Below are 50,092 nucleotides of genomic sequence, written 5' to 3'. Positions count from 1 at the left end.
TTCAGGGCATCTGTGGGTCCGGTGTCAGGTTTGGTCCCTGTGCCGGCACAGCGGGCCACACCCGCCTCGACAGGTCCGGTGGGTCGGGTGCCGTGTGGCCCTGTCGAGCTGCCCCGTCTGTAGGACCGCTAGTCACATCGGCGCCGCGGCCCCGGCCTGATCGACGGGTTGGTGAGATCGGCCGCCTGTCGTGCCCCATCTGTGGGGGCAGCTCGACAGGGGCCGAGAAGCGGTACCCCGAGCTGAGAAGCGGTACCCCGAAGACTCGTCCGCGACATCGCCGGCCAATCCCGACATCGGAGCAGCCCGTGACGAGCACCCGCCGTGCCCGCCCGCCGGCGGGGCCCGCGTTCGCCGCGGCCGGCGCCGGCCGGAAACGGGACTGCTGCGACCATGACGGTATGGAGATCTGGAACAACCCGTCCTGCTCGAAGTGCGCCGCCGCCCGGTCCGCCCTGGACGAGGCCGGTGTGGGGTACGGGGTGCGCCCGTACCTGGACCGGCCGCCGAGCGCCGCGGAGTTGACCGAGGTGCTGCGCCGGCTCGGCGCGCGCCCCTGGGACGTCTGCCGGACGCAGGAGCCCGCCGCGGTCGCCCTGGGCATGGCCGACTGGCCGCGGGACGAGGCAGCCGAGCCGCGCTGGATCGACGCGATGGTCGCCGCCCCGGAGCTGATCCAGCGGCCCCTGCTGCTGCTCGACGACGGGAGCGCGCTCGTGGGACGTACCCCCGAGGCGGTGGCGGAGGCGGTGCGCCGCCACGCGGCGCCCGGCGGGCCTGGGGAGCGCAACGACCACGCCGAGGGATGACGCCGCCGGTGGTCAGCGCGGGTCGTCGGCGGGTGCCGCAGCCGCCGCGTGCCGGTCGCGCAGCCGGGCCCGGATCTCCTCCGGGGTGTACGCCCGACGCCGCCGTTCCGCCCGCGCGATCACCACGCCGGACGCCGCGACGCCGGCGAGACCCGCGAGCCCGAGCACCTTCCACCACCGCATCCGTTGCCGCATCGGCCTAGGGTAGACCCCCATGAGCATCAGCCTGGACGAGGCAGTGGAGCTGACCCGCACCGGCGACGTGTGGGTGTTCCGGGGCCGCAGCGTGCCGGACCGGGCCATCCAGTTGACCACCAACAGCCCGGTCAACCACGTCGGCATGGCGGTGGTGCTGGACGACATGCCGCCTCTGATGTGGCACGCGGAGCTGGGCCGGTCGCTGCCCGACATGTGGTCCGGCACCCACCAGCGCGGCGTGCAGTTGCACGACCTGCGGGACGCGGTCTGCGTCTGGGCCAACCGGTACGGCCAGCGCGCCTGGCTGCGCCAGCTCGACCCGCCGGCCGACGCGGAGATGGAGAACGCGGTGCTGCGCACCGTCGCCCGGCTCGACGGCACGCCGTTCCCCTCCACCGCCCAGCTCGCCTGGCGCTGGGTGCGCGGTCGGGTGCCGGCGATGCGGGTGCCGGCGCTGCCCGGGCGGGGCCGGGCCCGCTCCGGGGCGTCGGTGCGCGACCGCGCGCTGGAGACGGCGTACTGCGCGGAGGTCGTCGCGGTGACCTACGAGGCGATGGGGCTGCTCCCCGCCGGGCGGCGTCCGAACTGGTACGACCCGGGCCGGTTCTGGAGCGGCGACGACCTCGGCCTGGCCGGCGACGCCCGGCTCGGCGCCGAGATCGAGGTGCGCGTCCCGCCGCGCTGAGGTTTGGCCCGGTGGCCGGCAGGCAAATGCTCTCCCCGTGAGAGCCTCCACCGATCTCGACACGCTGACCGACTTCTTCGACCGGTACGGCGTGGCGCTGACCACCGGCGACCTGCCCGCCATCGCCGGCTGTTACGCGCTGCCGGGGCTGGTGGTCGCCGACACGTACAGCTTCTCGTTCACCTCCCCGGCGGCGGTGGCACTGTCCTTCGTGGGCGCCGCCCCCGACTACCAGGAGCGCGAGCTGGTCGCCGCGCACGCGGCCATCGAGGACGTGCAGCCGATGTCGGCACTGCTGACGATGGTGGCCGTCGAGTGGGAGTTCCTGGACAGCCAGGGTCGAGCGGTGCCCGGCGAGCGTTACCGCTACCTGTTGCGCGCCACCGACGACGGCCCGGTCATCTGTACGGTCCTGCGCGTCGCCTGACCGTCCCGTCCGGCGGGCCCGTTCCGGCTCCCACCTCCTTGCCAGCGACCGCTACGCTTTTTCGGACGACCGCTGGAGGAGGGCATGTCCGGCATGCGCCGAGCATCGAGCAAGTCCTACGGCACGGCCGTCATCGCGTCCTCACCCTGGATCGTGGTGTCCGTCGGCGCCGGGGTGATGGTGGTGCTGTTGGTCATCGCGCTCGGCGCCTACCGGGGGCGCAGCCCGTCGTTCGACGCGCAGCCCGGCCCGCCCGAGCCGACCCTCGCCCTGTCCGACCCGTGGGCCTCGCCGAGCGTGCCGGCCACGGCGGCGTCGCCGTCGCGGCGGGCGTCGCCCACGCCGTCCGGCCGCGTCACCATCCGGTCCACTCCGGACCGGCCCACCCCGGCGCGTTCGAGCCGTACGCCGTCGCCGGATCCCGGCGGTGACGAGGACGCGGTGCTGCTGCTGCCGCCGACCGCGTCGCCGGTGAGCGGGCGGTACCGGGTGGTGGACGAGTCCCACGGCGGGTTCGTCGGCGAGGTGCTGGTCAGCAACGCCTCCCCGGCCGGCCGGGCGTGGACGGCCCGGCTCGCCTTCCCTGGCGGTCGGCTGGGCAGCGCGTGGATCGAGGGCGCGCCACAGGGGACGGCCACCCGGATCGACGACGGGTTCACCTACCGCAGCGGCCAGGATCTGGCCGGGGGAGCGTCGGTGGTGCTGCGGTTCTACGTCCAGCACGCGGACAGCCGCCCGGCGAGCTGCACCGTCGACGGCGTCGCCTGCCACGGGCTGTAGCTCACCGGTTTCGCAGGGCCCGGCGCGTTCGCGCCGGGCCCTGTTTTTGCAAGAGCACTGCTTTGTTGCGACTCTGTTTGCAAGGTATTGCAGAATGTTTCGGCAAGGGCTAGCGTGCGGGCCAATCAGCGACCAGAGGAAGGCCGTCGATGAAACCCCCGCCGATACCGCGCAAGGCCCTGCTCGCCCTCGTCTCCCTGCTCACCCTCACCCTCGTGGGCACCCCGGTCGCCGTACACCAGCTCGGCGCCGACGCCACCGACGGCACGGACGGCACCGGCCCGCTCGCCGCGGCCGGGGCCACCCAGTGGCGCGCCGAGCCCCCGGCGGAGGCGCTGCTGGAGGCCGGCAGCAACCAGGCCCGTGCCGAGCAGTTCTACTTCGTCCTGCCGGACCGGTTCGCCAACGGCGACCCGCGCAACGACGCCGGTGGCCTCACCGGGGACCGGCTCTCCACCGGGCTGGACCCGAAGGACAAGGGCTTCTACCACGGCGGCGACCTCAAGGGCGTCACGGACCGGCTCGACTACATCCAGGGGCTGGGCACGACGGCCATCTGGCTCGCCCCGATCTTCAAGAACCGACCCGTGCAGGGCACCGGGTCCGACGTCTCGGCCGGCTACCACGGCTACTGGATCACCGACTTCACCCAGGTCGACCCGCACTTCGGCACGAGGGACGACCTGAAGCGGCTGGTGCGGCTCGCCCACCAGCGCGGGATCAAGGTCTACCTCGACGTCATCGTCAACCACACCGCCGACGTCATCAAGTACGCCGAGGACAAGTACACCTACGTGGACAAGGCGACCTCTCCCTACACCGACGCGCGGGGGCGGGCCTTCGAGGACCGCCACTACGCCGACGGCAGCCGGGACTTCCCGAAGGTCGACACCACCTCGTTCCCGTACACCCCGACGTTCGACACCCCGGCCGACGCGAAGGTCAAGGTCCCGGCGTGGCTGAACGACCCGACGATGTACCACAACCGGGGTGACTCCACCTTCGCCGGGGAGAACAGCGAGTACGGCGACTTCTTCGGGCTCGACGACCTGTGGACCGAGCGCCCCGAGGTGGTGCGCGGGCTCACGAAGGTCTACTCCGAGTGGGTGGAGTCCACCGGTGTCGACGGCTTCCGGCTGGACACCGTGAAGCACGCCAACCTCGACTTCTGGCCGCAGTTCAGCCAGGGCATCGAGCGCGCCGCGGAGCGCGCGGGCAAGAAGGACTTCTTCATGTTCGGCGAGGTCTACAGCGCCGACCCGGAGATCACCTCGACGTACGTGCGGCGCGGGGGCCTGCCGGCCACCCTCGACTTCGCCTTCCAGGAGGCCGCGCGCGGCTACACCGCCGGCGACGGCTCCGCCAAGGCCCTCGCCGACGTGTACGCCCGCGACGACCTCTACCGCTCCCGGGACACCGACGCGCGGCGGCTGACCACCTTCCTCGGCAACCACGACATGGGCCGGATCGGCTCGTTCATCGCCGGTGGCGGCACCGACCCGGCCAGCCACCTGCGCCGCGACCGGCTCGCCCACGAGCTGATGTTCCTCACCCGGGGCCAGCCGGTGGTCTACTCCGGCGACGAGCAGGGCTTCACCGGTCCGGGCGGCGACAAGGACGCCCGGCAGGACATGTTCGCCTCGAAGACCCCCGACTACCTCGACGACGACCTGCTCGGCACCGACCGGACGCACGCGGTCGACCAGTTCGACCCGACGCACCCGCTCTACCGGGCCATCGCCGAGCTGGGCGCGCTGCGCCAGGCGCACCCGGCCCTGCGCGACGGTGTCCAGATCACCCGGTACGCCGCCGACGGCCCCGGCGTCTTCGCGTTCTCCCGGATCGACCCGAAGCAGCGCACCGAGTACGTCGTCGCGGTGAACAACGCCGCGACCGCGCAGACTGTCACCGTGGACACCTGGTCGGCCGGCGCCACCTTCGCCGGCGTCTACGGCGGCTCGGCCGCCCCGGCCGCCGCCGCCGACGGGAAGCTCACCCTGACCGTGCCGCCGCTGTCGGCGGTGGTGCACCGGGCCGGCACCCCGATCGCGCTGCCCGACGCCGCGCCGAAGATCACCATCACGGCTCCGGCGCCCGGCGAGCCCGTCGCCACGAAGGCCGCCGTCACCGCCCAGGTCACCGGCGACCCGCTGGCCACCGTCACCGTCGCCGCCCGGGTCGCCGGCGGGCAGTGGACCCTGCTCGGCAGCGCCGACCGGGCCCCGTACACCGTCCACCACGACCTGACCGGGCTGGCCGGCGGCACCACCGTCGAGTACAAGGCCGTCGTGCGCGACGGCAGGGGCCGGACCGCCACGGCCCGCTCCACGGCCACCGTCGGCACCCCGGCCCAGTCCGCCTCCCGGGACTGGGCGGTGGTGCACTACCAGCGCCCGGCCGGCGGCTACGACGACTGGGGGCTCTACGCCTGGGGCGACATCGACCCCGCGTACGCCACCGAGTGGCCCAAGGGACAGCCGTTCGCCGGCGAGGACTCCTACGGCCGGTTCGCCTGGGTGAAGCTCAAGCCGGGCGCCAAGTCGGTCGGCTTCCTGGTGGTCGACAGGAACGGGAACAAGGACGTCGGCCAGGACCGCACCATCGACGTGACGCAGACCGGGGAGATCTGGCTCAAGCAGGGCGACCCGGCGATCTACCCGACCCGGCAGGCCGCCACCGGCGAGCCCGACCCGCCCGTCGAGGACGGCACCGCGCTCATCCACTACCGCCGCGCCGACGGCAACTACGACGGCTGGGGCCTGCACCTCTGGGACGGCGCCGCCAACCCGACGGACTGGGCGAAGCCGCTCGCCCCGGCCGGCGTCGACGCGTTCGGCGCGGTGTTCCGCGTGCCCCTCGCCGCCGGAGCCACCGGACTGAGCTACATCATCCACTCCGGGGACGAGAAGGACCTGCCGGAGGACCAGCGGCTCGACTTCGCCACCGCCGGCCGCGAGGTGTGGCTGCTCGCCGGCACGCCCGGGCGGCTGCTGCCGTCCACCGCGTCCGGCGCCGCCCGGGACGTCGACATCACCAGGCAGAAGGCGCACTGGATCGACCGCGCGACCGTCGCCTGGCAGACCGGGCCCACCGACGGCAGGACGTACGCCCTGGTCGCCGCCCCGGCCGGCGGGGTCACCGTCGCCGACGGCGAGCTGACCGGCACGTACACCACGCTGCCGTTGACGGCGCAGCGCAACGGGCTCACCGAGGCCCAGCGCGCGGCCTTCCCGCATCTGTGGGCGTACCGGAGCTTCGCCCTCGACCGGCGGGACCTGGCCAAGGTCCCCGCGGCCCTGCGCGGGCAGCTCCTGGTGACCGAGCGGGACGCCGAGGGCACCCTGCTCGCCGCGACCGGCGTGCAGATCCCCGGGGTGCTCGACGACGTCTACGCCCGGGCCACCGACGCGAAGCTCGGGCCGACCTTTGCCGGCGGGGTGCCGACGCTCGCGGTCTGGGCGCCGACGGCGCGGCAGGTGTCGCTCCAGCTCTTCGACTCGCCGACCGGGGAGCCGAAGGCGGTGGCGATGCGCCGCGACGACCGCACCGGCGTCTGGTCGGTGCGCGGCGCCCGCGACTGGCACGGCAAGTACTACCGCTACCAGGTCCAGGCGTGGCAGCCGGCGACGCAGCAGATGGTCACCGCGGCGGTGACCGACCCGTACTCGCTGGCGCTGGCGCCGAACTCCACGCACAGCCAGATCGTGGACCTGGCCGACCCGGCGCTCGCGCCGGCCGGCTGGGCGACGCTGCGCAAGCCGGCGGCCGTGCCGTCGACGAAGGTGCAGATCTCCGAGCTGTCCGTCCGGGACTTCTCCGTCGCCGACACCACCGTGCCGGCCGAGCGGCGGGGCACCTACCTCGCCTTCACCGACCCCCGGACCGCCGGCATGGCGCACCTCAAGGCGCTCGGCGACGCCGGGGTGACGCACCTGCACCTGCTGCCCGCGTTCGACTTCGCGACCATCCCCGAGCGCCGCGCCGACCAGCGGCAGCCCGGCTGCGACCTGGCCGCGCTGCCGCCGGACTCCGAGGAGCAGCAGCAGTGCGTCGCGGCGGTGGCCGACACCGACGGCTACAACTGGGGGTACGACCCGCTGCACTACACCGTGCCGGAGGGCGGCTACGCCGTCGATCCGGCCGGGGCGAAGCGCACCACGGAGTTCCGGCAGATGGTGGCCGGGGTCAACGGCGCGGGGCTGCGCGTGGTGATGGACGTCGTCTACAACCACACGTCGGCGGCGGGCGCCGACCCGAAGTCGGTGCTCGACCAGGTCGTGCCCGGCTACTACCACCGGCTGCTGGAGGACGGCAGCGTCGCCAACTCGACCTGCTGCGCCAACACCGCTCCCGAGCACGCCATGATGGGCAAGTTCGTGGTGGACTCGCTGGTCACCTGGGCCAGGGCGTACAAGGTGGACGGCTTCCGGTTCGACCTGATGGGCCACCACCCGAAGGCGAACATCCTGGCCGTGCGCAAGGCGCTCGACGAGCTGACCGTGGCCCGCGACGGCGTGGACGGGAAGAAGATCCTGCTCTACGGCGAGGGCTGGAACTTCGGCGAGGTCGCCGGCGACGCCCGGTTCGTGCAGGCCACCCAGGCCAACATGGCCGGCACCGGGATCGGCACCTTCAACGACCGGCTCCGCGACGCGGTTCGCGGCGGCGGCCCGTTCGACGCCAACCCGCGGGTGCAGGGCTTCGCCTCCGGCCTGTTCACCGACCCCAACGGTGATCCGGTGAACGGGTCCGTGGCCGAGCAGCGGGCCCGCCTGCTGCACCAGCACGACCTGATCAAGGTGGGGCTCACCGGCAACCTGCGCGGCTACCGGTTCACCGACTCCGCCGGCCGGCAGGTCACCGGCGGCCAGGTCGACTACAACGGCTCGCCCGCCGGCTACACCGCCGCGCCGGGGGAGGCGGTCACCTACGTCGACGCGCACGACAACGAGATCCTGTACGACGCGCTGGCGTACAAGCTGCCGCAGGACACCCCGGCGGCGGACCGGGCCCGCATGCAGGTGCTGGCGCTGAGCACGGTGGTGATGGGGCAGGGGCCCGGGTTCGTCACCACCGGCACGGAGCGGCTGCGCTCGAAGTCGCTGGACCGCAACTCGTACAACTCGGGTGACTGGTTCAACCAGATCCGCTGGGACTGCGCCCAGGGCAACGGGTTCGGCGCCGGGCTGCCGCCCGCGCAGGACAACCGGGACAAGTGGCCGTACGCCAAGCCGCTGCTGGCCGATCCGGCCCTGGTGCCGGACTGCGCGGCGATCACCATGACCGACGCCCGGTACGCCGAGCTGCTGAGGATCCGGGCCTCCTCGCCGGTCTTCGGGCTGGCCACGGCGGAACAGGTGCAGCAGCGGGTCGCCTTCCCGCTCTCCGGCACGGCCGAGACGCCCGGCGTGCTCACCATGACGCTCGACGGCCGTGGCCTCGACGGGCGCTGGAAGTCGGTGACGGTGGTCTTCAACGCCACCCCGGAGGCGGCGACGCAGCAGCTGACCGGGCTGCGCGGGGCGGACGTGGCGCTGCACCCGGTGCTGCGGACCTCGGCGGACGAGGCGCTGCGTACGGCCTCGTTCGACCGGGCGAGCGGCACGTTCACGGTGCCGGCCCGCAGCGTGGCGGTTTTTGTACAGAGCTGACGCGCGACGCGGACCGGCCCCCTCCCGCACGAGCGGGAGGGGGCCGGTTCGGTGTTCGTCCGGTCCGTGCGGCCGGTGCCGGTGGCGCCGGCCGCACGTCATCCGAGGGTGATCAGCCGAAGCAGTTCTCCACCGGAGTGGGGCTGCCCTCGCAGTTGGTCGGCTTGTTGCCCCTGATCGCCGACTTGTCGTCCACGTCGACGTCGCCCTGGTAGTTGAAGACGCCGCCCGGCTTCAGGGTGGAGAAGTTGTCCGCCACCTTCGTGTCGTGCAGGGTGACCTGGCCGCGGACGTTGAAGATGCCGCCGGCGATGCCGATCGGGCCGACGGCCCGGTTCCGGACGATCGCACTGTCGCGGAACGTGACCTGGCTGAACAGGTTGAACACGCCGCCCCCGAAGAACCCGGCGACGTTCTCCGCGATCTCGCTCTTCTCGACCGTGGCGTTGGTGCCGAAGCCGAGCGCGAGGCCGCCGCCCACGCCGACGGTGGTGTTCTTGGCGACCAGGACGTGCTTCAGGTCGAGCTGGCTCTCAGCCGTCGCGATACCGCCACCCGCGACCCCCGCGAAGTTGTCGGTGATCTTGGAGTCCTTGACGGTGGTGTCGCCCTCGATGTCGAGCAGGCCGCCGCCGAAGCCGAGCGTCTCGTTGCGGCTGATCTCGCTCTTGTCGACCCAGACGGTGCCGCCGTCGATGTCGTCGTGCTTGTGCAGCTCCGGGGCGCCGTTGGCGATGCCGCCGCCGCCGATGATGGCCTGGTTGTGCGTCACCTTGGACTCTTCGACCCTGAGCAGGCCGGCGTTGAAGATGCCGCCGCCGAAGAGGAAGGCGGTGTTGTCCTCGACGGTCGTGTGGCGCAGGTTGGTCTTGCCGTAGTTGGCGATGCCGCCACCGTTGCCGCCCGACTGGTTGCCCACGACGTGGGTCTTCTCGAGGTCGGCCTTACCGCCTGGCTGCACCAGGATGCCGGCCCCGTCGTGCGTCTGCTTCTTCTTCTGCTTCTCCTCGGCGGCGGCCTCGGCGCCGGGGGCGGCCTCGGCGTTCGCCGCCGCCGCGCCCTTGGGCGCGGCCTGGAGCAGCTCCAGGTACGGCTTGCCGGCCTGGGCCGCGGCGGCGGCCTCGACGGAGTTGGCGTACCGCGACCACACCGCCTCCGGCGTCATCCGCGGCTCCTTCTTGCGCTCGACGGTCTGGCCGTTCTTGAGGGTCAGGCCCTTGAGCGTCAGGTCGCCGCCGCTGCCGACGTTGAAGATCCGGAACTGCTCGGCGGTGGCGTCCCGCTCGATCTTGGTGTTGTGACCCTTGAGCGTGATCTTCTCCTTGATCACGGGCAGGCCGTTGCCGTGGTTGTCCGAGCGGGTCAGTTTGTAGGTGCAGTCCTTGGCGAGCTTGAACTCGCCGCCGTGGTTGTTGTTGGCGAAAATGATCGCCTGGATCAGCCTGTCGGAGTCGCAGGGCACCTCCCTCCCGCGGTCCTTGTCGTGCCGGTCCCGATCCTCCTTGCCCTCGCGGTCCCGGTCGCCTTCGCGGCCCTGGTCGCCCTCGCGACCCTGGTCGCCGTCCTTGGTGACCTGGGCGGTGGACCAATTCAGGGCGTCCGCGCCGACGGCGCCGGCGCCGGTGGCCACACCCACGGCGGCAATGCTGACCACGCCGGTCAACCCGGCCACACCGCTGGCGAGCCAGAGCTTGCGGCGACGCTTCTGCGCCGCCGGCCGCTCGGAGTCGTTGTTCGTTAGGTAGTTGGACATCGGAGCTCTCTGCCCTCTCCTAGTACCAGACAGGGTCGCGACGCCACAGGCGAGCGTCCCCTGCTACAAATCGGTTGTAGCTCCCGAACCGACAGTATGAGAATCTTCCTCACCTCGAAGGCATATCCGAAAGAACCCCACATTCGGTACGGGCCCCTCGTGCGCGGTGTGGACGACCCGGGCGGGCCGATCGGTCGCACTGGTGCCCGTAGGCTTGGCTACGGTGCGTAGTCGACGCAGACCGTTCGGATCGGCGCGGGACGGTCAAGAGAGCCCAGGCGGATGGCGAGGGCTCCTCCGGGCCGCCGGGGCGGTGCGGAGGAGCCCTCTCTATGTGGTGGTGCTGTCCGGTGTTCAGCCGAAGCAGCGGTCCGGGATGACCGGGCTGCCCTGGCAGTTCGTCGGCCGGTTGTCGGTGACGGCCGACTTCCGGTCGATGAAGACGCGGTTGTTGTTGGTCCAGATGCCGCCCGGCGGCTCGGTGGCGACGTTGTGCGCCACCTTCGTCCCGACCAGTCTCGTCGTGCCGAAGTCGTTCACGAGGCCGCCGCCCACCGCGCCCGGGCTGACCGCCTGGTTCGCCACGACCTCGGTGTCCCGCAGCGTGGTGGTGCCGAAGTCGTCGGTGTAGACGCCACCGCCACCGAACCCCTCCGCGACGTTCTCCCTGATCACGCTGTACTCGATCACGGCGTGGGAGTCCCTGCCGACCCCGACGCCACCGCCTTCGCCCTCGGTGTGGTTGTTTGCCACCACGACGTGTTCCAGGCTCAGCCTGCTGTCGTGGAGGGCGAGCACGCCACCGACGTCCGTGCGGCCGACGTTGTCGGTGATGTGGCTCTGCGTGATCGTGGTCTCGCCGTCGTTGTCGAAGACGCCCCCGCCGAGGCCGGCGGTCCGGTTGTGGCCGATCGCGCTCTTCCACACCCAGACGGTGCCGCCGCCGGCCGTGCTGCCGCTCGCACTCGTGCCGTTGGCGATGCCACCGCCCCCCAGCCCGGCGCTGTTGTACGTCACCTTCGACTCCTCGACCCGCAGCACCCCGACGTTGAAGATGCCGCCGCCGAAGCCGTCGGCGCTGTTGTTCTCCACCGAGGTGTGGCGGACGTTCGTGGTGCCGAAGTTGGCGATCCCCCCGCCGTTCCCGCCCGCCTGGTTCTGCGCGAACGTGCTGTACTCGAGGTCGGCATGGCCGCCTCGCTGGACGAGGAGGCCCGCTCCGTCGGCGCTGACCAGCCCGGGCACGGCCGTCGCCGTGCCGTCGGGCTGCACCTCCGCCGTGGCCGGCTCGGCGAGAGTGGCCGGCGTCCCCGGTGCGGCTGCCGACGGCGTGGGTGCCGCCATGGCCGGTCGGGCCGGGGCCGCAGCGGCAGTGGTCGAGCCAGACAGCCCGAACGTCGCCACGGGCGGTGCTGCCGGCGGGGAGACCATCTTGCGGGCGACGGTCTGTCCGCCCTTGATGGTCACGTTCTTCAGCGTCAGGTGACCACTGCTGCCGACGTTCAGGATCCGGAATCGCTCGGTGTCGGCCGCCCGGACGATCTTGGTGTCGTCGCCCTTGAGGACGATCGGTTGCTTGATCACCGGCAGGCCGTTGCCGTGCTCGCTGCGGGTCAGCTCGTAGGTGCAGTGCTTGGCGAGCTTCAGCGTCGCGCCGTGGTTCTTGTTGGCTTCGGTGATCGCCTGGATGAGCTTGTCGGTGTCGCAGGGCACCTCCTTCTCCCGGTCGTCGTGCTTCCGGTTGCCCTGTTTCCGGTCGCCCTGGCCGGACCAGTCGTCCTCGCCCTGGCCGGTCTTCGCGCCGCCGGCCTCGTCGGCCTTGCCGGCGTCGCTGACGTTCTGCCTGGGTGCCGTCGACCGCGCGTCGGAGAGCCGGTCGGTGTCGCCGGACTTGTCGTCCCTGGAGGCCAAGCCACCCAGCGCCGCCAGGCCGACGACGCCGGTCAGCCCGGCCACGCCGGCGGCAACCCAGAGCTTGCGCCGCCCCCGCGTCGGTGTGCCCGCGGGCGGGCCACCGTCAGGTGTCGTTACGTCATCGGACATCAGAGCCTTCCGCCCTTTCCTGCTACCAAGGGGGCCGCACCGCCCGAAGCGGAGCGACCAGCTACAAATGGGTTGCAGCCTCTGATGACCACCGTATGAGAAGGATCCTCGCGACAAGGACGTATCTGAAAAAAGCCCACATTCGCCTCGGATCCGGCAGGGAACGGGGGCAACCGGGTGGCCGGGTGAATTGGGCTCTGACCAGGGCAAAGGCCGACGGGCCCCGCCCACCGGAACGGCGACGTCGAAACGTCGCATGCCGGCGGGCGGGGCCCGTCGTGTGGTCGTACCCTCGGATCAGCCCGGCAGGCGCGGCCCCGCCTCGCGCTGCTCGGCCAGCCAGGTCTCCACCTCGTCGGCCCGGCGCGGCAGCCCGGCGGAGAGGTTGACCGCGCCGGTGGCGGTGACCAGGATGTCGTCCTCGATCCGCACGCCGATGCCGCGCAACTCCTCGGGGACCAGCTCGTCCTCCGGCTGGAAGTAGAGCCCCGGCTCGACGGTGAGCACGTAGCCCTCGCCCAGGACGCCGTCCCGGTACTTCTCCTTGCGGGCGTCGGAGCAGTCGTGCACGTCGATGCCGAGCATGTGGCCGAAACCGTGCAGCGTCCAGCGGCGGTAGATCGTCGACTTCTCGTCCATCGCCTCGTCCACGCTCACCGGGAGCAGGCCCAGGTCGGCCAGGCCCTCGGTGAGCGCCCGCATGCAGGTCAGGTGCACGTCGCGGAACCTGACCCCCGGCTTGATCACGTCGATGCCGGCCTGCTGCGCGGTGTGCACGACGTCGTAGACCTGGCGCTGCAACGGGGTGAACCGGCCGTTGACCGGCAGCACCCGCGTCACGTCGGCGGTGTAGAGGTTGCGGTTCTCCACGCCCATGTCCATCAGCAGCAGCTCACCCGGGCGGGTGGCGCCGTTGTTGTGCACCCAGTGCAGGATCGTCGCGTGCTCGCCCGCCCCGACGATCGAGCCGTAGCCGACGTCGTTGCCGTCGTGCCGGGCGCGCAGGGCGAAGACCCCCTCCAGCAGGCGCTCGGAGACGCCCCGGTCCGCCGGCAGCACCCGGGCCACGTCCTCGAAGCCCCGCACGGTGGCGTCGATCGCGTCCTGGAGCTGGGCGATCTCCCACTCGTCCTTGACCAGCTTGTGCTCCGCGATCGTGACCGCCAGCTCCCAGTCGCGCGCCGGCTGACCCTCCGCGCGGGGGCCGTCGTAAGGGCGCACGGCCGCGTCCACCCGCGCGTCGAAGCCGCGCAGCACGCGGGTACGCCCCGGCGCCAGGTCGGCCAGCGCCGCGTCCAGCTCGGTCAGGTCGGCGGTCGGCAGGCCCAGCTCGGTCGACTTCTCCGTCAGCGTGTGCCGCCGACCGACCCACAGCTCGCCGTGCCGGCTGCGGAAGAACTCGTCGTTCTGCCGGGACGACCGGGGACGCATGTACAGCGTGGCGTCGTGGCCGGATCCGTTCGGCCGCAGCACGAGCACGCTGTCCGGATCGTGGTCGCCCGTCAGGTAGGCGAAGTCGCTGCCCGGCCGGAACGGGTAGGTGGTGTCGTTGGCGCGCACCTTCTCGCCACCGGTCGGGATCACCAGGGTCTCGCCCGGGAAGGCCGCGGAGAGCGCGGCCCGGCGCTTGGCGTAGTTCGGCACCTCCGGCCGCGGGCCGACCGGCAGCGTGGTGTCGTGCCAGCCCCGCCGCATGAACGTCAGGAACGCCTCCGGGAACTCCGGGTCGTGCGACTCGGTGCCGTCCGCCGGCTTGTTGTCGGTGCGTTCCTCGGTCATGCCCCGCTCCCTCCGCGTCGTTGCTGGTCCTGACGGTACCCCGCGCCGGGTCGGCCCGACCGTCCCGGTAGGCCCCACGCCCGCGGGCGGCCGGGCCGTCCCGGTGGGCCCCACGCCCGCGGGCGGCCGGGCCTGCGCGTCGGCCCGCCCGCCCGCCGCAGGATGCCCGCCTGGAGCGCGGGAGAGCCTGCGGTGCCGCGACGCCCGCCCGGGACGCGTGGAAAGATGACCACCATGTGCGGACTCCTGGCCTTCTTCAGCGCGCGCGGCGACGCCGCCGCCCACCGCGACAACATCGCCGGGGCGTTGGAATGCCTGCACCACCGCGGACCGGACGAGACCGGTGTCGAGGTGGTCGGCGACGCCTCCGGCCGGTACGCGGACGGGGTGTTCGCGCACAAGCGGCTGGCGATCATCGACGTGGCCTCCAGCCACGAGCCGCTGCCCTACGCGGGCGGGCGCTACCTGCTCACGTTCAACGGCGAGATCTACAACTACATCGAGCTGCGCGAGGAGCTGATCCGGAACTTCGGCGCCCAGTTCGCCACCGCCGGTGACGGCGAGGTGATCGTCGCCGGCTACCACTACTGGGGCGAGCAGGTGCTCACCCGGCTGCGGGGCATGTTCGCCTTCGTCATCTGGGACCGGCAGGAGCGGCGCGCGTTCGGCGGCCGGGACTACTTCGGCATCAAGCCGATGCACTACCTGGAGACCGCCGACGGCCTCTACCTCGCCTCCGAGAAGAAGGCGCTGCTGCCCTTCGCGCACTCCAGCTACCAGGGCGACGCCGGCATCGACACCGCGAACCTCAGCCACTACCTGACGCTGCAGTACGTGCCCGAGCCGGGCACCCTGCACAAGGGGATCAACCGGATCGGCTCGGGCGAGTACCTCACCTGGACCCCGGGCGGGCGGATCGACGTGCGGCGGTGGTACAGGCCGGTGTTCCGGCCCACCCCGGTCGCCGACGAGCAGCGGCTCTACCACGAGATCCGGGAGACGCTGCGGGAGAGCGTCCGGATGCACATGCGCTCCGACGTGCCAGTCGGCTCGTTCCTCTCCAGCGGCATCGACTCGACCGCCGTGGTGGCCCTGGCCCGCGAGTTCAACCCGAACATCCTCACCTTCACCGTCGGCTACGACGTCCCGGGCTACTCGGAGATCGACGTCGCCCAGGACTCGGCCCGGCACCTCGACGTGACCACCATCCCGACGAAGATCGGGCCGCAGGACATGATCGATGCGCTGCCGAAGATCGTCTGGCACCTGGACGACCCGGTGGCCGACCCGGCGCTGGTACCCCTCTACTTCGTGGCCAAGAAGGCCGCCGAGCACGTCACCGTGGTGCTCTCCGGCGAGGGCGCCGACGAGTTCTTCGGCGGGTACACCATCTACCGCGAGCCGCTGTCGCTGAGTTCGGTCAACGGGCTGCCCGGCGGGGTGCAGAAGGGGCTGCGGGCCGTCTCCAAGGCGATCCCGCAGGGCGTCAAGGGCAAGAGCTTCCTGGAGCGCGGCACCACTCCGATCGAGGAGCGCTACTACGGCAACGCCCGGATGTTCACCGAGGAGGAGAAGCAGCACCTGCTGCGCCGCTACGACCCCTCCGTCCGCTACACCGACGTCACCGCGCCGATCTACGCGGAGTGCACCGAGCTCGACGACGTGACCAAGATGCAGTACGTCGACCTCTACACCTGGCTGCGCGGCGACATCCTCGTCAAGGCCGACCGGATCTCGATGGCCCACTCGCTGGAGGTGCGGGTGCCGTTCCTGGACCGTGAGGTCTTCGACGTGGCGTCGCGGATCCCGGTCGACCTCAAGCTGCCGCCCCGCTCCGACGCCACCAAGTACGCCATGCGCCAGGCCCTCCAGGGCGTGGTGCCGCCGGCCATCGTCAACCGCAAGAAGCTCGGCTTCCCGACCCCCACCCGGGTCTGGCTGCGCGGCGAGATGTACGAGTGGGCCCGCTGGGTGCTGTCCAACTCCGGCGCGGGCGAGCTGATCGACCTGTCGTACGCGATGCGGCTGCTCGAGGAGCACAAGCGGGAGGAGGCCGACCACTCCCGCAAGGTGTGGACGGTGCTGATCTTCTGCATCTGGCATGCGATCTTCGTCGCCAAGACCCTCGACCCGGGCATCCAGCGCAACCAGTCCGCCCTGCTCACCAAGCCCGTGGTCGGCTCCATGGTCCGCTGACCCGGCTCCCAGCCCCGCCCGGCGGGCGCGCCGGCTCCCGCCCCGCGCCCGCCGGCTCCCGCCCCCGCACGAACGCGGCGCGGCCGGTGATGCGCTCCCGGGCCTGCGGCAGGTGGTGGACCACGTCGTCGGCGAGCAGCGCGCCGAACGTGTCCCAGTCCCTGGCCTCGCACGCCGCCCAGCAGGCCAATACGGTGGCTTCCGCGTTCGTCACGGCACCGACTGTGCCAGCCTGGTGCGACGAAATGCGGTGGGCGCGGGCACGGACGGAGGCCGGAGATGGGATACGCGGTGGTGCTCGGCGAGGCACTGGTCGACCTGCTCGACACCGAGTGCGACGGAGAGCCGGTCTACCGGCAGGCCGTCGGCGGTGGGCCGCTGAACGTGGCGGTCGCCGTCGCCCGGCTCGGCGGCGCGGTGCAGTTCGTCGGGTCGCTCGGCGACGACGTCCTGGCCGGGCGGATCCGCGACTTCCTGAGCGGCGTCGGCGTCGGGCTGGCCGGCGCGGTCACGGTCCCCGCCCCGACCGCGCTGGCGGTGGCCACCTTCGCCGGCCCGGAGCCCGACTTCCGGTTCTACGGGCAGCCGCCCTCCTACGGCCTGCTCGGTCCCGACGACCTGGACGCCGACCTGGTCGCGGGCGCCGACGTGCTCTACTGCGGCTCGATCGTGCTGCTCCAGCCGCCGGTGCTGGCCGCCGCGCGCCGGGCCTGGGCGCTGGCCTCCGGGCTGCGGGTCTTCGACCCCAACGTCCGGCACCGGTTGCTCGACGGGCCCGCGGCGCTGGCCGGGCTGCGCGAGGTGGTGGCCGAGTTCGCCGCCGGCGCCCACCTGGTCAAGCTGAGCGCCGCCGACGCCAAGCTGCTCTATCCGGGTGAGCCGGAGGAAGGGGTGGCGGCGTACCTGCGGGAGTTGGGTGCCGGGACCGCCGTGGTCACCCTGGGCGCCGCCGGCGCGGTGGTCGCCGCGGCCGGCGCCGATCCGGTACGCGTACCCGCGCCGAAGGTCGAGGCGGTGGACGCCACCGGCGCAGGTGACGCGGTGATGGGCGCGCTCGTCGCGGACCTGCTGGTCGACGGCGAGCCCGCCGCCCCGGCGGGCTGGCACGAGCGGGTGGCCTTCGCGCTGCGGGTCGCCGCCCTGGTCTGCGAGTCGCCCGGCGGCGCGACCGCCATGCCCACCCGCGCCGAGGTCCTCGACCGCTTCGCCCGCTGACCCACCCCACCCCCTTCTCCCCGCGATCTTGCACTTTGTGCCCGCGATCTGGGGGATATGCCGCTTTCGCCGGGGCGACAACTGCAAGATCGGCGGGGTGCGGGGGAGGGGGTCAGGTGGTGCCGTCGAGTTCGGCGTAGCCGCGGCGGGCGGCGTGCAGGGCGGGCCGGGCGCCGAAGGGCGCCTCGGCGGCGACGCGCTCGGGCGGGGCGCCGCCGGTGTGCCCGGCGCGGATGAGCCAGGCCAGCTTGACGAGCTGCTCGTGCTGCGCGCGGACGAACGCGACGTCCACCGGGTCGCCGTGCCCCGGCACGACGACGGTGGCCGGGGTGGTCATCCGGAGCAGCTCGGCCACCGTGTCCGGCCACTGCAACGGGTAGGACTCCTCGAAGGCGGGCGGCCCGCTCTGCTCCACCAGGTCCCCGGCGACCAGCACGTCGGCGTCCGGCACGTGCACCACCAGGTCACCGGCGGTGTGCCCGCGACCGGGGTGGCGCAGCACCACCCGCCGGCCGCCCACGTCGAGGACGGTCTCGCCGTGGACGGTGTGCGTCGGCGCCAGCAGCGCGGTGCCGGCCAGTTCCTCGGCCAGCGCGGGGTGCTCGTCGCGCATCTCCGCGTACGCCTCCCGGCGTAGCCGGTCCGCCTCCTCGCGCATCGCCTCGGCGGCCACCTCGTGCGCGTACACCGGGCGGGGTGGGTCGGCGGCGAGGGTGGCGTTGCCGAAACAGTGGTCGAAGTGGTGGTGGGTGTTGACCACGGTCCACGGGTGGGTGGTGACCGCCCGGGCGGCGGCGGCCAGCTCGGCGGCCTGCCCGGCGGTGGAGAGCGTGTCGACCAGCAGCGCGGCCCCGTCGCCGACGACCAGCGTGACGTTGACGTGCAGCAGCGGCTCGCGCAGCACGTGCACCCCGTCCGCGACCTGTACGAAGCGGCCGGTCACGACGACCGGGCCGCGCGTTCCACGAAGCGCTGCCGGTCGACCAGCACCCGCTCCACCCGGCCCTCGGCGACCGTCTCGTCGCCGTCGCGCACGCTCACCTCGAAGTGCAGCCGTCGCCCCTCGACCGCGGCCAGCCGGGCCTGCGCCACCACCGTCCGCCCCACCGGGGTGGCCGCGCGGTGGTCGAGCTCCACGCGGGTGCCGACCGTCGTCGACCCGCTGGGCATCCGGGGGGCGGTGGCCGCCACCGTGGCCGCCTCGGCGAGGGCGAGCACCCGGGGCGTGCCCAGCACCGGCACGTCCCCGGAGCCCACCGCCTGGGCGGTGTCGGTGTCGGCGACGGTCAGCTCCACCCGGGCGGTCAGGCCCGGCGTCAGGGCGGGCTCCGGCTGCTCCTGCATGGCCAAAGCCTAGACGAGGCGGGCCGGGGCCGGCGGGCGTCCGTGCCGCGCCGACGGTTCACGGGTTCCGGGGGGAGCGCCGGTCCGCGGTTCGCGCGCCGTCCACCACCGGTCGACCGCCCGCCGCGCCCCTGGCGGCGCGGCGGGCGGTCGGCGTCGGTCGATGCCGTCCGCGCCGTTAACCTTGACCGCGATGTCTGTCGCGACCGACCCCCAGCCCCCCGCCCGGACCGGCCCGCCCGCCTCGCCCGACGGCGGGCGTCGTCGCGTGGTCGCGATGACCGTCTGGGGGGTCGCCTTCGTCGCCGGCTGGCTCGGCATCGGCCTGCCGACCGACCCGGCGTACGCGTTCCTCTGGATCTGGGCGGCGACGGTCGCCTGGAACAGCAGCCGGCCGTGGCGCAGCCATCTGCGTTTCGCCCGGGACTGGGTGCCGGTGGTGCTGCTGCTCGCCGTCTACAACCTCTCCCGCGGCTTCGCCGACAACGGCGCGACCCCGCACGCGTACGAGCTGATCGTCGCCGACCGGGTCATGTTCGGCTGGGCGACCGGTGGCGAGGTGCCGACGGTCTGGCTCCAGCAGCACCTCTACCGGCCCGAGGTGCACTGGTGGGATGTCCTGGTCAGCTGGGTCTACTTCTCCCACTTCGTGGTGGCGCTGGCCGCCGCGGCGGTGCTCTGGCTGCGCGACCGGGGGCGTTGGGCGGCGTTCATGCGTCGCTGGGGCTTCCTGTGCGCCACCGGCCTGGTCACCTACTTCCTCTACCCGGCGGCCCCGCCCTGGTGGGCGGCGCAGAACGGGCTGCTGGAGGAGGTCGCCCGGATCTCCACCCGGGGCTGGAAGGCGTTCGGCATGCACGGCGCAGGCAACCTGCTCAACGCCGGGCAGATCGCCTCCAACCCGGTGGCCGCCATGCCGTCGCTGCACACCGCGTTCGCCCTGTTCGTGGTGCTGTTCTTCCTCCGGCAGACCCGCCGCCGCTGGTGGCCGCTGCTGTTGGCGTACCCGCTGGCGATGACCTTCACCCTGGTCTACAGCGGCGAGCACTACGTCATCGACGTGCTGGTCGGCTGGGCGTACGTCGGGATGACCTTCCTGGTGGTGGGCCTGGCGGAGCGCTGGTGGGCGGCGCGCCGGGCCCGCCGGGCCGTGGCGGAGGGCGACCCCGAGCCGACCGAACCGCCCGCCTCCGCCGAGCCGCCGGCGGTGCCGGCGACGCGCTGAGCGTCGACCCCGCGGCGGGTGGCGGGGCGGCCCGCGACCCGTGCGTGGTCGGCCGGTCGGGTGACCACGGACCGGCGCGGCGGCCGGTGCAGCGGTCGGCCGGGCGGCTGAACGTCGATGCGGGAGGCGGTCAGCCGGCCTGCCGGGCGGCGCGCGCCCGAGCCGTCAGCTCCGCCGCCAGGGCCCACGCCTCGGCCAGGTCCCGGTCCCGCGCGGCCGCGCCGGCGCCGCCGGCCGTGTCGGCGTGCACCGTCGCCAGCCGCAGCCGCCGCTGCGCCGGCCCCTGCACCACCCGCACGCTCTGGATCCGGGCGTACGGCACGAGCGCCACCTGCCGCGTGAGCAGGCCGGACCGGACCGCGAAGACCCGGGCGTCGAGGCCGGCGCCGAGCACGCCCCGGCTCAGCGGGTTGAGCCAGCGGGCCCGCTCCGGCGGCGGGGTCAACGGCAGCGTGGTCAGGCACACCCCGGCCAGCACCTCGGCCACGATCGCCGCGCCGGTCGGCAGGTCGCCCACGGGGAGCAGGCGGTCCGGCCGGTTGCGGTCGTCGCTCTCGCCGGCGGAGTAGCCGGCCACCTCCAGGCGCAGCCGCAGCCACCCCTTGACCCGCCACAGCAGCGGCCAGGTCGCCCCGACGGTCTGCACCCGGTCCAGCGGGACCGTCTGGGCGCGGGTCTCCAGCAGCCCGTTGCGGATCCGTAGCGTGCCCTCGTCCCGGGCGAGCCGGAAGTTCCAGTCGTCGAGCACCCGGCGCACCGGTTGCAGCAGCACGCCGGCCATGGCGGTGAGGGTGCTCGCCACCGCGATGAACGACCACGAGTCCTCGGAGAGGAACTGCGCCAGCACGAACGCCACACCGAACGGGATCATGAACGCCTGCGGGGTCAGCAGCTGGCTGACCAGCAGGTCCTTGTTCGCGACGGTGTGCAGCGGCCGGCCGGGCGGCGCGGGCGCCTCGGCCGGGACCGCCCCGGTCGCCGCCGTCACCCCGGCCGCCGCCGTCGCCCCGGCCGCCCGACCGGCGAGGGCGAGCAGCCGCCGACGCAGCGCGGTCGCTTCGGCGACGCTCAGGTAGGCCAGCGGCGCCTCGGTCTTGCCGCCGCCGACCACCTCCAGCCGCAGCTCGGCCAGGCCGGTGAGCTGGGCGAGCAGCGGGCGGACCACCTCGACGGCCTGGAGCCGCTCCAGCGGGATCGCCCGGGTGCGCCGCCAGAGGAGCCCCTCGTGCACCCGAAGTTCGCGGCCGACCACGTGGTAGCCGGTGTGGTACCAGCTGACGACCGCGAGCACGGTGGCGCCCAGGGCCAGCACGACCGCCATCAGGGCGAACCAGCCGAAGCCGACCCGGGAGAGGGTCGACCAGGACAGGCCGGCGATCACCACGACCAGCGACTTGGCCCCGTGCAGCGCGGGACTGAGCGGGTGCAGCCGCTGCCGGGGCTCGGCGTGCTCCGGCGCCGTGTCACCCGGCACTGCTCCGGCGACCGGGGGAGGCGCCGGCGGGCCGGGCGGTGGGGGCGGGGTGTCCGGGGCCGTGCCCGGCCCGGCCGGCGGGTCCGCGGGTCCGTGCGGGGTGTCCGGCGCGGGGCCGGCGGGCGGGTGCGGATCGTACGGCGCCGGTCCGGGTGCCGCGGCAGGGCCCTGCGCGACGGGCGGTATCGCCGCCGGCCGGAGGCCGGGCTCCACCCGGGGCGGCTCGGTCCGGTCCGTCGCGCGGCCGGCCGGGTCGCTCACAGCCCCTCCGCCCGGTCCTCGCCGAGCGCGGTGAGCCGGTCGCGCAGCCGGGACGCCTCCGCCGGGCGCAGCCCCGGCACGCGGGCGTCGCTGGCCGCCGCGGCCGTGTGCAACTGGACGGTGGCCAGGTTGAACGCCCGCTCCAGCGGTCCGGCGCTGACGTCCACGAACTGCATCCGCGAGTACGGCACGATGGAGAGCCGCCGCACCAGCAGGCCGTGCCGGACCAGCAGGTCGTCCTCCCGCTCGGCGTACCCCCAGGCCCGTACGGCCCGGACGATGGTCACGACCCGCAGGGCGCCCAGCAGCAGCACCACGCCGCCCGCCGCGCCGAACGGCCAGGCCCCGCTGAACGCCCAGCCGACGCCCAGCCCGAGCAGGACGACGACCAGCACCATCGCGAGCCGGAGCAGCTCCACCCAGATCAGGTCGGGTGAGATCGGCTGCCAGCGGACGGTGTCCGGCCACGGCTCCAGGGGGCCCGCCGGCGGGCGGGGCGGTGCCGGCGGCGGGCCGGCGGATCCGTCACCGCTCACCGAGGGAATCCGTTGTGCGCGCTCACCCTTCGAGCGTAGGCGATCCGACCACCGGTGCGACCTCCCGCAGGAACCCGCGGGCGTCCAGAAAGTCGCCGAGGGAGGAGCGGTGCTCGGCGCAGGCCAGCCAGGTCTTGCGCCGGTCGGTGTCGTGCAGCCGGGGATTGTTCCACCGCAGCGCCCACCGGGCGGGGGCACGACAGCCGCGGGACGAGCAGATCAGCGGCTCGTCGGCGGGAAGGTGGTCGCTCATCCCGCCCAGTCTAGGGGCGGCGGGCGGGCCGAAGAGGTGAGCGCCGGGCGGCCACGGGGGGAGCCGCCCGGCGACGGGGTGAATCGTACACACGCCGGGGCCGTCCGTGTCCACCCGTGAACGGCGATTCCGCGACGTGGGACGGCGTGGCGGGCCGGCGATCCGGCGACTCGGGACGGCGCGGCGATAATCGGGTTCTCCCCACCTCGGCACTCAGCCGGGCATGCGAGTCTTGACACGCACCACGCCGCACGACAACCGATCATGCTGTGGAGGACCGGTGGCCCAGCCGACCACGCCCGACGCCCCGACGCCCAACGGGACGGGCCCGCAGACACCCGCGCCGGTGACCACGCCGGCCGAGGACGCGACCCTGCTGGAGCGGGCGCTGTTCGAGATCAAGCGGGTGATCGTCGGGCAGGACCGGATGGTGGAGCGGATGTTCGTCGCGCTGCTCGCCCGGGGCCACTGCCTGCTGGAGGGCGTCCCGGGGGTGGCCAAGACGCTCGCCGTGGAGACGCTCGCCAGGGTCGTCGGCGGCTCCTTCGCCCGGGTGCAGTTCACCCCGGACCTGGTGCCGGCCGACATCATGGGCACCCGCATCTACCGGCAGTCGAGCGAGAAGTTCGACGTCGAGCTGGGCCCGGTCTTCGTCAACTTCCTGCTTGCCGACGAGATCAACCGGGCGCCGGCCAAGGTGCAGTCGGCGCTGCTGGAGGTGATGAGCGAACGGCAGGTCTCGATCGGCGGCGAGACGCACCGGGTGCCCAACCCGTTCCTGGTGATGGCGACGCAGAACCCGATCGAGCAGGAGGGGGTCTATCCACTGCCCGAGGCGCAGCGGGACCGCTTCCTGATGAAGATCCTCGTCGGCTACCCGACCGACGCCGAGGAGCGGGAGATCGTCTACCGGATGGGCGTCGCCCCGCCGGAGCCGGCGCCGGTGTTCACCACCGCCGACCTGGTCGCCCTCCAGCACAAGGCGGACCAGGTCTTCGTGCACAACGCCCTGGTCGACTACGCGGTCCGGCTGGTGCTGGCCACGCGTGCCCCGGCGGAGCACGGGATGCCGGACGTCGCCCAGCTCATCCAGTACGGCGCCAGCCCGCGCGCCTCGCTCGGCCTGGTCCGGGCGACCCGCGCGCTGGCGCTGCTGCGGGGCCGGGACTACGCCCTGCCGCAGGACGTGCAGGACATCGCGCCGGACATCCTGCGCCACCGGCTGGTGCTCAGCTACGACGCGCTCGCCGACGACGTGCCCGCCGACCACGTCGTGCACCGGGTGATGTCCACCATTCCGCTGCCCTCGGTCGCGCCCCGTCAGCAGGCCACACCGACGCCGACCGCCGCGCCGCCGGGCGCCGGTTGGCCCGGGCAGCGGCCGTGACCTCACCCGTCCGGCGGCCCGCCGACATCCCCTCGGACCGCACCGAAGCCGTCCTGTCGCGGCTGCAACTGCTGGTCACCCGCAAACTCGACGGCCTGCTCCAGGGCGACTACGCCGGCCTGCTGCCCGGCCCCGGCAGCGAGGCGGGGGAGTCCCGCGAGTACCGCCCCGGCGACGACGTACGCCGGATGGACTGGCCGGTCACCGCCCGCACGACGATGCCGCACGTCCGGCGTACGGTGGCCGACCGCGAACTGGAGACGTGGCTGGCGGTGGACCTCTCGGCCAGCCTGGACTTCGGCACCGGCCGGTGGCTCAAGCGCGACGTCGTGGTGGCGGCCGCGGCGGCGCTGACCCACCTGACCGTGCGCGGCGGCAACCGGATCGGCGCCGTGATCGGCAGCGGCGGCGGCACGAGCGCCCCGGCGCGCCGGTGGCGGAGCGCGCCGCCGGTCCCCGGTCCGGACGTGTTCACCCGGGTGCCCGCCCGCTCCGGCCGCAAGGAGGCCCAGGCGTTGCTGCGGGCGGTCGCCGGCACCGAGATCCGCCCGGGGCGCAGCGACCTGGGCACGCTGGTCGACATGCTCAACCGGCCGCCCCGGCGGCGTGGGGTGGCGGTGGTCATCTCCGACTTCCTCGCCCCGACCGACCGCTGGGCCCGGCCGCTGCGCAAACTGCGCATACGGCACGACCTGCTGGCGATCGAGGTGGTCGACCCCCGGGAGCTGGAGCTGCCCGACGTCGGGGTGCTGCCGGTGGTCGACCCGGAGACCGGCGGGCTGCACGAGGTGCAGACCGCCGACCCGCTGCTGCGGCACCGCTACGCCGAGGCGGCTGCCGCCCAGCGGGCGGAGATCTCCGCCGCGCTGCGCGGCGCGGGCGCGGCCCACCTGCGACTGCGTACGGACCGAGACTGGCTGCTCGACATGGTGCGCTTCGTGGCCGCGCAGCGGCACGCCCGCACCAGGGGGACGACACGATGATCCGTTTTCTGCAACCGTGGTGGCTGCTGGCCGTGCTGCCGGTGCTGGCCCTCGCCGCGCTCTACGTCTGGCGGCAGCGCAACCGCCGGGCGTACGCGATGCGGTTCACCAACGTGGACCTGCTGCGCACCCTGGCGCCAAAGGGGCTGGGCTGGCGTCGGCACGTGCCGGCGACCGCGTTCCTGCTCTGCCTGCTGGTGCTGGCGACCGCGTTGGCCCGGCCGGCGGTCGACACCCGGGAGCCGCTGGAGCGGGCCACCGTGATGCTGGCCATCGACGTGTCGCTGTCCATGCAGGCCGACGACGTGGCGCCGAACCGGCTGGAGGCGGCGCAGGAGGCGGCCAAGCAGTTCGTCGGCGAGCTGCCGGAGAGCTACAACCTGGGGCTGGTCTCGTTCGCCAAGGCGGCGAACGTGCTGGTGCCGCCGACCAAGGACCGGGAGGCGGTGACCAGCGCGATCGACGGGCTGGTGCTGGCCGAGGCGACGGCGACCGGGGAGGCGGTCTTCACCTGCCTGGAGGCGATCCGGTCGGTGCCGGCCGACGGCGCGGCGGAGATCCCGCCGGCCCGCATCGTGCTGCTCTCCGACGGCTACCGCACCTCGGGGCGGTCGGTGGAGGAGGCGGCCTCGGCGGCGCAGGCGGCCAACGTGCCGGTCTCCACGATCGCCTTCGGCACCGACTCGGGGCAGGTGGACATCGGCGGGCAGTTGCAGCGGGTGCCGGTGGACCGGCTGGCCCTGGCCGATCTGGCCGAGGCCACGGAGGGCTACTTCTACGAGGCGGCCTCGGTGACCGAGTTGAAGCAGGTCTACCAGGACATGGGCAGCTCGATCGGGTTCCGGACGGAGCCCCGCGAGGTCACCCAGTGGTACGCGGGCGTGGCCCTGCTGCTGGCGCTGTGCGCCGGCGCGCTCAGCCTGCTGTGGTCCTCCCGCATGCTCTGACACCCGGGACGCCGGCGGCGGGCGGTCGACGCCCACCGCCGGCGTCCCGAATGTCAGTGGCCGGCGAGGACGAAGATGACGGCCACCCAGACGGCGGCGAGGGTGAAGCCCAGCGGGGCGACGTAGCGGCTCATGGACGGCTCCGGGTGGCGACTGGACGGTCCGCGAGCGGAAGCGAACCGCAGGGGTGGATCAGGACGCGCACACAGAAGTCGTGACCGGGGGGCGGCTCCCGGCGGGCCGCCCGGGTGGCGGGCGGCACGGCGCGGTCACCCGGCGCGGGGCCGGGGACCGGGCGGGTGCGGGGAGCGGAGCTGGGTCAGCTCACCTGCTGAGTCGTGGCTCAGCGGGGCTGACGGACGGCCCGGCCACGACTGGGAGGATCGCTATCTCGCACAGCGATCACCTCCTGTGGTCGGCGGGGCCCGGAACGCGGGCCGCGATCGGCCCGCAAACGCCGATGATCGTACACCGGCCGGCGTCCGTTGCCGCACTCGGCCCATCGGCTCCGGTCGACCGCCCGCCCGGCTCGGGCCGCCGCTGTCGCCGCCCTCGCGCGTGGGGCGGCGAGTGTCCGCGGGCGGTCCGCCCACAAGGGTCCACCGGGCGGACCCGCTCCCGGCAGCCCCCGGCGCGACGCGCCCGGGAACGGGCGATCCGTGCGTCGTGACCCGGTCTGACGTGCCCGCCGTTAGCGCTTACCTGTCGGTAACGCCTAGGCTCCGACCGACCGGGAGATCACTGAGCAGAGGGGGGACCCGTGGCCCGTACCGTCCTGGTGACCGGCGGCAACCGGGGGATCGGCCTGGCGATCGCGCAGGCCTTCGCCAAGCAGGGCGACCGGGTGGCGGTGACCCACCGCAGCGGCGACGCCCCCGAGGGGCTGTTCGGGGTGCGCTGCGACGTCACCGACTCCGACTCGGTCGACGCGGCCTTCACCGCCATCGAGGCCGAGTTGGGGCCGGTCGAGGTGCTGGTCGCCAACGCCGGCATCACCGACGACACGCTGCTGATGCGCATGTCGGAGGAGCAGTTCACCCGCGTGCTGGACACCAACCTGACCGGCGCGTTCCGGTGCGCCAAGCGCGCCTCGACCAAGATGCTCCGCGCGAAGTGGGGCCGAATGATCTTCATCTCCTCGGTGGTCGGCCTCTACGGCGGCCCCGGCCAGGTCAACTACGCGGCGAGCAAGGCCGGACTGGTCGGCGTGGCCCGCTCCATCACCCGCGAGCTGGGCAGCCGCAACATCACCGCCAACGTCGTCGCGCCCGGCTACGTCGAGACCGACATGACCGCCGCGCTGCCCGAGGACCGCAAGACCGAGTACCGCAAGGTCATCCCCGCCGGCCGCTTCGCGCAGCCGGACGAGGTCGCGGGCGCGGTCACCTGGCTGGCCGGGGACGCCGCTGGCTACATCTCCGGCGCCGTCATCCCCGTCGACGGCGGCCTCGGCATGGGCCACTGACAGCGGTCACTGAAGAACTACGGAGGAATCCCTGCATGTCCGGACTGCTCGCCGGTAAGCGGCTGCTCGTCACCGGCGTCATCACCGACGCCTCGATCGCCTTCTCGGTGGCGAAGCTCGCCCAGGAGAACGGGGCGCAGGTCGTGCTCACCGGCTACGGCCGGCTGTCCCTGGTCGAGCGGATCGCCAAGCGGCTGCCCGAGCCGGCGCCGGTGATCGAGTTGGACGTGGCCAACGCCGAGCACCTCGCGGGGCTCGCCGACCGGGTGCGCGAGCACGTCGACGGCCTCGACGGGGTGGTGCACTCGATCGGCTTCGCCCCGCAGAGCTGCCTCGGCGGCGGCTTCCTCGACGCGCCGTGGGAGGACGTGGCGACCGCGCTGCAGGTCTCCACGTACTCCTACAAGTCGCTGGCCATGGCGGCGCTGCCGCTGATGTCCGCCGGCGGCGCGGTCGTCGGCCTGACCTTCGACGCGACCAAGGCGTGGCCCGTCTACGACTGGATGGGCGTGGCCAAGGCCGGGCTGGAGTCGGCCTCCCGCTACCTGGCGCTGCACCTAGGCAAGCAGGGCATCCGCAGCAACCTGGTCGCCGCCGGGCCGCTGCGCACCATCGCTGCCAAGTCGATCCCGGGCTTCGAGCAGTTTGAAAACGCCTGGACCGAGCGCGCGCCGCTGGGCTGGAGCCTCACCGACCAGGAGCCGGCCGCCCGGGCCTGCCTGGCGCTGCTGTCCGACTGGTTCCCGGCCACCACCGGCGAGATCGTCCACGTCGACGGCGGCTACCACGCCATCGGCGCCTGAGGTGTAAGGAAGGGCCCCCTGCAATCGCATTCTGCATAGCAGGGGGCCCTTCCTAACCGCCGGGGCGAGGGGGCCTTGCCCGGCGGGCGCGGCCGACGGGGAAGAATGGCACCATGGCGTACGACGCGGTGGTCCTGGTGTCCTTCGGCGGGCCGGAGCGGCCCGAGGACGTGATGCCGTTCCTGCAGAACGTGACCCGGGGGCGGGGCGTGCCGCCGGAACGGCTGGCGGAGGTCGCCGAGCACTACCAGCACTTCGGCGGCGTTTCCCCGATCAACCAGCAGTGCCGCGAGCTGCTCGCGGCGATCCGGGAGGACTTCGCCGCCCACGGCGTCGACCTGCCCGTCTACTGGGGCAACCGGAACTGGGATCCGATGCTCGCCGACACCGTGGCGCGGATGCGCGACGACGGCGTCCGGCACGCCCTGGCGTTCGTCACCAGCGCCCTCGGCGGCTACTCCTCCTGCCGTCAGTACCAGGACGACATCGCCGCCGCCCGGGCGGCGGTCGGCCCGGACGCCCCGCTGATCGACAAGATCCGCCAGTTCTGGGACCATCCCGGGTTCGTCGAGCCGCACGTCGACGCGGTACGGGCGGCGCTGGCGCAGCTCGACCCGGCGAAGCGGGACAGCACCCGGCTGGTGTTCACCGCCCACTCGATCCCGAACTCGATGGCCGCCACCGCAGGCCCCCACGGCGGCCGGTACGAGGCGCAGCTCGCCGAGGTGGCCCGGCTGGTGCACGCGGCGGCCGCCCCGGACCTGCCCTGGGACCTGGTCTGGCAGAGCCGCTCCGGCCCGCCGCACGTGCCGTGGTTGGAGCCGGACGTGAACGACCACCTGGGCACGCTGGCCGAGGCCGGCACCACCGGCGTGGTGGTCAGCCCGATCGGGTTCGTCTCCGACCACCTCGAGGTGGTGTGGGACCTGGACACCGAGGCGCGCCAGACGGCCAGGCAGCTCGGCCTGGACTTCGTCCGGGCCGCCACCCCGGGCACGGACCCGCGGTTCGTGGCGATGGTCCGCGAGCTGGTCCGGGAGCGGACCGAGCCGGACGGGGTGGCCCTGCGCCGCCGCCTCGGTGACCTGCCGATGTGGGACACCTGCCCGACGGTGTGCTGCGTCCCCGCCCGCCGCCCCGTCGCCCCGGCCCCGGGGCGGCCCGGCTCCTGACCGCCGCCGGGCCCGCCCTCGGCGGCCCGACTCGTGACGGCCGCCGACCCGACCCCCGAATCCCGACTCCTGACCGCCGCGCCGGCTCCGCCGGCGCCCCCGACACCCCTGGAACGAGTGACGATGCAGGACCGCAAGCCGGTGGAGAGCTGGCTGACCGACATGGACGGCGTGCTGGTGCACGAGGGTCAGCCCGTGCCCGGCGCGCCGGAGTTCGTCTCCCGGCTGCGCGCCTCGGGCAAGCCGTTCCTGGTGCTCACGAACAACTCGATCTACACGCCGCGGGACCTGCAGGCCCGGCTGAGCCGGATGGGCCTCGACGTGCCCGAGCACGCCATCTGGTCGTCCGCGCTGGCCACCGCCCAGTTCCTGGCCGACCAGCGGCCGAGCGGCACCGCGTACGTGATCGGGGAGGCCGGGCTGACCACGGCGCTGCACGCGGTGGGCTACGTGCTGACCGACTACGCGCCGGACTACGTGGTGCTGGGGGAGACCCGTACCTACAGCTTCGAGGCGATCACCAAGGCCGTCCGGCTGATCAACGACGGGGCCCGGTTCATCTGCACGAACCCCGACGTGACCGGGCCGTCGGTGGAGGGCGCGCTGCCGGCCGCCGGTTCGGTCGCCGCGATGATCTCGAAGGCGACGGGGGTGGAGCCGTACTTCGTCGGCAAGCCCAACCCGATGATGATGCGCTCGGCGCTGAACACGATCAACGCGCACTCCGAGACGACAGCCATGATCGGCGACCGGATGGACACCGACATCCTCTGCGGGCTGGAAGCCGGCCTGGAGACGATCCTGGTGCTGACCGGGATCAGCAGCCGCGCCGAGGCGGAGCGCTACCCGTACCGTCCGTCGCGGATCGTCAACTCGGTGGCCGACCTGGTCGACGAGGTCTGACGCGCGGGCGCCGCGCGGCCCGGCCGCCGCGCGCCCGACACCGGCCCCCCGCCCGCGGCGGTACGCCCGCCCGCCGTCAGGGGCGCAGCGGGGCGTTGCAGGCGGCCACCAGGGCCTGTCGGCAGGCGGCGGTCAGCGGGCGCAGCGCGGCGTCGCGCTGCTGGGCCTCGTAGTTGTTGATCGCGCCGCCGGGCGCGGCGTGCCCGGCCAGGGCGAGCACCCGGTCGAGCACGGCGGCCCGGGCGAAGAGCCGCCGGGCCCGCGGGTCGAACCCGGGCGGCAGGTCGGTGGCGCCGTTGGGTCGGCGCAGCTCCTCCAGTGCCCCGGCCAGCTCGGGTCGCCACTGGGCGACGTCCAGCCGGGTCAGCGCGGCGGTGGTGTGGTGCAGGGCCGCCGCCAGTTCCGCCTCGGCCTCGGCCGCGCCGGGCAGCGCGAGCGACGCGGCCGGAGCGTTGGCCGGCAGCGGGTAGACCCGCCAGAGCACCGTCTCGAAGGTGTCGCCGGAGCCGGACGTGTGCGTGCGCACGTGCGGGATCAGACCGAGGCTGCCCGCGACGACCGCCTCGCCGGCCAGCAGCGCCGCGCCGGCGAAGTCGCCCGGGCCGGGCAGCCCGCGCGGATCGCCCGGTGCGGGCAGCACCAGGCGGATCTCGTCCGGCGAGAGCTTCGCCAGGGTGGGCAGCGCCTGCGGCAGCGGGACGTCGGTCCAGGTGCCGGGCGCGTCCGCGACCAGGTGCTCCTCGTCGCCGGCGATGGCGTCGGCGACCTCGTCGAAGGGCACCAGCCCGGCGCGCCACGCGCGCACCCAGGCAACGAACCGGCTGGACCGGCGCGGCGCGAGAGTGGCCGCGCCCGCTGCGGGGGTGGACATGCCGAAAGGGTACGTGGTCATCGCCGCCCCTGTCTCGACTGCCGCTCCGCCCGCCCCCCGCCTGTCGATCATGTGGTGGTGTGGGCGGAACGCCGAACCGCGCGGCGTGTGCGGGCGCCACGACGGCACGGTCGGCGTGCCGGGGGCGTCGCGGCGTGTCGGGTGCGGGCGTGGAGGCGGGCGGTTAGCGTGATCTCTCATGGGGCGGCGGTATGCGGACGACGTGCTGGCGGGGGACTGGCGGCGACGGAAGGTCACCCCCGAGGTGGACGCCGAACCGGACCTCGTGGTCGAGGACGCCGACTCCGGCTTCTGCGGCGCGGTGGTCGGCTTCGAGGCCGGCGCGGTGGTGCTGGAGGACCGGCACGGCCGGCGGCGCAACTTCCCGCTGCTGCCGGCGGCGTTCCTGCTCGACGGGGAGCCGGTGACGCTGCGCCGGCCGAGCCGCGCCCCCGTCCCGGCGGCCCGCCGGCGCACCGCCTCCGGCTCGATCGCCGTGGACGGGGTCCGCGCCCAGGTCGCCAAGGCCAGCCGGATCTGGGTGGAGGGCATCCACGACGCGGCCCTGGTCGAGCGCATCTGGGGCGACGACCTGCGGATCGAGGGCGTGGTGGTGGAGCCGCTGGACGGCATCGACGCCCTCGACGCCGAGGTGCGCGCGTTCGCCCCCGGCCCGGGTCGCCGCCTCGGCGTGCTGGTCGACCACCTGGTCCCCGGCTCCAAGGAGAGCCGGATCGTGGCGAAGGTGACCTCGCCGCACGTGCTGGTCACCGGCCACCCGTACGTCGACGTGTGGCAGGCGGTCAAGCCGGCGGCGCTGGGCATCCGGGCGTGGCCCGTGGTGCCGCCGGGGCAGCCGTGGAAGGAGGGGGTCTGCGCCGCGCTCGGGGTCGCCGAGCCGGCCGACATGTGGCGGCACATCCTGTCCCGGGTGGACAGCTTCGCCGACGTGGAGACCCCGCTGATCAACGCGATGGAACGCCTGATCGACTTCGTCACCGAGCCCGCCTGAGCGTGGTTGCGGCCGGGGCCGGGGTCAGGGCTCCTGGTCGGGGGTGCGGGTGAAGACGAAGGTGGCGATGTCCAGCGCCACCGCCCGCCCCGCCTCGTCGCGCAGCACGGAGAGGATCTCGCCGTTCTCCGGGCCGGAGCGGCCCCGCCAGCGGTCCGGTCCCTCCGGGGCGAAACAGCTCATCCGTTCCCCGCGCACGTGCGCCATCAGGCCACCCGTGGCGGCGTCCCAGGTCAGGTCGAGGGGCACCCCCATCCACCACCAGCGGCCGGCGATCTCGGCGGTTCCGGCGGGCGGCGCGGCGGCACTCGGCCGCCAGGGCCGCGGCAGCGCCGGCTCGGCGTCCAGCACGGCGGTGAGGATCCGCTGCGCGAGCCCGCCGATCCCGTCGGTGCGGAAGCCGTACGAGTTGGCGAAGCCGATCACGGCCGTGCGGGACGGGCGGTGCACGGTCAGGGCCGCCACGTAGCCGGGCATCGAGCCGCCGTGCCCCACGTACACCCGCTCGCCCTGCCGGTAGAGCTCCAGCCCCAGGCCGTGCCCGCCGGTCCACGAGTCCAGGTCGCTGATCACCACGGGGGCGCACATCTCGGTCAGCGTCTCCGCCGCCAGCACCTCCGGCGCCGGGTCGGCCAGGAAGGCCGCCCACCGGGCCAGGTCCTCGGCGGTCGACCAGAGCTGCCCGGCCGGGGCCATCGCCCCGGTGTCGGTACGCGGCTCCTCCCGCAGCGTGTCGTGCCACGGGTGTACCACGTAGCCGCGGGCGAACGGCTCGGTCGCCGCGTACGTCGTCCGGCGCATGCCGAGCGGCGCCAGGACGCGCTGGCGGAGCAGTTCGGCCCACGGCGTGCCGGTGATCCGCTCCAGCGCCCCGCCGAGCAGCCCGTACGCCAGGTTGGAGTAGTGGTAGGACCGGTGCGCGGGGTAGGCGATCTTCTCGGCGGTCACCCCGGCCACCAGGGTCTCCAGGTCGACGCCCTCGGCGCGTTCCCACCACGGCCCCTCCGGCTCGCGCTGCAGGCCGCTGGCGTGGCCGAGCAGTTGCCGCAGCGTGAGCGTGCCGACGGCGGTGCCGGGCAGATGCTTCTCCAGCGGGTCGTCCAGGGCCAGCCGGCCGGCGTCGCGCTCCTGCATGACCAGGGTCGCGGTCATGGTCTTGCTGATCGACCCGAGCCGGTATTGCAGGTCGCCATCCGGGCGCGGGTGCTCGCCGGCGGTGGCGAGGTGTGCCAGCGCGCCGTCGCGTACCACGCCGATCACCAGGGACGGCGTCCGACCGGCGGACTGCGCCTCGGCGACGAGAGTGTCGACGTGGCGGGCGGTGTCGGGCAGCAGGGACACGGGGCTCCTCCCTCCGGGCCCGGTGGGGCGGGCCGCTGACGTGCCGCCGAGCTTACTGATCTTCGCGGGTGGGCCGCGCGTGCATTGTCGTGTCACGATCGTGGGGTGGACGCCGTGCTGTGGATCGTGCTGGGTGTGGTGCTGGCGGTCGCCGAGATCTTCACGACGACGCTGTTCCTGATCATGTTCGCGGCCGGGGCCTTCGCCGCCGCCGGCGCCGCGGCGCTCGGCGCGCCGGTGGGCGTGCAGGCGATCGTCTTCGCCGGGGTGTCGGCGCTGACGGTGCTGGGCGTACGCCCGACGCTGCGCAAGCACCGACGCTCCGCCCTGGAGAGCGGCGAGCAGCCGTTCGGCGTGGAGGCGATCGAGGGCAGCACGGCGCTGGTGCTGGAGCGGATCGACGTCGGGCAGGGCATGGTCAAGATCGACGGCGAGCTGTGGCAGGCCCGGTCCTACGACGCCAGCCAGGTCTTCGCCCCCGGTGAGCGGGTGCAGGTGATCCAGGTCCGGGGCGCCACCGCCCTGGTCTGGCGGGACGACGTTTCCCCCTCCGACGAGCTACCCGAAGCGAAAAGGTGAGTACATGGAACTCGTGATCCCGGTCCTGTTGATGGCCGTGGCGCTGATCGGGGTGATCACCCTGGCCAAGGCGGTGCGGATCGTGCCCCAGCAGCGCCAGGACGTGGTCGAGCGGCTGGGTCGGTACAAGCGCACCCTGAACCCGGGGCTGAACCTCCTGGTCCCGTTCATCGACGCGGTCCGCACCAAGGTCGACATGCGTGAGCAGGTGGTCAGCTTCCCGCCGCAACCGGTGATCACCTCCGACAACCTGGTGGTCTCGATCGACACGGTGCTCTACTTCAAGGTCGTCGACTCGGTCCGCGCCACGTACGAGATCTCGAACTTCCTCCAGGCCATCGAGCAGCTCACCGTCACGACGCTGCGCAACGTCATCGGCTCGCTGGACCTGGAGCGGGCGCTGACCAGCCGCGAGGAGATCAACCGGCACCTCTCCGGCGTGCTGGACGAGACCACCGGCCGGTGGGGCATCAAGGTCACCCGGGTGGAGATCAAGGCCATCGAGCCGCCGCCGAGCATCCGGGACTCGATGGAGAAGCAGATGCGCGCCGAGCGGGACCGCCGGGCGGCGATCCTGAACGCCGAGGGGCACAAGCAGTCGCAGATCCTCACCGCCGAGGGCGAGAAGCAGGCCGCGGTGCTGCGCGCCGACGGTGACCGGCAGGCGCGGATCCTCCAGGCCGAGGGCCAGGCCAAGGCGATCCGGACGGTGTTCGACGCGATCCACCAGGCCAACCCGAGCCAGAAGGTGCTCGCCTACCAGTACCTCCAGGCGCTGCCGCAGATCGCCAACGGCACCGCGAACAAGGTCTGGATCGTCCCGGCCGAGCTGACCAAGGCCCTCGAGGGGATGGGCGGCGCGCTCGGCGGGCTGAGCCGGATGGTCGGCGACGAGCCGGCGCCGGAGGCGGCCGACGGCGCGAGCGAGGTGGAGCGCGAGGCGGCCGCGGCGGCGCAGGCCGCGGCGGCCGCCGCCCAGCAGATCCACGACGAGGTACGCGTCGCCGAGGCGCAGGCCACCGGCGGCAAGCCGCAGGGGCTGCCGGCGCCGGAGCCGGTCTCGCCGGCGAGCCTGCTGAACGACCCGGCCGACCAGCGCGAACGGGGCTGAGTGGCGCGGGCCGACGAGCCCGGAGAAATACGAGAAGTGCTCATGGGGCGCTCCGGCGCCTGCCACCATCGGTTCTAGGACGGGTGGTGACCAGGCATCGGGGCGCCCCGGCGCGTCCCGCACCGCTCGCGGACGAGCGAGGTGACGCATGAAGGATCCGGCGAAGCGGGTGTGGTCCTCGGCCCCGGTCCCGGGCGCGCACGACCCCACCGCGCCGCTCGGCAGCCGGCGTACCGGCGGGGGGTTCGGGGTGCTGCCGTTCGTCGGGGAGCCGACGCCGGCCGGGCCGGCCACCAACGCCAGCTGGGCCTGGTCGCTGCGCCGGTTCGCCCGGGCCGCGGTGTGGCTGCTCCCCGCGTACGCCGTGCTCTACGGCGTCGTGGCGATGGCCAGCGACGGCGGGGTGGGCAACGACCCGTACCCGGCCGACGGCCGGCCGCTCTACCTGGTGGGCTGGGTGGCGTCGGTGTGGCTCGGGCTGCTCGCCCTGCTGGCGCTGACCGGGCTGCTGGCCGCGACGCGCAGCCGCCGGATCGCCGTCGCCGGCCTGCTGGTGTCCATCGCCGGCACGGTGCTCATGCTGCCCTTCGCGGGCCTGGCGGAGCAGACCCCGGTCTTCGGCACCACCGCCCGCGGGCTCGTGCTCGTCGGCGCCACCTGCTACACCCTGGGCTGGCTGCTGACCGGGTGGTCGGTGGCTCGGTCCGGGGCGTTCAGCATCGGCGACGGCACGATGCTGATGATCGCCGCCCCGCTGCTGGGCCTCGGCGGCGCGTTGATCGGCTCGTTGCAGACCTTCGGTGCGATCTTCGTGCTGATCGCCGGCATCGGCATCGCCTACCGCTCCGGGCGCCTGGTGCCCCGGGACATCGCGCGCGACGCCGCCAGCGCCAGCCTCGCCACCGCCGCGCCGACCGGCCCGGGCCCGAACGGCCCGCTGGCCACCGGCTGAGCCCCCTCGCCGGCCGCCCTGGCCGGCCCGGCGCGGCGCCGGCCGGCGGGACGCGTGGGGCGGCGGGGGACGCCGGGGCCGCTGGGATGGGAAGTCCCTGGCAGCGGGCGGTGAAGTTGCTGACAGGAGGGCCGCGAGGGTGGTCGGTTGGCGGCTTTCATGGCAATCCTGGGGACCATGGCCCCACCCCGCTCGCCGCTGTCGCGGCTGTTCACCGTGCTGCTCGCCGGCGTGCTCGCCGGCCTCGTCCTGGCGGTCGCCGCGCTGCCGGGCAACCTGCTGCTCGGGTTGGGCGCCAAGGCGGCCCTGGGTTCGTACGCCGCGCTGCCCGAGGCGCTGCGCACCCCGGCCACACCACAACGCTCCTACCTCTACGCCAACGACGGCAAGACGCTCATCACCACGTTCTACGACGTCAACCGCACGGACGTCGGGCTGGACGAGATCGCCCCGGTGATGCGGCAGGCGATCGTCGCGGCCGAGGACCGGCGGTTCTACGACCACAGCGGCGCCGACCTGCGCGGCCTGCTCCGGGCGCTGGTGGCGAACGTGTCCGGCGGTGGCACCGCGCAGGGCGGCTCGACGCTGACCATGCAGTACGTCCGCAACGTGCTCAAGACCGATCCGGGCCGCACGGCCGAGGAGCGCGCCGCGGCCACCGAGCAGACCGTCGGGCGCAAGATCCAGGAGATCCGGTACGCCACGGCGTTGGAGCAGCGCCTGAGCAAGGACGAGATCCTCAACCGCTACCTGAACATCGCGTACTTCGGCTCCGGGGCGTACGGCATCGCGGCGGCCAGCCAGCGCTACTTCGCCAAGGCCCCGGCGGACCTGACCCTCGGCGAGGCGGCCCTGCTCGCCGGCCTGGTGCAGTCGCCGGAGGCGTACAGCCCGATCGACGGCGACGCGGACGCCGCGCTGGAGCGCCGCGGCTACGTGCTGGACGCGATGGTCGAGACCGGGGCGATCACCGCCGACCAGGCGGCGCGGGCCAAGGCCGAGAAGCTGACCCTCAAGCCCACCGCGCAGCCCAACGGCTGCACCGCCGTCGCCGAGGGCCACGACGACTGGGGCTTCTTCTGCGACTACCTGCGGCAGTGGTGGCTCGCCCAGCCGGCGTTCGGCGAGAGCGTCGAGGAGCGCGAGCAGGCGCTGCGCCGGGGCGGCTACACCGTGGTGACCTCGCTGGACCCGCAGGTCCAGGCCACCGCGCAGAAGCAGGCCACCAGTGTCTACGGGTACGGCAACAAGCGCGCCCTGCCCATCGCCGCCGTCGAGCCGGGCACCGGCCGGGTCCTCGCCATGGCGGTCAACCGGCACTACAGCCTCGACGCGAACCCGGACGGGCAGCCCAACCACCCGAACACCGTCAACCCGCTGATCTCCGGCGGCGACAGCGTCGACGGATACCAGGCCGGCTCGACGTTCAAGCTGTTCACCATGCTCGCCGCGCTGGAGGCCGGCAAGCCCCTCGCGACCGGCTTCGACGCGCCCAGCCGGCTGCCCACCCGGTACGCGGCCGAGGGCGAGGGGAGCTGCGAGGGCCGGTGGTGCCCGGCCAACGCCAACCCCGAGTGGATGGACGGGTACCGGATGATGTGGGACGGCTTCGGCCGCTCGGTGAACACGTACTTCGTCTGGCTCGCCGAGCAGGTCGGGCAGGAGAAGGTGGTGGAGATGGCGCAACGCCTCGGCATCACCTTCCGGGCCGACGCCGACGCCGCCTTCGCCGAGGAGGACGCCGCCAACTGGGGCTCCTTCACCCTCGGCGTGGCCGCCACCACGCCGCTCGACCTGGCCAACGCGTACGCCACCGTGGCCGCCGAGGGGACGTACTGCACGCCGCTGCCGGTGGTCTCGGTGACCAGCCCCGACGGCGAGCGGGTGCCGGTCGGCGACCCGTCCTGCCGCCGGGTGCTCGACGCCGACGTGGCCCGGGCCGCCACCGACGCGGCCCGCTGCCCGGTGGGCCAGCAGTCCGCGTTCGGGCAGTGCAACGGCGGCACGGCCACCTCGGTGAACCGGATCCTCGACGGCCGCCCGGTCGCCGGCAAGACCGGAAGCTCGGAGCGGAACGCCACGGAGACGTTCGTCGGCTTCACCCCGCAGGTGGCGGTCGCCGGCATCGCCGCCAACCCGGACGACCCGACCGACTCGGTGGGCGCCGCGGTGCAGGCCAAGGTGATCGACGCGGTCGCCCGGGTCATCGCCACCGCCGTCGACGGGCAGCCGGAGAAGACCTTCGCGGCCCCCAGCCGCGAGCTGGTCGGCGACCCGCGCCGCCCGGTGGAGCGCCGCCCGGCCGAGGAACGACAGCCCACCGGCGAGCGGCGGCCCCCCGACGAGCAGCGCCTCTCCGACCTGCGGCGCTGGCTCCAGGGTCGCGGCTGACCCCCCCACGCCACCCACGTGCGTCGCGGGTTGACGCCCGCTACGTGCGCCCGCGCGGTCGACGGCGGCCCGCACGCCGGTGTGGGCGTCGGCTGCCGTCTCTCCCGGTAGACACCCGGAACACCCTGTCGAGCTGCCCCACCCATGGGACCACCCCGGCGGCCGCACGGCTTCGGCGCGCCGGCCGGCTCCGATGACGCTTCGCCGGTGCCGTCTGCCCCATCTGTGGGGCAGCTCGACAGGGCCACGACCGGGACTGTCGGCCGGCCATGATGCCGATGACCGAGCCGGCCCTGGTGCCGCCCACCAGTCGCCCACCAGTCGGCCACCACTCGACCGGGGACGGGGCGGTCAGTCGGAGCGGGCGACGGTCCGCACCGCCGGGTCGAGGACCGTGCGCACCACCCGGTCGAGGGCGGCGCGGACCTCGGCCGGCCCGCCGTCCGCGTCGACGACGGTGAAAGTGCCGAACTCCGGCAGCTCCCGGTAGCCGGCGTCCAACTCGCGCAGGTAGGGCAGCTCCTCGGTGTCGATGCCCCGGGCCAGCACCCGCTGCTGCGCCCGCTCGGGCGAGACCGCCAGGAAGCAGACCAGGCTCGGCGGCGGGAAGATCCCGTACGCCAGGCGGACCAGCCCCCCGCCCCGGTCGCGGCGGACCCGCATCACCACGTACTGGCACCAGGACCACCGGTCCATCACCGCCGTCCGGCCCGTCAGCCGGGACACCAGCACCGCCCGGGCGATCGCGAGCCAGCGTACGGTCGCCTCCAGCGCCGCATAGCCGGTGCGGCCGAACAGGTGCGGGCCGTCCCGGCGGCCCAGGGCGCGAGCGAGTCGGTTCCACAGCGGCCGGCCGCCGGCGTTCTCGAAGTAGGTGGCCGGCACTCCCGCCGCGCGGAGCCGGCCGGCCAGCGCCTTCGCCTGGGTGGTCTTCCCGGCCCCGTCGATGCCGACCAGGGCGATGATCATCGGGCGCACGAGCGGCACGTTAGCGGCGGCGGGCAACCCGGCGAAAGAATCCTGGAGAAATTCGGCCGGAGCTGTCGGATCCGGCGACGCCGCTCCGACCACCTGGCGAGAACGCCCACGACGGGCGTCCGACGCCAGGAGGAACAGTCATGCGGAAGATCGTCTACGGGGTGCACCAGTCGCTCGACGGGTGCATCGAAGGGCCGAACGGCGAGTTCGACTGGCCGGAGATGGGTCCGGAGCTGTCCGCGTACTCGCTGGAGCAGTGCGACCGCTCCGGCGCCTTCCTCTACGGCCGCAAGGTCTGGGAGTTCATGGCCGCCTACTGGCCGCAGGCGGAGTCGATCTCCGACCACCCACACGACCTCGCCTTCGTGCCCATCTGGCGGCGGACGCCGAAGGTGGTGGTCTCGCGCACGCTCACCGAGGCCGACCACGGCGCCCAGGTGGTCGGCGGCGGCGACCTCGGCAAGGAGGTCACCGCGCTCAAGGAGCAGTCAGGCGGCGACCTGCTGCTCAACGGCGGTGCCGACGCCGCCGCCGCGCTGACCGAACTCGGCCTGATCGACGAGTACCAGATCTTCGTGCACCCGGTGGTGCTCGGCGGCGGCAAGCCGGTCTTCTCGGTCACCGAGCGGCTGAACCTCCGTCTCGTGGAGTCGCGGACCTTCGACGGCCGGTCCGTGCTGCTGCGGTACCACCGGGCCGGCTGACGCCGGCCTGCTGGTCCTTCCGTCGATCCGCCTCCGGTCGCGATTCTTCTCCGGACAGAACTCCGCCGGCCGTTCCGGTGGGACGGGTCCGGGGACGTCGTCCGCGCGTCCGGCAGAATCGTGCGAGTGCCCATCCACCAGATCACCGACCCCGACGACGAGCGGATCGCCGACTACCGCGCGCTGACCGACGTCGAGCTGCGCACCCGCTGGGAGCCACCCCACGGCCTGTTCATCGCCGAGGGGGAGCTGGTGCTGCGCCGGGCGCTGCGGGCCGGCTACCCGGCCAGGTCGTACCTGGTGGACGCCAAGCGGGTCGACCAGCTCGCCGACCTGGACACCGGCGACACCCCCGTCTACGCGGCCACCCCGGACGTGCTGCAACGGGCCACCGGCTTCCACGTGCACCGGGGGGTCCTGGCGTCGTTCCGGCGCAAGCCCCTGCCGGCCGCCGCCGAGGTGCTCGCCGCCGCCCGCCGGGTGGTCGTCCTGGAAGACGTCAACAACCACACCAATCTGGGTGCGGTCTTCAGGGGGGCCGCGGCGCTCGGCATCGACGCGGCGCTGCTGTCGCCGTCCTGCGCCGATCCCCTGTACCGGCGCAGCGTGCGGGTCAGCATGGGGGAGGTCTTCGCGGTGCCGTACGCCAGGATCGAGCGCTGGCCGGCGGGCTTGGAGCAGGTGCGGAAGGCGGGCTTCACCGTGCTCGCCATGACGCCGGCTCCGGACGCCGTACCGATCCAGCGGCTGACTCCGCCGCAGCGCGAGCGGGCGGCGCTGCTGCTGGGAGCCGAGGGCCCCGGCCTCACCGTGGCGGCCCAGTCCGCCAGCGACGTGCGGGTGGTCATCCCGATGCGGCGCGGGGTGGACTCGTTGAACGTCGCCGCTGCCGCGGCGGTGGCGTTCTGGGAACTGGGTCGCGCCGATCCACCATTCGGCGACGGGTAGCCCCCGCAGGGTCGACCTGAGGTCTCCACCAGCACCGCCGATCACGTCCGCTTGCATGGTCATGCGCAATACTGAATAATCATCCTCGTGTCCAAGGTTCTCACCTCCCTCCCCATCGGCGAACGTGTCGGCATCGCCTTCTCCGGCGGCCTCGACACCTCGGTAGCGGTCGCGTGGATGCGCGACAAGGGCGCCGTTCCCTGCGCCTACACCGCCGACATCGGCCAGTACGACGAGCCCGACATCGCCTCGGTGCCCGGTCGCGCGCTCAGCTACGGCGCCGAGGTCGCCCGACTGGTCGACTGCCGCGCCGCCCTGGTCGAGGAGGGCCTGGCAGCGTTGACCTGCGGGGCTTTCCACATCCGCTCGGGCGGGCGGGCGTACTTCAACACCACCCCGCTGGGTCGGGCCGTGACCGGGACCCTGCTGGTGCGGGCGATGATCTCCGACGACGTCCAGATCTGGGGCGACGGCTCGACCTTCAAGGGCAACGACATCGAGCGGTTCTACCGGTACGGCCTGCTGGCCAACCCGCAGCTGCGCATCTACAAGCCGTGGCTCGACACCGACTTCGTCACCGAACTGGGTGGGCGTAAGGAGATGTCGGAGTGGCTGCTCGAACGCGGCCTGCCGTACCGGGACAGCACCGAGAAGGCATACTCCACCGACGCCAACATCTGGGGCGCCACGCACGAGGCGAAGACCCTCGAACACCTCGACACGGGCATCGAGACGGTCAACCCGATCATGGGCGTCCGGTTCTGGGACCCGTCGGTGGAGATCCCGACCGAGGACGTCACGATCGGCTTCGACCAGGGCCGCCCGGTGACGATCAACGGCAAGGAGTTCGGCAGCCCCGTCGACCTGGTGCTGGAGGCCAACGCCATCGGCGGCCGGCACGGCCTGGGCATGTCGGACCAGATCGAGAACCGCATCATCGAGGCCAAGAGCCGGGGCATCTACGAGGCGCCCGGCATGGCGCTGCTGCATGCCGCGTACGAACGGCTGGTCAACGCCATCCACAACGAGGACACCCTGGCGAACTACCACAATGAGGGCCGCCGCCTCGGTCGGCTGATGTACGAGGGGCGCTGGCTGGACCCGCAGGCGCTGATGCTGCGCGAGTCGTTGCAGCGCTGGGTCGGCACGGCGGTCACCGGCGAGGTGACGTTGCGGCTGCGCCGGGGCGAGGACTACTCGATCCTGGACACCACCGGCCCGGCGTTCAGCTACCACCCGGACAAGCTGTCGATGGAGCGTACCGAGGACTCGGCGTTCGGCCCGTCGGACCGGATCGGCCAGCTCACCATGCGCAACCTGGACATCGCCGACTCGCGGGCGAAGCTGGAGCAGTACGCCACCCTCGGCATGGTCGGCGGCGCGACCCCCCAGCGGATGGTCGGCGCCGCGCAGGCGGCGTCGACCGGGCTGATCGGTGCGATGCCGCAGGGCGGCGCGGAAGCCATCGCCTCCCGGGGCGTCTCCTCCGCCGCCGACGAGGCACTCGACCGCGCCGCGATGGAGCTCGGCGTCGACTGAGCCCTTGCGTTCGGCGGGCGGTCGAGAATCGAGGTCACGGACGGTAGCGTGTCGCCCGTGTTCCCTACCGTCCGTGAGGTCCTCGCGCTGGACCCCGTCCGCCACGGCGCTCCGCGCCTGATCGCCGGGGACGCCGGCCTCGACCGCCCGGTGCGCTGGGTGCACGTGGCGGAGGTGCCCGACATCGCCACCCTGCTCGGCGGCGGCGAACTGGTGCTCACCACCGGCATCGGGCTGCCCGCCGACGACCCCGGGCTGCGCGCCTTCGTCGGCGACCTGGCCGACGTGGGGGTCTCCGGCCTGGTCGTCGAGCTGGGCCGCCGGTACGTCAGCGGGGTGCCCCGGGTGATGGCGGCCGTCGCCGAGCGGCGCGGGCTGCCGCTGGTCGAGCTGCGGCGGGCCACCCCGTTCGTGCGGATCACCGAGGCGGTGCACGCGCTGATCGTCGACGCCCAGCTCACCGAGCTGCGGGCGACCGAGGAGATCCACCAGCGCTTCACCGAGCTGTCGGTGGAGGGCGCCGGCCCCGGCGAGGTGGTCCGGCAGGCCGCCGAACTGTCCGGCTGCCCCGTGGTGCTGGAGAACCTCTCCCGGCAGGTGCTCGCGTACGACCCGGCGGGGGAGAGTGCCGAGCTGCTGCTGGACGGCTGGGAGCAGCACTCCCGCCGGATCCGGCCGGCGGGGCGGACCGCGTACGACGCGGACAGCGGCTGGCTGGTGACCACCGTCGGCGCCCGGGGGCACGACTGGGGCCGGCTGCTGCTGCGGTGGCCCGGCGGGGGCGACCTGGCCGCCGGCCGGCGGGTGCTCGACCCGGCGGCCGAGGTCGGGGTGGGCGTCGCCGGTGCCCCGCCGGCCGGACCGCCCACCCGGCTGACCATCCTGGTCGAACGCGCCGCCTCGACGCTGGCGTTGGGCCGGCTGATCCGGCGCGACGCCGAGGGACTGGAACGGCAGATCCACCGGACGCTGCTCACCGCCCTGCTCGACCACTCCCGCCCGGTGGACGAGGTGGCCCTGCGGGCCCGGGCGCTCGGCGTGGTGCTGGAACGGCGGCACCTCGTCGGCGTGGTGGTCCGGCACCGGGCCGACGACCCGGCGGGGGAGGGCGGCCCGGCCAGCGAGGCCGGACACCCGGGCGACCCGGGCGCGGGCGACCCGGAGTCGGGTCCGGCGCGGCTGCGTGACCTCGCCGAGGCCGTCGGCCAGGCGCTGCATGAGGCGAAGCTGACCGGGCTGACCAGCGCCGTCGACGACCATGCCGTCGGCGTGCTGCTCGCCCTGCCCGACCCGGCCGCCGAGGAGCGGGCGCTGGCCGCGTTCGCCGCCGCGCTGCGCCGGGGCCGCCCGGACACCGCCGCGCCGACCGACCGGGTCGGTGTCGCCGCCGCCTCCGGACGCCTCGACGGCCCGCCCCGGGACGTCCCGGGCAACGGCGCGGCCCGGCCGCCGTCGGGCGGCGCGGTGCTGATCGCGGCCGGCTCCGGGGTGGGCAGCCTGCGGGAGGCGCGCCGGTCGCTGGTCGAGGCCCGGCAGGTCGCCGACGCCGCCCGGCGGGACCGGCGGGACCTGCCGATCTTCCGGTTGCCGCACGTCGGGTTGGCCGGGCTGCTGCACCTGTTGCGCGACGAGCCCCGGGTGCAGACCTTCGTCGAGCGGGAACTGGGCGCCCTGCTGACGTACGACGCGCAGCACCCCCGCGAGCAGTTGCTCGGCACCCTGCGGGCGTACCTGGAGCAGGGCCGGAACAAGTCGGCGGCGGCCGCCGCGGCACACCTGTCCCGGCCGGCGTTCTACGAGCGGCTGGCCCGGATCGGCCGCGTGCTGGACGTCGACCTCGACTCGGTCGAGGCCTGTCTCTCCCTCCACGTCGCCCTGCTGGCCTTGGACGCCATCCGAACCCCCTGACGATCACCGCCGGCGTGGCCCGGGGCGGGGGAGGGGGAGGAAGGGGTCAGGTGAGGGCGGTGAGGGCCTTGGCGTACGGCGGGGGGACGTGGTTCGGGCCGCCCGGGGTGAAGACGTCGGAGTTGGCGGCGGCCGACCAGGCCGTGGCCGGGACCGCGTCGACGAGGGCGCGGACGACCGGGGCGTCGCGCCACTCGTCCTGCTCGGCGAGCAGGCTCAACGCCACCACCGACTCCTCCACCTCGCCGACGCACTCGAACGGCTTGTGCCCGTCCACGCCCAGCAGCTCCCGGTAGCCGGGCACCTGCGCGGGGTCGGCGAGCAGGTCGCCGCCGAAGATGTGGGTGATCCGCTCGCGCGACATGAACGGCGCCATGGCCAGGAAGACGAACCGGCACTTCGGGCAGTCGCGGCACCAGCGCTCGCTGGCGTCACGCAGCTTGAACGCGGCGTTGCAGCTGGTCACCACGTCGTCGTAGCGGTCGATCTCGGCGAACAGCCGGGCGATGTGCAGCTCGGACAGCGAGCGCAGCAGCGAGAAGTACGGCTCGGTCAGCCCGGCGTGCTCCGCCAGCGCCGCCCGCAGCAGCCCCTCCGCCTCCACGCCCTTGGACCACTGGTGGTTGATCTCGTGGCCGTTCCAGACCAGGTTCGGGTCCGACGCCGACCGCTCGTTGGACATCACCACCGGGCCCAGCCCGTGCAGCACCGCGGTGGCGACCGCGATCAGCGAGTTGATCGCGGTGACCGGGATGTGGCCGTTGAGCGCCCCGGCGGCGTTCAGCTCGAACAGCACTGGGTCGATGCGCCGCCGGGCGGCGAGCGGGGTGAGCCCGGACGCCTCGTTCACCGAGACGATCACGTGGTTGGGGTTGACCGAGAACGGCACCGGGTCGAACCCGGCCCGACGCAGCGCCTCCAGGCTGACGATCGAGTCCTTTCCGCCGCCCACCGCCGAGAGCGGACGCCGGTCGGAGTCGTCGTACACCCGGGCCGGGGAGACCGTGCCGGCCGGCACCTCCGGGCGCAGCTCCAGTACGTGCGGCAGCTGGTTGCGGTACGCGTACTCCGCGAGGCCCTTGGTGTAGAGGGCGGTGACCAGCTCGGCGGCGGCCGCGCCCAGCGGCGCCGGCAGCACCACGCGGGGCGGCGCGGCGGCCTTGTAGTAGCTGACCCCGGCGACCACGTGCAGCAGCTCCAGGACCCGGCCGAGGGTCGCCACGGTCTCGTCCGACGGCGGCGCGTCGGGCAGCGGAAGGGTGATCACCTCGGTGAACCGCTGCTCGCCGTCGGGTCCGGTGAGGGCGTAGTCGAACAGGACCTCCCCGGTGGAGAGATCGATCGAGTAGGACGGGAAGGTGAAGGCGTCCATCCGCCGGAGCTGCTCGTTGGGCACACGCCATACTAGGCCCTGGTTCGTCCGGCCGTGTCCGGCTGCGCCGGACCGCCCCTGCCTCGCCCGCCGACACCCCCTGAGGAGAGCCTGTGCGCCTGTCTGACCTGCGCGGACGTACCGTCGCCGTCTGGGGCGCCGGTCGGGAGGGCCGGGCGGCCGTGACCGCGATCGCCGCGCACGGCCCGGCTGACCTGGTCGCCGTCGACGACAGCGCCAACTTCCTCAGTCTGCCCTGGGAGGGGTCGCTGGCCGAGGCGGCGCCGCTGGTCACCGGCGAGGACGGCTTCGCCCGGCTGGCCGCCGCCGAGGTGGTGGTCCGCTCGCCCGGCGTGCCGCAGACCCACCCGTGGCTGGTGGAGCTGCGCCGGCGTGGTGTGACCGTGACCCAGGGCACGGCCCTGTGGATGGCCGACCACGCCGAGCGCACGGTCGGCGTCACCGGCAGCAAGGGCAAGAGCACCACCTCCAGCCTGATCAGCCACCTGCTCGCCGCCGTGGACCGGCCGAACGTCTTCGGCGGGAACATCGGCGTGCCGACGCTGGACCTGCCGGAGGCGGAGCTGTACGTGCTGGAGCTCTCCAGCTACCAGTGCAGCGACCTGACCGACTCGCCGCGGGTGGCGGTGGTCACCGCCCTCTTCCCCGAGCACCTCGACGCGCACGGCGGCGAGGCCGAGTACTACCGGGACAAGCTCAACCTCCTCGCGCACGGGCCGCACACCGTGGTGGTCAACGGCGCCGACCCGCGACTCGCCCTCGAACTGGGCGACCGGACGGCCGTGCGCGCCGGCCTGCCCGACACCGCCCACGTTGCCAGCGGCCCCGACGGCACGCCCTGGTTCCACCTCGGCGACCGGCCACTGTTCCCGCGTGCGGTGCTGCCGCTGGTCGGCCGGCACAACGAGGGCAACCTCTGCGTCGCCCTCGCGGTGCTCGACGCGCTCGGCGTCGACGTGGTGGCCCGCAGGGACACCCTGGCGGTGGCGGTGGCGGGGTTCCAGGGGCTGGCCCACCGGCTCACCGAGATCGTCGACCCGTCCGGTCTCACCTTCGTCGACGACACCCTCGCCACCAGCCCGTACGCGGCGATGCACGCGATCGACGCGTACGAGGGGCGGCCGTTGACGGTGATCGTCGGCGGCACCGACCGGGGGCTGGACTACACGCCGCTGCGCGAGCACCTCGCGGAGCGCGAGATCACCGTGATCGGCATCCCGGACAGCGGCGCCCGGATCGTCGAGGCGCTCGCCGGGCTGCCGAAGGTACGCGCCGAGGTGGTCGACGACCTCGTGGATGCGGTCCGGCTGGCCCGCGGGCTGACCCCGGCCGACGGGGTGGTGCTGCTCTCCCCGGCCGCGCCCAGCTACGGGCGGTTCCGCAACTTCGAGCACCGCTCCGAGGTCTTCGCCCAGGCCGTCCGGGACACCGCCGGCTGACGCCGGCTCGGCCGGCAGGGCGGCGTAGTTGACACAGCTATGCGCTGGTCCGGCCCTGGCTGCCGGTACTGCCGGGCGCCTCGACACCGACAGCACCAGGCCCGACGCTCATTCGAGCGCGGCCGCCCGGGCCTCGAACAGGCCGCGTTCACGGGCGTTCCGGGTCATCCCGGCGGCGCGTTCGAACTCGCGCCGCGCCTCGACGGTGCGGCCCAGTCTGGCCAGCAGGTCGCCGCGGACCGCTGGCACCAGTGGATAGTTCGGCAGCACCAGAGCGTCGACGATCTCCAGTCCACGGGCGGGGCCGTGGGCGTTGCCGACCGCGACCGCCCGGTTGAGGTCCACCACCGGTGACGGCGAGACGTGGGCCAGTACCGCGTAGAGCGCCGCGATCCGCTCCCAGTCGGTCTCCTCGGCGCGGGTCGCGCGGGCGTGGCAGGCCGCGATGGACGCCTGCAGGGCGTACGGCCCGAAGGTGTCCCCAGCCCTGGCGAGCGCTGCCAGGCCCCGCCGGATCAGCAGCCGGTCCCAGCGCCGCCGATCCTGATCGTGCAGCAGGATCGGGGTGCCGTCCGAGGCGGTGCGCGCCGGGATTCGTGACGCCTGGAGTTCCATCAGAGCCACCAGCCCGTGCACCTCCGGTTCGCGCGGCGCCAGTGTGGCCAGCAGCCGGCCCAGGCGCAGCGCCTCCTCGCAGAGCGTGGGCCGCATCCAGTCGTCGCCGGCCGTCGCCGCGTACCCTTCGTTGAAAATCAGGTAGACGACCTCGAGCACCGAGGCCAACCGCTCGACGACCTCGGCTGGCGGCGGCAGCTCGATGGCCACCTGCTTCTCGGTGAGCGTCCGCTTGGCCCGGGTGATGCGTTGGCCGACTGCGGACTCCGGGACCAGGTAGGCCCGCGCGATCTCGTCGGTGGTGAGCCCGCCCAGCAGCCGGAGGGTGAGACCGACCCGGGACTCGGTCGACAGCACTGGGTGGCAGGTGGTGAAGATGAGTCGCAGCAGGTCGTCGCCGATGTAGTCGTCCAGCTCCGCGGCGAGGTCGGGCTCTTCCGCGTCCGGCGTCGCTCGTCCGATCGCTTCCAACTTCTTCTGGTACAGACTCCGCCTGCGCACCAGGTCGATGGCGCGATGCTTGGCGGTGGCCATCAGCCAGGATCCTGGATGGTCCGGAACCCCGGTGACCGGCCACTGTTCGAGGGCGATGACGAACGTGTCCTGCGCCAGCTCCTCGGCGAGCCCGACGTCGTGAACGATGCGGGCGAGGCCGGCGATGATCCGGGCGGATTCGATGCGCCACACCGTCTCGACGACGCGGCGAGGATCGGTAGCTGTCACGGCTACCGATCCTCGCACCCCGCCTGAACTCCGGGTCTATCTAGGCGGGGCTCCCGAAGTCCTCGGGGCCGAAGACCTTCAGCACGTCGGCCTCCCCCTCCCAGCCCTCCCACAGGTCGCGGTGGAGCTTCAGGAACCGGGAAGCCCACTCCACCGCCTCCTCCTTGGACCGCACCTGGTACAGCGCGTAGCTGATGGTCTCCTTGGCCTCGGCGAACGGGCCGTCGGTGACGCTGAGCTTGCCGCCGAAGAGTCCCACCCGGGCGCCGGCGACGCTCGGGGCCAAGCCCGCGGTGTCGAGCAGCGCACCGGCCGCGGTCGCCTCCGCGCCGAGCCGCATGATCGCGTCCATCAGTTCCGCCGGGGGCGGGGTTGCGGGCCGGGCTGCCTTCAGCAGGATCATGTACCGCATGATCGGTCCTTTCGGTCGTTGACTGTCGTCGATGGTGTGGTTAGGCGGCGGTGCGGTAGAAGTGGACGGAAACCGTGGTCAGCCAGGCAAAGACGGTTAGCACTGCCGCGACGAAGGCCAGCGTGGTGGGTCCGTGCGAGCCGCTGGCGATGCCGGCGAACCCGGCCAGGAAGACCACTCCGGTGATACGTGAGAACCAGGCCAGCCGGCGCTGTCCGTCGCGGGTGAACCGGCTGGCCAGGACGAAGCAGGCCACGATGAGGCACAGGAAGCCGACGCCACCGACCATGAAGTGCAGCATGCCGTGCCAGCTGATCGTCGAGGGCTGCGGTGCACCGGCGGGAAAGCCCTGCGCGGGATCCGCGCGGAAGACCCCGGCTCCCACCAGGCTCAGCCCGTAGGCGACGATCAGCAGCGGTCCCCAGGTGCTGCCCCGGCCGGGCGTCAACGCCCGGCGCAGGCCGACCGCAGCGACCACGGTCATCAGGCCGGTGACGATGAAGTTGGTGATCTGGATCCAGCCGAAGTCGCCGTTGGCGAGCAGGCTCCAGGCGTGCCGGATCGGGTTGAAGCCTTCCCGGGTCAGTGCCTGGGCCAGAGCCACGACGACGTAGATCGGGCCGGCGATGACGCCGTAGCCGAGCAGCGACTTGGTGATCCGGGCCGCCGGGGTGCAGTTCGGGTTCATGGCCTGTCTCCTTGATTCGAGGTCTCTACCTAGGCCTCGAACGGGGCGCCCCGGATCCGACACACGTCTTCAAGATTTTTTCGAGATCCTGTTCCTCATGATCGGTGTGCCGTTTTGGTGGTGATCACAACCAGAACACACCATCGTGCGGGGGCGGGGCCCAGATGAGCAACTCGACACCGACCCAAGAGTTGGCCGG

Annotated in this window: 42 protein-coding genes; 25 read left to right on the top strand and 17 right to left on the bottom strand. The window is 73.4% G+C overall.

Annotation, left to right across the window (positions count from 1 at the left end; all coding sequences use genetic code 11):
- Positions 1 to 401 precede the first annotated feature (401 nt).
- Positions 402 to 809, top strand: coding sequence for an ArsC/Spx/MgsR family protein (locus tag ACZ6Q9_RS20210; RefSeq protein ID WP_393458107.1), 408 nt, complete (start codon positions 402 to 404; stop codon positions 807 to 809).
- Between the two features lie 12 nt (positions 810 to 821).
- On the opposite strand, the gene ACZ6Q9_RS20205 is transcribed toward ACZ6Q9_RS20210, so the two are convergent.
- A complete protein-coding gene (locus ACZ6Q9_RS20205) occupies positions 822 to 1,004 on the bottom strand; it encodes a hypothetical protein (protein ID WP_393268315.1) in 183 nt (60 codons plus the stop codon).
- A gap of 19 nt (positions 1,005 to 1,023) precedes the next feature.
- Between ACZ6Q9_RS20205 and ACZ6Q9_RS20200 the strand changes: the two genes are divergently transcribed.
- The 4 genes from ACZ6Q9_RS20200 (at position 1,024) to pulA (ending at position 8,550) form a co-directional block, all read left to right on the top strand.
- Entirely contained in the window at positions 1,024 to 1,692 is a 669-nt protein-coding gene (locus tag ACZ6Q9_RS20200; RefSeq protein WP_393458110.1) for a hypothetical protein, read from the top strand.
- A gap of 37 nt (positions 1,693 to 1,729) precedes the next feature.
- Entirely contained in the window at positions 1,730 to 2,119 is a 390-nt protein-coding gene (locus ACZ6Q9_RS20195; RefSeq protein ID WP_393268008.1) for a hypothetical protein, read from the top strand.
- An 84-nt stretch (positions 2,120 to 2,203) separates the two neighbouring features.
- The gene (locus ACZ6Q9_RS20190) at positions 2,204 to 2,899 is read left to right on the top strand and encodes a cellulose-binding protein (RefSeq protein ID WP_393458113.1); all 696 of its coding nucleotides are present in this window, start codon (positions 2,204 to 2,206) and stop codon (positions 2,897 to 2,899) included.
- Positions 2,900 to 3,048: 149 nt separating this feature from the next.
- Positions 3,049 to 8,550 carry a pullulanase-type alpha-1,6-glucosidase gene (gene pulA, locus ACZ6Q9_RS20185; protein ID WP_396827340.1) on the top strand — a complete coding sequence of 1,834 codons (5,502 nt, stop codon included), beginning with the start codon at positions 3,049 to 3,051 and terminating at the stop codon, positions 8,548 to 8,550.
- A gap of 112 nt (positions 8,551 to 8,662) precedes the next feature.
- On the opposite strand, the gene ACZ6Q9_RS20180 is transcribed toward pulA, so the two are convergent.
- The 3 genes from ACZ6Q9_RS20180 to ACZ6Q9_RS20170 all read right to left on the bottom strand — a co-directional run bounded on the left by ACZ6Q9_RS20180 (position 8,663) and on the right by ACZ6Q9_RS20170 (position 14,125).
- A complete protein-coding gene (locus ACZ6Q9_RS20180; RefSeq protein ID WP_396827338.1) occupies positions 8,663 to 10,303 on the bottom strand; it encodes a hypothetical protein in 1,641 nt (546 codons plus the stop codon).
- Positions 10,304 to 10,657: 354 nt separating this feature from the next.
- Positions 10,658 to 12,346 carry a right-handed parallel beta-helix repeat-containing protein gene (locus ACZ6Q9_RS20175; RefSeq protein ID WP_396827337.1) on the bottom strand — a complete coding sequence of 563 codons (1,689 nt, stop codon included), beginning with the start codon at positions 12,344 to 12,346 and terminating at the stop codon, positions 10,658 to 10,660.
- 297 nt (positions 12,347 to 12,643) lie between these two features.
- Positions 12,644 to 14,125 carry an aminopeptidase P family protein gene (locus ACZ6Q9_RS20170; RefSeq protein WP_393268020.1) on the bottom strand — a complete coding sequence of 494 codons (1,482 nt, stop codon included), beginning with the start codon at positions 14,123 to 14,125 and terminating at the stop codon, positions 12,644 to 12,646.
- Positions 14,126 to 14,359: 234 nt separating this feature from the next.
- Here ACZ6Q9_RS20170 and asnB point away from each other — a divergent pair, with 234 nt between their 5' ends.
- Positions 14,360 to 16,321, top strand: coding sequence for an asparagine synthase (glutamine-hydrolyzing) (gene asnB, locus ACZ6Q9_RS20165; RefSeq protein ID WP_350711425.1), 1,962 nt, complete (start codon positions 14,360 to 14,362; stop codon positions 16,319 to 16,321).
- On the opposite strand, the gene ACZ6Q9_RS20160 is transcribed toward asnB, so the two are convergent.
- Complete coding sequence (locus tag ACZ6Q9_RS20160; protein WP_393458119.1) at positions 16,287 to 16,535, bottom strand: nuclear transport factor 2 family protein; 249 nt, start codon at positions 16,533 to 16,535, stop codon at positions 16,287 to 16,289. The genes asnB and ACZ6Q9_RS20160 overlap by 35 nt on opposite strands.
- A gap of 65 nt (positions 16,536 to 16,600) precedes the next feature.
- Here ACZ6Q9_RS20160 and ACZ6Q9_RS20155 point away from each other — a divergent pair, with 65 nt between their 5' ends.
- On the top strand, positions 16,601 to 17,536 hold the full coding sequence (locus ACZ6Q9_RS20155) for a PfkB family carbohydrate kinase (protein WP_393458122.1): 936 nt from the start codon (positions 16,601 to 16,603) through the stop codon (positions 17,534 to 17,536).
- A 112-nt stretch (positions 17,537 to 17,648) separates the two neighbouring features.
- Here the strand turns inward: ACZ6Q9_RS20155 and ACZ6Q9_RS20150 are convergent, their stop codons facing one another.
- Positions 17,649 to 18,479 (bottom strand): MBL fold metallo-hydrolase, encoded by an 831-nt coding sequence (locus ACZ6Q9_RS20150; RefSeq protein ID WP_393268027.1) that lies wholly within the window; start codon positions 18,477 to 18,479, stop codon positions 17,649 to 17,651.
- The gene (locus tag ACZ6Q9_RS20145; RefSeq protein ID WP_393268030.1) at positions 18,476 to 18,880 is read right to left on the bottom strand and encodes a thioesterase family protein; all 405 of its coding nucleotides are present in this window, start codon (positions 18,878 to 18,880) and stop codon (positions 18,476 to 18,478) included. Before ACZ6Q9_RS20145 ends, ACZ6Q9_RS20150 begins: the two co-directional genes overlap by 4 nt.
- A 193-nt stretch (positions 18,881 to 19,073) precedes the next feature.
- Between ACZ6Q9_RS20145 and ACZ6Q9_RS20140 the strand changes: the two genes are divergently transcribed.
- A complete protein-coding gene (locus ACZ6Q9_RS20140; RefSeq protein ID WP_393458128.1) occupies positions 19,074 to 20,105 on the top strand; it encodes a phosphatase PAP2 family protein in 1,032 nt (343 codons plus the stop codon).
- A gap of 130 nt (positions 20,106 to 20,235) precedes the next feature.
- On the opposite strand, the gene ACZ6Q9_RS20135 is transcribed toward ACZ6Q9_RS20140, so the two are convergent.
- The 3 genes from ACZ6Q9_RS20135 to ACZ6Q9_RS20125 all read right to left on the bottom strand — a co-directional run bounded on the left by ACZ6Q9_RS20135 (position 20,236) and on the right by ACZ6Q9_RS20125 (position 22,629).
- Complete coding sequence (locus ACZ6Q9_RS20135; protein WP_393458348.1) at positions 20,236 to 21,765, bottom strand: PH domain-containing protein; 1,530 nt, start codon at positions 21,763 to 21,765, stop codon at positions 20,236 to 20,238.
- 71 nt (positions 21,766 to 21,836) lie between these two features.
- Positions 21,837 to 22,376, bottom strand: a complete 540-nt coding sequence (locus tag ACZ6Q9_RS20130; RefSeq protein ID WP_393268035.1) for a PH domain-containing protein — start codon at positions 22,374 to 22,376, stop codon at positions 21,837 to 21,839.
- Positions 22,377 to 22,398: 22 nt separating this feature from the next.
- Complete coding sequence (locus tag ACZ6Q9_RS20125; RefSeq protein WP_393458134.1) at positions 22,399 to 22,629, bottom strand: hypothetical protein; 231 nt, start codon at positions 22,627 to 22,629, stop codon at positions 22,399 to 22,401.
- A gap of 280 nt (positions 22,630 to 22,909) precedes the next feature.
- Between ACZ6Q9_RS20125 and ACZ6Q9_RS20120 the strand changes: the two genes are divergently transcribed.
- The 7 genes from ACZ6Q9_RS20120 (at position 22,910) to ACZ6Q9_RS20090 (ending at position 30,289) form a co-directional block, all read left to right on the top strand.
- Positions 22,910 to 24,016 (top strand): AAA family ATPase, encoded by a 1,107-nt coding sequence (locus ACZ6Q9_RS20120; RefSeq protein ID WP_350684013.1) that lies wholly within the window; start codon positions 22,910 to 22,912, stop codon positions 24,014 to 24,016.
- Positions 23,995 to 24,999, top strand: a complete 1,005-nt coding sequence (locus tag ACZ6Q9_RS20115; RefSeq protein WP_393458137.1) for a DUF58 domain-containing protein — start codon at positions 23,995 to 23,997, stop codon at positions 24,997 to 24,999. The genes ACZ6Q9_RS20120 and ACZ6Q9_RS20115 overlap by 22 nt, the downstream gene beginning before the upstream one ends.
- On the top strand, positions 24,996 to 25,946 hold the full coding sequence (locus ACZ6Q9_RS20110; protein WP_357699294.1) for a VWA domain-containing protein: 951 nt from the start codon (positions 24,996 to 24,998) through the stop codon (positions 25,944 to 25,946). The genes ACZ6Q9_RS20115 and ACZ6Q9_RS20110 overlap by 4 nt, the downstream gene beginning before the upstream one ends.
- 760 nt (positions 25,947 to 26,706) lie before the next feature.
- The gene (locus ACZ6Q9_RS20105; protein ID WP_350711402.1) at positions 26,707 to 27,411 is read left to right on the top strand and encodes a beta-ketoacyl-ACP reductase; all 705 of its coding nucleotides are present in this window, start codon (positions 26,707 to 26,709) and stop codon (positions 27,409 to 27,411) included.
- Positions 27,412 to 27,446: 35 nt separating this feature from the next.
- Positions 27,447 to 28,214, top strand: coding sequence for an enoyl-ACP reductase FabI (gene fabI, locus ACZ6Q9_RS20100; protein WP_393268043.1), 768 nt, complete (start codon positions 27,447 to 27,449; stop codon positions 28,212 to 28,214).
- Between the two features lie 113 nt (positions 28,215 to 28,327).
- On the top strand, positions 28,328 to 29,386 hold the full coding sequence (locus ACZ6Q9_RS20095; protein WP_396827331.1) for a ferrochelatase: 1,059 nt from the start codon (positions 28,328 to 28,330) through the stop codon (positions 29,384 to 29,386).
- A 123-nt stretch (positions 29,387 to 29,509) separates the two neighbouring features.
- The gene (locus ACZ6Q9_RS20090; protein WP_393268047.1) at positions 29,510 to 30,289 is read left to right on the top strand and encodes an HAD-IIA family hydrolase; all 780 of its coding nucleotides are present in this window, start codon (positions 29,510 to 29,512) and stop codon (positions 30,287 to 30,289) included.
- Between the two features lie 76 nt (positions 30,290 to 30,365).
- On the opposite strand, the gene ACZ6Q9_RS20085 is transcribed toward ACZ6Q9_RS20090, so the two are convergent.
- The gene (locus ACZ6Q9_RS20085) at positions 30,366 to 31,160 is read right to left on the bottom strand and encodes a hypothetical protein (RefSeq protein WP_396827329.1); all 795 of its coding nucleotides are present in this window, start codon (positions 31,158 to 31,160) and stop codon (positions 30,366 to 30,368) included.
- A 199-nt stretch (positions 31,161 to 31,359) separates the two neighbouring features.
- Between ACZ6Q9_RS20085 and ACZ6Q9_RS20080 the strand changes: the two genes are divergently transcribed.
- Positions 31,360 to 32,172, top strand: coding sequence for a DUF3097 domain-containing protein (locus tag ACZ6Q9_RS20080; RefSeq protein WP_393268050.1), 813 nt, complete (start codon positions 31,360 to 31,362; stop codon positions 32,170 to 32,172).
- Between the two features lie 24 nt (positions 32,173 to 32,196).
- Here the strand turns inward: ACZ6Q9_RS20080 and ACZ6Q9_RS20075 are convergent, their stop codons facing one another.
- Positions 32,197 to 33,513 carry a serine hydrolase domain-containing protein gene (locus tag ACZ6Q9_RS20075; RefSeq protein WP_393268052.1) on the bottom strand — a complete coding sequence of 439 codons (1,317 nt, stop codon included), beginning with the start codon at positions 33,511 to 33,513 and terminating at the stop codon, positions 32,197 to 32,199.
- Positions 33,514 to 33,618: 105 nt separating this feature from the next.
- On the opposite strand from ACZ6Q9_RS20075, the gene ACZ6Q9_RS20070 reads away from it, so the two are divergent.
- The 4 genes from ACZ6Q9_RS20070 (at position 33,619) to ACZ6Q9_RS20055 (ending at position 38,546) form a co-directional block, all read left to right on the top strand.
- Positions 33,619 to 34,092, top strand: a complete 474-nt coding sequence (locus tag ACZ6Q9_RS20070) for an NfeD family protein (protein ID WP_393458143.1) — start codon at positions 33,619 to 33,621, stop codon at positions 34,090 to 34,092.
- A gap of 4 nt (positions 34,093 to 34,096) precedes the next feature.
- On the top strand, positions 34,097 to 35,203 hold the full coding sequence (locus tag ACZ6Q9_RS20065; RefSeq protein WP_357458993.1) for an SPFH domain-containing protein: 1,107 nt from the start codon (positions 34,097 to 34,099) through the stop codon (positions 35,201 to 35,203).
- A gap of 148 nt (positions 35,204 to 35,351) precedes the next feature.
- Positions 35,352 to 36,155, top strand: coding sequence for a hypothetical protein (locus ACZ6Q9_RS20060; RefSeq protein ID WP_396827326.1), 804 nt, complete (start codon positions 35,352 to 35,354; stop codon positions 36,153 to 36,155).
- Between the two features lie 177 nt (positions 36,156 to 36,332).
- The gene (locus ACZ6Q9_RS20055) at positions 36,333 to 38,546 is read left to right on the top strand and encodes a transglycosylase domain-containing protein (RefSeq protein ID WP_393268058.1); all 2,214 of its coding nucleotides are present in this window, start codon (positions 36,333 to 36,335) and stop codon (positions 38,544 to 38,546) included.
- A 351-nt stretch (positions 38,547 to 38,897) separates the two neighbouring features.
- On the opposite strand, the gene ACZ6Q9_RS20050 is transcribed toward ACZ6Q9_RS20055, so the two are convergent.
- The gene (locus ACZ6Q9_RS20050) at positions 38,898 to 39,515 is read right to left on the bottom strand and encodes a dTMP kinase (RefSeq protein WP_396827575.1); all 618 of its coding nucleotides are present in this window, start codon (positions 39,513 to 39,515) and stop codon (positions 38,898 to 38,900) included.
- 149 nt (positions 39,516 to 39,664) lie between these two features.
- Here ACZ6Q9_RS20050 and ACZ6Q9_RS20045 point away from each other — a divergent pair, with 149 nt between their 5' ends.
- The 4 genes from ACZ6Q9_RS20045 to ACZ6Q9_RS20030 all read left to right on the top strand — a co-directional run bounded on the left by ACZ6Q9_RS20045 (position 39,665) and on the right by ACZ6Q9_RS20030 (position 44,623).
- Positions 39,665 to 40,228 carry a dihydrofolate reductase family protein gene (locus ACZ6Q9_RS20045; RefSeq protein ID WP_396827323.1) on the top strand — a complete coding sequence of 188 codons (564 nt, stop codon included), beginning with the start codon at positions 39,665 to 39,667 and terminating at the stop codon, positions 40,226 to 40,228.
- Between the two features lie 126 nt (positions 40,229 to 40,354).
- The gene (locus ACZ6Q9_RS20040) at positions 40,355 to 41,176 is read left to right on the top strand and encodes a TrmH family RNA methyltransferase (protein WP_396827321.1); all 822 of its coding nucleotides are present in this window, start codon (positions 40,355 to 40,357) and stop codon (positions 41,174 to 41,176) included.
- 87 nt (positions 41,177 to 41,263) lie between these two features.
- On the top strand, positions 41,264 to 42,715 hold the full coding sequence (argG, locus tag ACZ6Q9_RS20035; protein ID WP_357699264.1) for an argininosuccinate synthase: 1,452 nt from the start codon (positions 41,264 to 41,266) through the stop codon (positions 42,713 to 42,715).
- A gap of 57 nt (positions 42,716 to 42,772) precedes the next feature.
- The gene (locus tag ACZ6Q9_RS20030) at positions 42,773 to 44,623 is read left to right on the top strand and encodes a PucR family transcriptional regulator (RefSeq protein ID WP_466021420.1); all 1,851 of its coding nucleotides are present in this window, start codon (positions 42,773 to 42,775) and stop codon (positions 44,621 to 44,623) included.
- Positions 44,624 to 44,669: 46 nt separating this feature from the next.
- On the opposite strand, the gene ACZ6Q9_RS20025 is transcribed toward ACZ6Q9_RS20030, so the two are convergent.
- Positions 44,670 to 46,019 (bottom strand): MurL-like N-terminal domain-containing, encoded by a 1,350-nt coding sequence (locus ACZ6Q9_RS20025; RefSeq protein WP_396827319.1) that lies wholly within the window; start codon positions 46,017 to 46,019, stop codon positions 44,670 to 44,672.
- An 89-nt stretch (positions 46,020 to 46,108) separates the two neighbouring features.
- On the opposite strand from ACZ6Q9_RS20025, the gene murD reads away from it, so the two are divergent.
- A complete protein-coding gene (murD, locus tag ACZ6Q9_RS20020) occupies positions 46,109 to 47,455 on the top strand; it encodes a UDP-N-acetylmuramoyl-L-alanine--D-glutamate ligase (protein WP_396827318.1) in 1,347 nt (448 codons plus the stop codon).
- Between the two features lie 108 nt (positions 47,456 to 47,563).
- Here murD and ACZ6Q9_RS20015 read toward each other — a convergent pair whose 3' ends face one another.
- The 3 genes from ACZ6Q9_RS20015 to ACZ6Q9_RS20005 are packed head-to-tail and all read right to left on the bottom strand — an operon-like array spanning position 47,564 to position 49,893.
- The gene (locus tag ACZ6Q9_RS20015) at positions 47,564 to 48,793 is read right to left on the bottom strand and encodes an RNA polymerase sigma factor (RefSeq protein WP_396827316.1); all 1,230 of its coding nucleotides are present in this window, start codon (positions 48,791 to 48,793) and stop codon (positions 47,564 to 47,566) included.
- 40 nt (positions 48,794 to 48,833) lie between these two features.
- On the bottom strand, positions 48,834 to 49,205 hold the full coding sequence (locus tag ACZ6Q9_RS20010) for a YciI family protein (protein WP_357699254.1): 372 nt from the start codon (positions 49,203 to 49,205) through the stop codon (positions 48,834 to 48,836).
- A 40-nt stretch (positions 49,206 to 49,245) separates the two neighbouring features.
- On the bottom strand, positions 49,246 to 49,893 hold the full coding sequence (locus tag ACZ6Q9_RS20005) for a DUF998 domain-containing protein (protein ID WP_396827314.1): 648 nt from the start codon (positions 49,891 to 49,893) through the stop codon (positions 49,246 to 49,248).
- Positions 49,894 to 50,092 lie beyond the last annotated feature (199 nt).

The sequence above is a fragment of the Micromonospora sp. NPDC049139 genome (assembly GCF_055586845.1).
Note: the sequence above shows the minus strand (reverse complement) of the source record. Positions and strands in the feature narration are given on the sequence as shown.

What these genes read in the sequence shown, in the direction of transcription:
- ACZ6Q9_RS20190 (WP_393458113.1), top strand. Translation starts at nt 2,204, where the DNA reads ATGTCCGGCATGCGCCGAGCATCGAGCAAGTCCTACGGCACGGCCGTC.
- ACZ6Q9_RS20205 (WP_393268315.1), bottom strand. Translation starts at nt 1,004, where the DNA reads ATGCGGCAACGGATGCGGTGGTGGAAGGTGCTCGGGCTCGCGGGTCTC.
- ACZ6Q9_RS20210 (WP_393458107.1), top strand. Translation starts at nt 402, where the DNA reads ATGGAGATCTGGAACAACCCGTCCTGCTCGAAGTGCGCCGCCGCCCGG.
- ACZ6Q9_RS20045 (WP_396827323.1), top strand. Translation starts at nt 39,665, where the DNA reads ATGCGGAAGATCGTCTACGGGGTGCACCAGTCGCTCGACGGGTGCATC.
- ACZ6Q9_RS20175 (WP_396827337.1), bottom strand. Translation starts at nt 12,346, where the DNA reads ATGTCCGATGACGTAACGACACCTGACGGTGGCCCGCCCGCGGGCACA.
- ACZ6Q9_RS20200 (WP_393458110.1), top strand. Translation starts at nt 1,024, where the DNA reads ATGAGCATCAGCCTGGACGAGGCAGTGGAGCTGACCCGCACCGGCGAC.
- ACZ6Q9_RS20095 (WP_396827331.1), top strand. Translation starts at nt 28,328, where the DNA reads ATGGCGTACGACGCGGTGGTCCTGGTGTCCTTCGGCGGGCCGGAGCGG.
- ACZ6Q9_RS20010 (WP_357699254.1), bottom strand. Translation starts at nt 49,205, where the DNA reads ATGCGGTACATGATCCTGCTGAAGGCAGCCCGGCCCGCAACCCCGCCC.
- ACZ6Q9_RS20090 (WP_393268047.1), top strand. Translation starts at nt 29,510, where the DNA reads ATGCAGGACCGCAAGCCGGTGGAGAGCTGGCTGACCGACATGGACGGC.
- pulA (WP_396827340.1), top strand. Translation starts at nt 3,049, where the DNA reads ATGAAACCCCCGCCGATACCGCGCAAGGCCCTGCTCGCCCTCGTCTCC.
- ACZ6Q9_RS20060 (WP_396827326.1), top strand. Translation starts at nt 35,352, where the DNA reads ATGAAGGATCCGGCGAAGCGGGTGTGGTCCTCGGCCCCGGTCCCGGGC.
- ACZ6Q9_RS20050 (WP_396827575.1), bottom strand. Translation starts at nt 39,515, where the DNA reads ATGATCATCGCCCTGGTCGGCATCGACGGGGCCGGGAAGACCACCCAG.
- ACZ6Q9_RS20155 (WP_393458122.1), top strand. Translation starts at nt 16,601, where the DNA reads ATGGGATACGCGGTGGTGCTCGGCGAGGCACTGGTCGACCTGCTCGAC.
- ACZ6Q9_RS20005 (WP_396827314.1), bottom strand. Translation starts at nt 49,893, where the DNA reads ATGAACCCGAACTGCACCCCGGCGGCCCGGATCACCAAGTCGCTGCTC.
- ACZ6Q9_RS20065 (WP_357458993.1), top strand. Translation starts at nt 34,097, where the DNA reads ATGGAACTCGTGATCCCGGTCCTGTTGATGGCCGTGGCGCTGATCGGG.
- ACZ6Q9_RS20110 (WP_357699294.1), top strand. Translation starts at nt 24,996, where the DNA reads ATGATCCGTTTTCTGCAACCGTGGTGGCTGCTGGCCGTGCTGCCGGTG.
- ACZ6Q9_RS20140 (WP_393458128.1), top strand. Translation starts at nt 19,074, where the DNA reads ATGTCTGTCGCGACCGACCCCCAGCCCCCCGCCCGGACCGGCCCGCCC.
- ACZ6Q9_RS20145 (WP_393268030.1), bottom strand. Translation starts at nt 18,880, where the DNA reads ATGCAGGAGCAGCCGGAGCCCGCCCTGACGCCGGGCCTGACCGCCCGG.
- ACZ6Q9_RS20080 (WP_393268050.1), top strand. Translation starts at nt 31,360, where the DNA reads ATGGGGCGGCGGTATGCGGACGACGTGCTGGCGGGGGACTGGCGGCGA.
- ACZ6Q9_RS20125 (WP_393458134.1), bottom strand. Translation starts at nt 22,629, where the DNA reads ATGAGCGACCACCTTCCCGCCGACGAGCCGCTGATCTGCTCGTCCCGC.
- asnB (WP_350711425.1), top strand. Translation starts at nt 14,360, where the DNA reads ATGTGCGGACTCCTGGCCTTCTTCAGCGCGCGCGGCGACGCCGCCGCC.
- ACZ6Q9_RS20085 (WP_396827329.1), bottom strand. Translation starts at nt 31,160, where the DNA reads ATGTCCACCCCCGCAGCGGGCGCGGCCACTCTCGCGCCGCGCCGGTCC.
- fabI (WP_393268043.1), top strand. Translation starts at nt 27,447, where the DNA reads ATGTCCGGACTGCTCGCCGGTAAGCGGCTGCTCGTCACCGGCGTCATC.
- ACZ6Q9_RS20055 (WP_393268058.1), top strand. Translation starts at nt 36,333, where the DNA reads ATGGCCCCACCCCGCTCGCCGCTGTCGCGGCTGTTCACCGTGCTGCTC.
- ACZ6Q9_RS20170 (WP_393268020.1), bottom strand. Translation starts at nt 14,125, where the DNA reads ATGACCGAGGAACGCACCGACAACAAGCCGGCGGACGGCACCGAGTCG.
- ACZ6Q9_RS20180 (WP_396827338.1), bottom strand. Translation starts at nt 10,303, where the DNA reads ATGTCCAACTACCTAACGAACAACGACTCCGAGCGGCCGGCGGCGCAG.